The organism is Corynebacterium sp. P4-C1 (genome assembly GCF_030503595.1).
GTDB lineage: Bacteria > Actinomycetota > Actinomycetes > Mycobacteriales > Mycobacteriaceae > Corynebacterium.
The window spans coordinates 1,259,901-1,316,493 of record NZ_CP129966.1 but is presented as its reverse complement, the minus strand read 5'-3'; the positions used below and the strand labels follow the sequence as shown (position 1 = coordinate 1,316,493).

54 protein-coding genes (1 of these 54 running past the window's edge) are annotated in these 56,593 nt (G+C 64.8%); 34 read left to right on the top strand and 20 right to left on the bottom strand.

The annotated features are described in order from the left end of the window. The first annotated feature begins 30 nt into the window (after window positions 1-30). The 10 genes from QYR03_RS06200 (at window position 31) to groL (ending at window position 7,840) form a co-directional block, all read left to right on the top strand. Complete coding sequence (locus QYR03_RS06200) at window positions 31-690, top strand: hypothetical protein (RefSeq protein ID WP_301713385.1); 660 nt, start codon at window positions 31-33, stop codon at window positions 688-690. A gap of 54 nt (window positions 691-744) precedes the next feature. Then, window positions 745-1,854 (top strand): alanine racemase, encoded by a 1,110-nt coding sequence (gene alr, locus QYR03_RS06195; protein WP_301713384.1) that lies wholly within the window; start codon window positions 745-747, stop codon window positions 1,852-1,854. Continuing rightward, the gene (gene tsaE, locus QYR03_RS06190; protein WP_301713383.1) at window positions 1,851-2,351 is read left to right on the top strand and encodes a tRNA (adenosine(37)-N6)-threonylcarbamoyltransferase complex ATPase subunit type 1 TsaE; all 501 of its coding nucleotides are present in this window, start codon (window positions 1,851-1,853) and stop codon (window positions 2,349-2,351) included. The genes alr and tsaE overlap by 4 nt, the downstream gene beginning before the upstream one ends. Window positions 2,352-2,361: 10 nt before the next feature. Further along, window positions 2,362-2,889, top strand: a complete 528-nt coding sequence (locus QYR03_RS06185; protein ID WP_259849982.1) for a hypothetical protein — start codon at window positions 2,362-2,364, stop codon at window positions 2,887-2,889. A 25-nt stretch (window positions 2,890-2,914) separates the two neighbouring features. Beyond that, window positions 2,915-3,619 carry a tRNA (adenosine(37)-N6)-threonylcarbamoyltransferase complex dimerization subunit type 1 TsaB gene (gene tsaB / locus QYR03_RS06180; protein WP_301713382.1) on the top strand — a complete coding sequence of 235 codons (705 nt, stop codon included), beginning with the start codon at window positions 2,915-2,917 and terminating at the stop codon, window positions 3,617-3,619. Window positions 3,620-3,621: 2 nt separating this feature from the next. Next, window positions 3,622-4,137 (top strand): ribosomal protein S18-alanine N-acetyltransferase, encoded by a 516-nt coding sequence (rimI, locus tag QYR03_RS06175; RefSeq protein ID WP_259849980.1) that lies wholly within the window; start codon window positions 3,622-3,624, stop codon window positions 4,135-4,137. Next, on the top strand, window positions 4,134-5,192 hold the full coding sequence (gene tsaD / locus QYR03_RS06170; protein WP_301713381.1) for a tRNA (adenosine(37)-N6)-threonylcarbamoyltransferase complex transferase subunit TsaD: 1,059 nt from the start codon (window positions 4,134-4,136) through the stop codon (window positions 5,190-5,192). The genes rimI and tsaD overlap by 4 nt, the downstream gene beginning before the upstream one ends. 65 nt (window positions 5,193-5,257) lie before the next feature. Continuing rightward, complete coding sequence (locus tag QYR03_RS06165; protein WP_259849976.1) at window positions 5,258-5,707, top strand: hypothetical protein; 450 nt, start codon at window positions 5,258-5,260, stop codon at window positions 5,705-5,707. A 188-nt stretch (window positions 5,708-5,895) separates the two neighbouring features. Beyond that, window positions 5,896-6,198, top strand: coding sequence for a co-chaperone GroES (gene groES, locus QYR03_RS06160; RefSeq protein ID WP_076599172.1), 303 nt, complete (start codon window positions 5,896-5,898; stop codon window positions 6,196-6,198). A 22-nt stretch (window positions 6,199-6,220) separates the two neighbouring features. Then, entirely contained in the window at window positions 6,221-7,840 is a 1,620-nt protein-coding gene (gene groL / locus QYR03_RS06155; RefSeq protein WP_301713380.1) for a chaperonin GroEL, read from the top strand. 137 nt (window positions 7,841-7,977) lie between these two features. Here the strand turns inward: groL and QYR03_RS06150 are convergent, their stop codons facing one another. Continuing rightward, window positions 7,978-8,292, bottom strand: a complete 315-nt coding sequence (locus QYR03_RS06150; protein WP_301713394.1) for a WhiB family transcriptional regulator — start codon at window positions 8,290-8,292, stop codon at window positions 7,978-7,980. 510 nt (window positions 8,293-8,802) lie between these two features. On the opposite strand from QYR03_RS06150, the gene QYR03_RS06145 reads away from it, so the two are divergent. Next, the gene (locus QYR03_RS06145) at window positions 8,803-9,390 is read left to right on the top strand and encodes a sigma-70 family RNA polymerase sigma factor (protein ID WP_259849971.1); all 588 of its coding nucleotides are present in this window, start codon (window positions 8,803-8,805) and stop codon (window positions 9,388-9,390) included. A 25-nt stretch (window positions 9,391-9,415) separates the two neighbouring features. Further along, entirely contained in the window at window positions 9,416-10,312 is an 897-nt protein-coding gene (locus QYR03_RS06140; protein WP_301713379.1) for a hypothetical protein, read from the top strand. 74 nt (window positions 10,313-10,386) lie between these two features. On the opposite strand, the gene QYR03_RS06135 is transcribed toward QYR03_RS06140, so the two are convergent. Beyond that, a complete protein-coding gene (locus tag QYR03_RS06135; protein WP_301713378.1) occupies window positions 10,387-10,758 on the bottom strand; it encodes a DUF5319 domain-containing protein in 372 nt (123 codons plus the stop codon). 225 nt (window positions 10,759-10,983) lie between these two features. Here QYR03_RS06135 and guaB point away from each other — a divergent pair, with 225 nt between their 5' ends. The 5 genes from guaB to QYR03_RS06110 all read left to right on the top strand — a co-directional run bounded on the left by guaB (window position 10,984) and on the right by QYR03_RS06110 (window position 16,609). After that, window positions 10,984-12,507 (top strand): IMP dehydrogenase, encoded by a 1,524-nt coding sequence (gene guaB / locus QYR03_RS06130; protein WP_301713377.1) that lies wholly within the window; start codon window positions 10,984-10,986, stop codon window positions 12,505-12,507. 54 nt (window positions 12,508-12,561) lie between these two features. Further along, complete coding sequence (locus QYR03_RS06125; RefSeq protein ID WP_301713376.1) at window positions 12,562-13,776, top strand: GuaB3 family IMP dehydrogenase-related protein; 1,215 nt, start codon at window positions 12,562-12,564, stop codon at window positions 13,774-13,776. 276 nt (window positions 13,777-14,052) lie between these two features. Beyond that, the gene (locus tag QYR03_RS06120) at window positions 14,053-14,931 is read left to right on the top strand and encodes a metal ABC transporter substrate-binding protein (protein WP_301713393.1); all 879 of its coding nucleotides are present in this window, start codon (window positions 14,053-14,055) and stop codon (window positions 14,929-14,931) included. 8 nt (window positions 14,932-14,939) lie between these two features. Then, on the top strand, window positions 14,940-15,713 hold the full coding sequence (locus QYR03_RS06115; RefSeq protein WP_301713375.1) for a metal ABC transporter ATP-binding protein: 774 nt from the start codon (window positions 14,940-14,942) through the stop codon (window positions 15,711-15,713). After that, the gene (locus QYR03_RS06110) at window positions 15,710-16,609 is read left to right on the top strand and encodes a metal ABC transporter permease (RefSeq protein ID WP_301713374.1); all 900 of its coding nucleotides are present in this window, start codon (window positions 15,710-15,712) and stop codon (window positions 16,607-16,609) included. Before QYR03_RS06115 ends, QYR03_RS06110 begins: the two co-directional genes overlap by 4 nt. On the opposite strand, the gene QYR03_RS06105 is transcribed toward QYR03_RS06110, so the two are convergent. Continuing rightward, entirely contained in the window at window positions 16,559-17,245 is a 687-nt protein-coding gene (locus QYR03_RS06105; RefSeq protein WP_301713373.1) for a metal-dependent transcriptional regulator, read from the bottom strand. The genes QYR03_RS06110 and QYR03_RS06105 overlap by 51 nt on opposite strands. A 119-nt stretch (window positions 17,246-17,364) precedes the next feature. Here QYR03_RS06105 and guaA point away from each other — a divergent pair, with 119 nt between their 5' ends. Beyond that, a complete protein-coding gene (gene guaA / locus QYR03_RS06100) occupies window positions 17,365-18,969 on the top strand; it encodes a glutamine-hydrolyzing GMP synthase (protein ID WP_301713372.1) in 1,605 nt (534 codons plus the stop codon). A gap of 20 nt (window positions 18,970-18,989) precedes the next feature. Here the strand turns inward: guaA and QYR03_RS06095 are convergent, their stop codons facing one another. From QYR03_RS06095 to QYR03_RS06085, 3 genes are all read right to left on the bottom strand, one after another. After that, window positions 18,990-19,955: a PspC domain-containing protein gene (locus QYR03_RS06095; RefSeq protein ID WP_301713371.1), complete on the bottom strand. Its 966-nt coding sequence runs from the start codon at window positions 19,953-19,955 to the stop codon at window positions 18,990-18,992. A 52-nt stretch (window positions 19,956-20,007) separates the two neighbouring features. After that, window positions 20,008-20,655, bottom strand: coding sequence for a PspC domain-containing protein (locus QYR03_RS06090; protein WP_301978461.1), 648 nt, complete (start codon window positions 20,653-20,655; stop codon window positions 20,008-20,010). 119 nt (window positions 20,656-20,774) lie between these two features. Next, window positions 20,775-21,191 (bottom strand): hypothetical protein, encoded by a 417-nt coding sequence (locus tag QYR03_RS06085; RefSeq protein WP_301713369.1) that lies wholly within the window; start codon window positions 21,189-21,191, stop codon window positions 20,775-20,777. A 137-nt stretch (window positions 21,192-21,328) separates the two neighbouring features. Here QYR03_RS06085 and QYR03_RS06080 point away from each other — a divergent pair, with 137 nt between their 5' ends. After that, window positions 21,329-22,087, top strand: coding sequence for a hypothetical protein (locus QYR03_RS06080; protein ID WP_301713368.1), 759 nt, complete (start codon window positions 21,329-21,331; stop codon window positions 22,085-22,087). Beyond that, window positions 22,088-23,665: a DNA polymerase Y family protein gene (locus QYR03_RS06075; RefSeq protein WP_301713367.1), complete on the top strand. Its 1,578-nt coding sequence runs from the start codon at window positions 22,088-22,090 to the stop codon at window positions 23,663-23,665. 7 nt (window positions 23,666-23,672) lie between these two features. Here the strand turns inward: QYR03_RS06075 and QYR03_RS06070 are convergent, their stop codons facing one another. Beyond that, a complete protein-coding gene (locus QYR03_RS06070) occupies window positions 23,673-24,416 on the bottom strand; it encodes a hypothetical protein (protein ID WP_259849939.1) in 744 nt (247 codons plus the stop codon). Between the two features lie 157 nt (window positions 24,417-24,573). Between QYR03_RS06070 and QYR03_RS06065 the strand changes: the two genes are divergently transcribed. Further along, entirely contained in the window at window positions 24,574-25,482 is a 909-nt protein-coding gene (locus QYR03_RS06065) for a sucrase ferredoxin (RefSeq protein ID WP_259849938.1), read from the top strand. Here the strand turns inward: QYR03_RS06065 and QYR03_RS06060 are convergent. From QYR03_RS06060 to QYR03_RS06050, 3 genes are read right to left on the bottom strand one after another with little or no spacing between them, the layout of a single operon-like run. Next, complete coding sequence (locus tag QYR03_RS06060) at window positions 25,469-26,164, bottom strand: methionine ABC transporter permease (RefSeq protein WP_259849937.1); 696 nt, start codon at window positions 26,162-26,164, stop codon at window positions 25,469-25,471. The genes QYR03_RS06065 and QYR03_RS06060 overlap by 14 nt on opposite strands. Beyond that, window positions 26,164-27,231, bottom strand: coding sequence for a methionine ABC transporter ATP-binding protein (locus QYR03_RS06055; protein WP_259849935.1), 1,068 nt, complete (start codon window positions 27,229-27,231; stop codon window positions 26,164-26,166). Before QYR03_RS06055 ends, QYR03_RS06060 begins: the two co-directional genes overlap by 1 nt. Next, entirely contained in the window at window positions 27,231-28,115 is an 885-nt protein-coding gene (locus QYR03_RS06050) for a MetQ/NlpA family ABC transporter substrate-binding protein (protein WP_259849933.1), read from the bottom strand. Before QYR03_RS06050 ends, QYR03_RS06055 begins: the two co-directional genes overlap by 1 nt. A gap of 141 nt (window positions 28,116-28,256) precedes the next feature. Between QYR03_RS06050 and QYR03_RS06045 the strand changes: the two genes are divergently transcribed. Further along, on the top strand, window positions 28,257-31,406 hold the full coding sequence (locus QYR03_RS06045) for an error-prone DNA polymerase (RefSeq protein WP_259849931.1): 3,150 nt from the start codon (window positions 28,257-28,259) through the stop codon (window positions 31,404-31,406). Window positions 31,407-31,789: 383 nt separating this feature from the next. Here the strand turns inward: QYR03_RS06045 and QYR03_RS06040 are convergent, their stop codons facing one another. Beyond that, window positions 31,790-32,116, bottom strand: a complete 327-nt coding sequence (locus QYR03_RS06040; protein ID WP_076599187.1) for a type II toxin-antitoxin system HicB family antitoxin — start codon at window positions 32,114-32,116, stop codon at window positions 31,790-31,792. 313 nt (window positions 32,117-32,429) lie between these two features. Between QYR03_RS06040 and QYR03_RS06030 the strand changes: the two genes are divergently transcribed. Beyond that, window positions 32,430-32,687 (top strand): hypothetical protein, encoded by a 258-nt coding sequence (locus QYR03_RS06030; RefSeq protein ID WP_259850070.1) that lies wholly within the window; start codon window positions 32,430-32,432, stop codon window positions 32,685-32,687. Between the two features lie 308 nt (window positions 32,688-32,995). On the opposite strand, the gene QYR03_RS06020 is transcribed toward QYR03_RS06030, so the two are convergent. After that, complete coding sequence (locus tag QYR03_RS06020; protein WP_301713366.1) at window positions 32,996-33,442, bottom strand: hypothetical protein; 447 nt, start codon at window positions 33,440-33,442, stop codon at window positions 32,996-32,998. Window positions 33,443-33,617: 175 nt separating this feature from the next. On the opposite strand from QYR03_RS06020, the gene QYR03_RS06015 reads away from it, so the two are divergent. The 3 genes from QYR03_RS06015 to QYR03_RS06005 all read left to right on the top strand — a co-directional run bounded on the left by QYR03_RS06015 (window position 33,618) and on the right by QYR03_RS06005 (window position 36,428). Further along, window positions 33,618-34,496, top strand: coding sequence for a cytochrome b/b6 domain-containing protein (locus QYR03_RS06015; RefSeq protein ID WP_259849925.1), 879 nt, complete (start codon window positions 33,618-33,620; stop codon window positions 34,494-34,496). A gap of 103 nt (window positions 34,497-34,599) precedes the next feature. Beyond that, a complete protein-coding gene (locus tag QYR03_RS06010) occupies window positions 34,600-35,049 on the top strand; it encodes a PH domain-containing protein (protein WP_259850061.1) in 450 nt (149 codons plus the stop codon). Continuing rightward, a complete protein-coding gene (locus QYR03_RS06005; RefSeq protein WP_259849923.1) occupies window positions 35,046-36,428 on the top strand; it encodes a PH domain-containing protein in 1,383 nt (460 codons plus the stop codon). Before QYR03_RS06010 ends, QYR03_RS06005 begins: the two co-directional genes overlap by 4 nt. Window positions 36,429-36,434: 6 nt before the next feature. On the opposite strand, the gene QYR03_RS06000 is transcribed toward QYR03_RS06005, so the two are convergent. Beyond that, window positions 36,435-36,839 carry a tRNA (cytidine(34)-2'-O)-methyltransferase gene (locus QYR03_RS06000; protein WP_259850059.1) on the bottom strand — a complete coding sequence of 135 codons (405 nt, stop codon included), beginning with the start codon at window positions 36,837-36,839 and terminating at the stop codon, window positions 36,435-36,437. 84 nt (window positions 36,840-36,923) lie between these two features. On the opposite strand from QYR03_RS06000, the gene QYR03_RS05995 reads away from it, so the two are divergent. From QYR03_RS05995 to QYR03_RS05965, 7 genes are all read left to right on the top strand, one after another. Further along, entirely contained in the window at window positions 36,924-37,781 is an 858-nt protein-coding gene (locus tag QYR03_RS05995; RefSeq protein WP_259849916.1) for a bifunctional methylenetetrahydrofolate dehydrogenase/methenyltetrahydrofolate cyclohydrolase, read from the top strand. A 58-nt stretch (window positions 37,782-37,839) separates the two neighbouring features. Further along, on the top strand, window positions 37,840-38,160 hold the full coding sequence (locus tag QYR03_RS05990; protein WP_259849914.1) for a DUF3017 domain-containing protein: 321 nt from the start codon (window positions 37,840-37,842) through the stop codon (window positions 38,158-38,160). Between the two features lie 37 nt (window positions 38,161-38,197). Then, entirely contained in the window at window positions 38,198-38,761 is a 564-nt protein-coding gene (locus QYR03_RS05985) for a trans-aconitate 2-methyltransferase (protein ID WP_259849912.1), read from the top strand. A gap of 70 nt (window positions 38,762-38,831) precedes the next feature. Beyond that, entirely contained in the window at window positions 38,832-39,071 is a 240-nt protein-coding gene (locus QYR03_RS05980; RefSeq protein ID WP_259849910.1) for an AbrB/MazE/SpoVT family DNA-binding domain-containing protein, read from the top strand. Next, the gene (locus QYR03_RS05975; protein ID WP_259849908.1) at window positions 39,071-39,481 is read left to right on the top strand and encodes a PIN domain-containing protein; all 411 of its coding nucleotides are present in this window, start codon (window positions 39,071-39,073) and stop codon (window positions 39,479-39,481) included. Before QYR03_RS05980 ends, QYR03_RS05975 begins: the two co-directional genes overlap by 1 nt. Window positions 39,482-39,614: 133 nt before the next feature. Beyond that, entirely contained in the window at window positions 39,615-40,280 is a 666-nt protein-coding gene (locus QYR03_RS05970) for a metallophosphoesterase (protein WP_259849906.1), read from the top strand. Between the two features lie 39 nt (window positions 40,281-40,319). Further along, window positions 40,320-41,216 carry a DUF1266 domain-containing protein gene (locus QYR03_RS05965; RefSeq protein ID WP_259849904.1) on the top strand — a complete coding sequence of 299 codons (897 nt, stop codon included), beginning with the start codon at window positions 40,320-40,322 and terminating at the stop codon, window positions 41,214-41,216. 26 nt (window positions 41,217-41,242) lie between these two features. Here QYR03_RS05965 and QYR03_RS05960 read toward each other — a convergent pair whose 3' ends face one another. Together QYR03_RS05960 and QYR03_RS05955 are read right to left on the bottom strand one after the other, a co-directional pair. Then, complete coding sequence (locus tag QYR03_RS05960) at window positions 41,243-42,385, bottom strand: homoserine O-acetyltransferase (RefSeq protein WP_259849902.1); 1,143 nt, start codon at window positions 42,383-42,385, stop codon at window positions 41,243-41,245. Further along, window positions 42,382-43,743 (bottom strand): O-acetylhomoserine/O-acetylserine sulfhydrylase, encoded by a 1,362-nt coding sequence (locus tag QYR03_RS05955; protein ID WP_301713160.1) that lies wholly within the window; start codon window positions 43,741-43,743, stop codon window positions 42,382-42,384. Before QYR03_RS05955 ends, QYR03_RS05960 begins: the two co-directional genes overlap by 4 nt. Before the next feature lie 172 nt (window positions 43,744-43,915). On the opposite strand from QYR03_RS05955, the gene QYR03_RS05950 reads away from it, so the two are divergent. After that, window positions 43,916-44,857, top strand: a complete 942-nt coding sequence (locus tag QYR03_RS05950) for a DUF559 domain-containing protein (protein WP_259849898.1) — start codon at window positions 43,916-43,918, stop codon at window positions 44,855-44,857. 246 nt (window positions 44,858-45,103) lie between these two features. Here QYR03_RS05950 and QYR03_RS05945 read toward each other — a convergent pair whose 3' ends face one another. The 5 genes in view from QYR03_RS05945 to QYR03_RS05925 are tightly spaced (each overlapping or abutting the next) and all read right to left on the bottom strand, a layout consistent with a single transcriptional unit that may run on beyond the window. After that, window positions 45,104-46,729 (bottom strand): hypothetical protein, encoded by a 1,626-nt coding sequence (locus QYR03_RS05945; protein WP_259849896.1) that lies wholly within the window; start codon window positions 46,727-46,729, stop codon window positions 45,104-45,106. Further along, complete coding sequence (locus tag QYR03_RS05940) at window positions 46,726-50,115, bottom strand: DUF5682 family protein (protein ID WP_259849894.1); 3,390 nt, start codon at window positions 50,113-50,115, stop codon at window positions 46,726-46,728. Before QYR03_RS05940 ends, QYR03_RS05945 begins: the two co-directional genes overlap by 4 nt. Further along, a complete protein-coding gene (locus QYR03_RS05935) occupies window positions 50,112-51,212 on the bottom strand; it encodes an AAA family ATPase (RefSeq protein ID WP_259849892.1) in 1,101 nt (366 codons plus the stop codon). The genes QYR03_RS05940 and QYR03_RS05935 overlap by 4 nt, the downstream gene beginning before the upstream one ends. Continuing rightward, window positions 51,209-55,831 (bottom strand): hypothetical protein, encoded by a 4,623-nt coding sequence (locus tag QYR03_RS05930; RefSeq protein WP_259849890.1) that lies wholly within the window; start codon window positions 55,829-55,831, stop codon window positions 51,209-51,211. Before QYR03_RS05930 ends, QYR03_RS05935 begins: the two co-directional genes overlap by 4 nt. Beyond that, a protein-coding gene (locus QYR03_RS05925; protein WP_259849888.1) for a hypothetical protein crosses the window boundary here: on the bottom strand, window positions 55,828-56,593 show its end. Its footprint extends 3,779 nt past the window's final position; 766 of the gene's 4,545 nt are visible here — the last part of the coding sequence; its start codon lies off the right edge, out of view — the gene reads right to left on this strand; the stop codon is at window positions 55,828-55,830. The genes QYR03_RS05930 and QYR03_RS05925 overlap by 4 nt, the downstream gene beginning before the upstream one ends.

The following is a 56,593-nucleotide window of genomic DNA, read 5'->3' as shown; positions in this document are numbered from 1 at the left end:
AGGCAGAGAAAGTAGGGGTAGTTCTCCCGGATGCTCACCGCCCTCCAATTCGCGTTTGTTGACTCGATCAACCTGCTACTGATCGCTGTCATCGTCGCGGTCGGCGTGATGGTCCCCCGCGGCAGCGGGCGTTACGCCAAGACGACGTCGCTGCTCATCGCCGGCGATTGGTGCGGCGTGGCTGCCCTGGCGTTCCTGATGCTGATCGTCTTCGACGGCCTCGGGGACGTGGTGCAGCGCTTCGTCGAAGGCCCTGTTTTCGGCATTCTGCTGATCGCCACCGGTGTGGTCACAGGTGTGCTCGCGCTACGTGGCGGGGATAACTCGGGTCTGGTCAACCGCATCCTGGCACCGTTGCGCACACCGTCGGCGAAGACGGTGCTGGTCGGGTTCGTGCTCGGCCTGATCCAGTCGGCGACGTCGGTCCCGTTCTACGGCGGTCTCGCCGTGCTCTCGGCCGCGGGGGTGGATCTTGCGGTGCGCTACACGTTCCTCGTGCTCTACGCCACTGTCGCGCTGAGTCTGCCCACGGTGTGCGCGCTGCTGGTCGGGTGGGTGCGCCGTGCTCCGGATAGCCCCGCCGGACGCGCATTCGCCGTGGCCCGGGAGAATCCGGGGAAGGTCTCGTTGGCCGCCACCTGGGCGGTGGCTCTATTGCTCATCGTTCTCGGCACCGTCCATCTCGTTTAGAACTCCCGGCAGCGCTGTGCTGGTCCAGCCGGCGGCAGTGGCAGAATGACTGCCATGAGTTCCTCGACTTTGCGCATCGACCTGGCCGCGATCGACCACAACACGCGGCTGCTCAAGGAGAAAGTCGGGGAGACCCGCCTGATGTGCGTGGTCAAAGCGGACGCGTACAACCACGGCGCGGAGCAAGTCGTGCCGGTCATGGATGCCGCGGGGGCGGACGCGTTCGGCGTGGCCAATTTCGTTGAGGCGGCGCACGTGCGTGCGCTCACCGGCAAGCCGGTCGTGGCGTGGTTGTGGGAGCCGGGGGAGGAGATTCCCGCGGGTGTGGAGCTCGGGGTGCCGGGAATGGAGCACCTCACGTGGTTGGCGGAGCACGAGGTTGCCGCGCCACTGCACATCGTCGTGGACACGGGCATGAACCGTTCCGGCATCGACGAAGAAGATTGGCTTCGGGCTTTCCGCACGGCGAAGCAGGCGGGGCTCAACGTCGTGGGCATGATGTCGCACCTCGCGTGTGCGGATGAGCCGGAGCATCCGCACAACGCTGAGCAGCTCGACGCCTTTACCCGTGCCGTGGAGCTCGCCCGCGCGGAGGGGCTGTCGCCGCGGTGGGCACACCTGGCTAATTCGCCGGCGGTGCTCACCAGCACGGCGCACGTATTCGACCAGGTCCGCCCCGGGATCGCGTTGTACGGCCTCGATCCGGTGGAGGGCGGCGGAGCACCGCTTCTCGACGGCACCGCCCCACTCGTCCCTGCCATGACCTGGACCGCAGGCATCACCGCGGTGAAGCAGATCAGCAAGGGAGAAGGCGCGAGCTACGGGTTGACTTGGACGGCGCCGGCGGACGGCTGGACGGCGGTGGTGCCGGTGGGCTACGCCGACGGTCTGCACCGCTCGTGGCAGGACGCCGTGGAGGTGACCATCGCCGGCAAGCGTTACCCGCAGGTGGGCCGGATCTGCATGGACCAGTTCATTATCTGGCTCGGCGACAATTCCGGCGGAGTCGCAGTGGGCGACGAAGCGGTCATCTTCGGCGACGGCGGCATGGGGGCCGCAGAACTGGCGCGGCGGACGGGGACCATCCACTATGAGGTGGTGTGCGCGCCGCATGGGCGGGTGCGCCGGGAATACGTCGATAAGCGGAAGGACGAGGTGCGATGAAACCGCCGTTCACGGAAGCTGGGCGCGTCGAGTGCGCGACCGCGGAGGAGACCCGCGCGTTCGGTGAGCGCTTGGGCAGGGCGCTCGAGGCTGGCGACGTGGTGATCCTGGACGGCCCGCTGGGCGCCGGGAAAACAACGCTCACCCAGGGCATCGCGAAGGGCTTGGGAGTCAAAGGCCGGGTGACCAGCCCGACGTTCATCATCGCCCGCGAGCACAAGCCGCAGGAAAGCGGCGGCCCCGCGCTGGTGCACGTTGATGCCTACCGCCTGCTCGACAGCGTCGGCGGGACGGGCGCGGTGGACCCGCTCGGAGAGCTCGATGCGCTGGACCTCGACTCGGAACTCAACGACGCGGTCGTGGTGGCGGAATGGGGCGGCGGCCTGGTCGAGCAGATCGCGTCGCGCTACCTGCTCGTGGAGCTCGACCGGGAGACGCTCACACTCGACGACCCTGAATCGCAGGGCCGGATCATCTCCTGGTCGCTGTCGGAGTAGGGTTGTTGCCATGCAAAAGCTCACAGGTGCCCAAAAAGGCTGGACAGGAATCGTCATCGCGCTGTGGATCATCGCGCTCGCTGCCATGGTCTTCGTGCTGCCGAAGATGAGCACGGACAGTCCCGCCCCGGCCGCTGCCGGCGACTCTGAGGGCTCCGGCTCCCTCGCCGCGACGTTGGCGGGCATCGAGCCCTCCAACAGCGACGCTGTGGCAGGCCAGATGATCGATCTGCGCCGCGTCTACGGCGACGATGTCGCAGCTTTCGTCCCGGTGTGCAAGGAGGAGCCGCAGGAGCTTATCGACGCCAAGCTGGAGGCCGCCGGCGATGTCGCCGACCAGGTCGACCTGGAAAGCGGCAACAACTACATGCTGCTGGCCAAGGATCCGCAGGCGGGCGTGGACTCCGTGGACGCGGTCCCGAATGACGTGATGGATCTGTGCAACGGCAACTACTTCGACCAGTTCTTCAGCACCGAGCAGGGCTTCCCGGTGTTCTGGGACGGCGAGATCTGGCGTTTCGGCGTCCGCGCCGACTAACCGGCCGTTGGGGGTGGACACGGGCATGATTGTCCTGGCCATTGATACCGCCACCACCGACCTCGTGGCGGGCCTGGTGGAGGTGTGCGAGGGCGGGCAGCGGGGCTCAACTCCGCGGACACTCGCCCAGCGAGTGGTATCGACGCGCTCCCACAATGAGTTGCTCGTGCCTACCGTCGTGGAGCTTCTCGGTGAGGCCGGACGGGAATTCGGTGACCTGGGTGCGATCGTGGTCGGTTGCGGGCCCGGACCGTTTACTGGCCTGCGCGTGGGCATGGCCACCGCTTCTGCATTCGGCCAAGCCCTCGGCATTCCGGTCCACGGTGTGTGCACCCATGATGCGGTGGCGGCGCAGATCGGCTCCGACGCTCTGGTGGTGACGGATGCCCGCCGCCGCGAGGTGTACTGGGCGCAGTACCGGTCAGGGACGCGTACCGCGGGCCCCGATGTGATTGCCCCGGCGGCACTTGAGGCAAAGACCCCGGTGGGGGTGCTGAGCGTCCCGGAGAATCTCCGCGAGCAGCTCACCCCTGAGCTCGCCGCCAGTGCGGAGACCGTCACCTACGTCGCTCCGCTTCCCTCCGGGCTGGTGGCTGTGGCGGACCTCGACGCAGACCCCGAGCCGTTGGTGCCGCTGTACCTGCGCCGTCCGGATGCTAAAGAGCCGGCACCGAAGCCGAAATCGCCCGCCATCCCGGACGTCGCGGGGCTGGCTGCGGAAGGGGAGTGAGCGTGGAACTGCGCGAATTGACCGTCGCCGACGCGGCGGCGACGGCCGCGATCGAAGCCGATGTCTTCGCCGGCGAGACGCCGTGGTCCCGCGACGTGTTCGCGGTGCAGTTCGCTCACCCGTACACGTTTTACGTCGGCGCTTTCGACGATGAGGGGGAGATGCTGGGCTACGCCGGACTGGCCAAGCTCGGCCCCCCGGACGACCCGGAATTCGAGGTGCACACCATCGCGGTGGCCCGCGGCCACCAGGGCCGCGGCATCGGCCGGGTGCTCATGGACCAGCTCGTCCACGCCGCCGACATGCACGACGGACAGATGTTCCTCGAGGTGCGCACGGACAACACAGCGGCGCTGGCCCTGTACGGCAGCTACGGTTTCAAGGAGATCGGGGTGCGCAAAGGCTATTACCAGCCGACAGGGGCGGACGCGTACACGATGATGCGGCCCAGCGTTAGTGAACAGGCTGAAGCCGGCCGGACCGGCGGAAGTGGAGCAGAAGAAAGGAGCGGGCAGTGATCGTCCTCGGAATCGAATCTTCCTGCGACGAAACAGGCGTGGGCATCATCGAGCTCGCGGCGGACGGGCAGATGGAGATCCTCGCCGACGTGGTCGCTTCCTCGATGGAGCAGCACGCGCGCTTCGGCGGCGTCGTCCCAGAAATCGCCTCGCGGGCCCATTTGGAGGCCATGCCGCAGGTGATGGGGAAGGCGTTGGCGGAAGCTGGCGTCGATAAGCCTGATGCTGTCGCGGCAACGGTCGGACCCGGCCTGGCGGGCGCGTTGCTCGTGGGTGCCTCTGCCGCGAAGGCGTACGCCGCGGCGTGGGGGGTACCGTTCTACGGTGTCAATCACTTGGGCGGGCATGTGGCTGTCGCCAATCTCGACGGCGGTGAGGAGCTCCCGCACTCGATCGCGTTGCTCGTGTCAGGCGGGCACACGCAGATTCTCGAGGTCGACGCGGTGGGCAAGCCGATGAAGGAATTGGGTAGCACGCTTGACGATGCCGCCGGCGAGGCCTACGACAAAGTCTCCCGCTTGCTCGGGCTCGGCTATCCCGGCGGCCCCGTCATCGACAGGCTGGCGAAGTCAGGCAATGCGGACGCTATCCGCTTCCCGCGCGGATTGTCCCGGGCGGAGGATCTGCGAGGCGGGCACCGCTACGACTTCTCCTTCTCCGGACTGAAGACCGCAGTGGCCCGCTACGTCGAGGCCGCGGAGCGAAACGGCGAGGTGATCAGTGTCGAGGATGTCTGCGCTTCCTTCCAGGAAGCAGTGGTCGACGTGCTCACTGCGAAAGCCGTCATGGCGTGCGAAGACACGGGTGCCCAGACGCTGCTGCTCGGCGGCGGTGTGGCCGCGAACTCCCGGCTGCGTGAACTCGCGGGCCAGCGGTGCGCGGAGAAAGGGATTGAGCTGCGCGTCCCGCGTTTCGCGCTGTGCACCGATAACGGCGTGATGATCGCGGCACTGGCTGCCCAATTGATTCACGAGGGCGCGGAGGCCTCCGGGCTGGACGCCGCCACCGACACTTCGCTGGATGTGGAGACTCCGCTCGTCGGCTCGCCGAGCTAAGCGGGCAGTTTCCACGTACTCTTAGGGGTGTTGTCTTTCCCTACACCCGGCAAAAGGATGTGACCATGGCGATTCACAGCGATCACGAGAAATTCGGGTTGCTCGTCAACCCCGATCTGACTTTCCACCGCATCGTCTTCGACCTCGACGACGCGAACCAGTTCCTCGGACCAGTCGTCAACGAGGGAGTCAAGGTCGCTTTCGAACACGACGGCCCTGTCTACGACGCGTATTTCTCCCCTGAGGCCAAGGAAAAGCGCGCCGATCCGAATCCGGTCGCGTCCATGGCGCGGAACACTGCCGCCACCGACAACCCGGCCTTCCTCCAGGACCCGTCGACCGCTATCTCCGGCCCGGTGATCATCACCGGCCGCGACGGCAAGAGCATCGACGACGAGGTTGTGGAAGAGATCAAGAACACCATCCGCGCTGTCCGCAACTACCGGGAGGACAACGAGGAGGAGTACCAGCTCTGGCGCAACGCCGTGCTGAACCTGGGCACTCCGCAGGTGTAACACGCGCCGTTCACGCGGAAGGAACGGCGACAAGGTGGCAAGGCTGGGCATGTGTGCCCGGCCTTGTTGTCGTTTAGCACTCCCGTAGGTAGAGTGCTAATCAGGTTTTGGGCACAGTTTGTTCACCCGCGACGACGGCTGCGCATCGCGAAACCTGCAACGAACAACTTTCAAGAAAGGTTTTCACCGTGGCAAACGTCAACATCAAGCCCCTCGAGGACAAGATCCTCGTCCAGATCGTCGAGGCAGAGACCACCACCGCCTCCGGCCTGGTCATCCCGGACTCCGCTCAGGAGAAGCCGCAGGAAGCGACCGTCATCGCTGTCGGCCCGGGCCGCTGGGACGATGAGGGCGAGCACCGTATCCCGGTCGACGTCAAGGAGGGTGACACCGTCATCTTCTCCAAGTACGGCGGCACCGAGCTCAAGTACGGCGATCAGGAGTACCTGCTCCTGTCCGCTCGTGACCTGCTGGCCGTCGTCGAAAAGTAAGAAAGGGAGGGACTGACTCCCAATGGCAAAACTGATTGCATTCGACCAGGAAGCCCGTGAGGGCATCCAGCGCGGTGTCGACGTCCTCGCCGACTCCGTGCGCGTCACGCTTGGCCCGCGCGGCCGCAACGTGGTGCTGGACAAGGCATTCGGCGGCCCCGCCGTCACCAACGACGGTGTGACCATCGCCCGCGACATCGACCTCGAGGACCCCTTCGAGAACCTCGGTGCGCAGCTGGTCAAGTCCGTCGCAGTCAAGACCAATGACATCGCCGGCGACGGCACCACCACCGCGACGCTGCTCGCTCAGGCGCTCATCAATGAAGGCCTGCGCAACGTTGCGGCCGGTGCCAACCCGATCGAGCTGAACAAGGGCATCTCCGCTGCGGCTGAAAAGGTCGTCGAGGAGCTCAAGGCCCGCGCCACTGAGGTCTCCTCCTCCGAGGAGATCGCCAACGTGGCCACCGTTTCCTCCCGCGACGAGGTCGTCGGCGAGATGGTCTCCGGTGCCATGGACAAGGTGGGCAAGGACGGTGTCCTCACCGTCGAGGAATCCCAGTCCATCGAGTCCTACGTCGATGTCACTGAGGGCATCTCCTTCGAGAAGGGCTTCCTGTCCCCGTACTTCATGACCGACCCGGAGGCCGGCCAGGCAGTGCTCGAAGAGCCGCTCATCCTCCTCGTGCGCAACAAGATCTCCTCCCTGCCGGAATTCCTCCCGCTGCTGGAGAAGGCCGTGGGCACCTCCCGCCCGCTGCTGATCATTGCCGAGGACATCGAGGGTGAGCCGCTGCAGACCCTCGTGGTCAACACCATCCGCGGCGCCCTGAAGGTCGCCGCCGTGAAGTCCCCGTACTTCGGTGAGCGCCGCAAGGCCTTCATGGACGACCTCGCTGTGGTGACCAACGCAACGGTCATCGACCCGGAGGTCGGCGTGAACCTGAAGGACGCCGAGCTGGACGTGCTCGGCAGCGCCCGCCGCGTCACCGTGACCAAGGACGACACTGTCATCGTCGACGGTGCCGGCACTGCTGAAGCGGTGGAGAACCGCCGCCAGCAGATCCGCCGCGAGATCGAGAACACTGACTCCACCTGGGACAAGGAGAAGGCGGAGGAGCGCCTGGCGAAACTGTCCGGCGGTGTCGCTGTCATCCGCGTCGGCGCACCGACCGAGACTGAGGTCAACGAGCGCAAGCTCCGCGTCGAGGACGCCATCAACGCCGCCCGTGCAGCGGCCCAGGAAGGCATCATCGCCGGTGGCGGTTCCGCACTCGTGCAGATTGCCAACGGCCTGGAGTCCTACGCGGAGGAGTTCGAGGGCGAGCAGAAGGTCGGTGTGCAGGCAGTCGCCCGCGCACTGACCAAGCCCGCCTACTGGATCGCCGAGAACGCCGGCCTGGACGGCTCTGTCGTGGTGTCGAAGATTGCTGAGCTGCCCAACGGTGAAGGCTTCAACGCCGCCACCTTGCAGTACGGCGACCTGATCGAGCAGGGCATCATCGACCCGGTGAAGGTCACCCACTCCGCCGTGGTCAACGCCGCATCCGTCGCCCGCATGGTGCTCACCACGGAAGCATCCGTGGTGGAGAAGCCCGCCGAGGACGACGAGGAGCAGGGCCAAAGCCATGGCCACAGCCACTAGCCTCTAGCGAGGCTGGGGCTGCGACCCCGCAGCCTGGCAAAGCCCCGTCCCGCGAACTGTGAATGGTGTTCGCGGGACGGGGCTTATTTCATGCCGATGGTGGCGGTGGTTTTCTTAAGGGGCGGGGACGCAGCGGTTTAGACCGCGGTGACTTTTTCCTTGGAACGGCGGCCCTTTGCGGTGCCGCGCAGCGCCGCCTGGCGCTCGGATTCGCTCATGCCGCCCCAGATGCCGTAAGGCTCAGCCACGGCGAGGGCGTGCTCGCGGCACTGTTCCAGCACTGGGCAGCCGAAGCAGATTGCCTTGGCGCGGTTTTCACGGTTGGTGCGGGCGCGGCCGCGTTCGCCGTCCGGGTGGTAGAAGACGTCGGAGGCCTCGCCGCGGCACGCCCCGTGGAGCTGCCAATCCCAGAAGTCGGCGTTGGGTCCGGGCAACTGCTGCGGCATAGACAACGTGGGCATGTAGTGAAAATCTCCTGGAATGGGGGGAACGACGAGCTCACGCTTCCACCTGCTCCGGTGCGGCCGGGAAGCCAATGTGGGCCGGGGCGCGGTGAAGCACGAGATAGGAGTGTGCAAGGCGTGGGTAAACAACTGGTTTCTGCCAGGTGTCGCACAGTTTGAAGCAAGGATTTTGCGGGCTCCAGCGTGCCCCTGAACAGTGGGAACCGCCGGAGGTTAAAGGTCGGTGAATTGTAGGTGTCGCTGCGTGCGGCGCCACAAAGGCGCACCATGCGCCTCAGCGGTCTCGGCAGACTCAGCCAATCCGGCCGGTCTGGGGGGGGAGGGGGAGGCGGCTCGCTCGGCGCGAGCATTTATGCCGTTCAGCGTCCGGGGCGTAGTATGAATTGCCATAAATCTGCCCGAAAATTGGCTGTCTGTCGTACCCTGCGATAGATCCCCGCTGCAACGGCGCTGAATGAAATTAGCCCACCCAGAGGCACGACACCGCGAAGGAGAGACGTGGCCGCACCCGATACCGACGACCGCCTCGCCTTCCTGGTGCCCCGTGCGCAGGAAGGCGATAAGCGTGCACTGAAGGAAATCATTCAGATTGTGCACCCGACCGTGCTGCGCTACGCCCGCGCCCGCATCAGCGGTGGACGGACGCCCACCGCGGAAGACGTGGCACAGGAAATCTGCCTCGCCGTGGCCACGTCCGTGAACAAATACCAGGACAAGGGCAAGCCCTTCATGGCGTTCGTGTACGGCATTGCCTTCAACAAAGTCACCGACGCGCACCGGGCGTTGTCGCGCGACAAATCCAGCCCCACCGATGAGATGCCTGACCAGGAATTTTCCGGTGACACCCCGGAAGATGCAGCCATGGTGGAAGTGGGAAGTAACAGAGTACGCGAGTTACTCGATCTGTTAAGTGAGAAGGCAAGAGAGATCGTCACCCTGCGTGTCTTTGTCGGCCTGTCCGCCGAAGAAACTGCAGAGATCACAGGCAGCACCGCCGGAGCGGTGCGCGTCGCTCAGCACCGTGCCCTTGCAACGATGCGGAAAGCCGTCGAAGAAGAACAGCGCCAGCACGAACAGCTGGGCTGAGGATGAGAGATTAAGGAGGGGAGCCATGGATCCGAAGTTCACCGGTGGCAGTGACCGTTCGCGTAACACCGCGAACATGGATGATCTGCAGGCGAGCGACGCATTCCTGACGGACCTGTCGCACGGTGTGGACCCATCTGGCGGTTCCGATGAATTGGCTGCTCTGCTCCTTGGGTTGCACGATGAGGTGGCGGCTCCGATGCCGGCGGCCCCCGACCTGTCCGAGCTGTTCGGCGGCAGCGTTGCCGGCGACGATGCGGTGACGGAGGAAAACCCGGCTGTCGCTTCCCTAGGCGGGCACCGCGCGCGGCGCGGGCCACGCCGCGCGGCCGAGCACACGAAAGACCGCGGCCGCCGCTTCCGCACCAACCCGTGGCTCGCGGGCTTGGTCGGTGCCGCCGCCGCGACTGTCATGGTGGCCGGCACCGGCGCCGCGCTGTACAACGCCACCCCGGGATCGGCCCTGTGGGGTCCGTCCGAGACCCTGTTCGGCGAACGCACTGACTCGGTGGAGTTCGCCAGCGCCCTCGACGAGATTGACAGCAAGACCCAGTCCGGCGATATCGCCGGTGCCCGCGTCCTCATTGACCAGCTGCGCGATTCGTTGAAGTCCGACCGTGAGCGTAAGCAGAAGCAGCAGACCGGTGCACCCGCGCCGCAGGCTCCCGCCACCGTGACGGTATCCCGGGAACCGAAGCCGGAGGGCAAGCCAGCCGAGCCGGAGAAACCGGCAACGGTCACTGTCACCCCGGCGCCCGCCACCCAGACGGTGACGGTCACCGAAACGGCACCGGCGCACGGCGGTCGGGGCACGGAGTCGTCGTCAAGCTCGAATGCCCCGTCGACGACCTCGACGATCCCAACGACGACCAAGTCGCTGGGTGCCTCGCAGCAGTCCCAGCCCGCGCAGTCCTCGCAGTAGAAGCTGCGAAGCCGTAGTACGCGAAAACCGCGGGGTGCTCCGCGGTTGATTTCTTCGGACGTTGCCGTGCGTCTCTAGCGCGCCTCGAGACCGTCCAGGTAGCCCAGCGCATAATCCCACGGCACGTACGCCCGCGGGTTCGGCTGGGCGCTCGGCTCGTGCACGGGCGGAAGTTCGCCCTGCAGGCTGGCGACCATGTTGGTGATCATGATGTCCCAGTCGTAATAGTGGACTTCCTCGCAGTCCCCGCACAGGAAGTGGATGCCCAAGATTCCCCGCGGTTCGAGGATCTCCTTGAACTCACGCGTCTGCGCGAGGTCGCGGATGACCGCTTGGCGTTCTTCCTGGCTGAGCGGCTCCACGACTTCATCGTCCTCGATGAAGGATGCGGGATCGTTGGGATCGTCTGCGAACGGGTCGCGCGGCATCATGGAGTCAAAGTTCACAGACTCAACCCTATTGCCCACCGGCGGCGAAGTTCAATTTTGGTGTGCTTTTATTCCGGCTGCCCTCCGCCACGGCCCGATTGCCGGCGCATGGGGGAGGGGGCACTGCCTCGCGCGCCGTAGCTCGATTTGCGCGACGCACTATGCTGACAGGCAAAGAAGGCAGCGGCGTGCGCGACGGTCGCAGGCACGTCCCCGCGAAGCGGAGAAAGGGAGCGAGTGATCATGACCAACGAGCGAGTTCTTACTGGCGGAGACGATCCGAACAAGGTCGCCTTCCGCGGCTTGACCTTTGACGATGTGCTTCTTCTCCCTGCCGAGTCGCACATTGTCCCCAGCGAGGTCAACACCTCCACCCAGTTCAGCCGCAACATCAAGCTGGGCATCCCGGTCGCGTCGGCGGCGATGGATACGGTCACCGAGTCCCGCATGGCCATCGCGATGGCGCGCCAGGGCGGCATCGGCGTGCTGCACCGCAACCTTTCCGCGCAGGACCAGGCCGAGCATGTCGATGTGGTCAAGCGCTCGGAGTCGGGCATGGTCACTGATCCCGTCACGGCATCGCCGGACATGACGCTTAACGACGTCGACGCGCTCTGCGCCCGCTTCCGCATCTCCGGCCTGCCGGTGGTGGATGCCGACGGTGTGCTCACCGGCATCATCACCAACCGTGACATGCGCTTCGAGCGGGACTTCAACCGCCCTGTCTCCGAGGTCATGACCCCGATGCCGCTGGTCGTGGCCGGCGACGGCGTGTCTAAGGAAGAAGCGCTGAACCTGCTGTCCTCCAACAAGGTGGAGAAGCTCCCCATCGTCGATGACGCCGGCAAGCTCACCGGCCTGATCACCGTCAAGGACTTCGTGAAGACGGAGCAGTTCCCGAACGCCTCCAAGGACTCCGAGGGCCGCTTGCTCGTCGCCGCCGGGATCGGCACCGGCGAGGACTCCTACGAGCGCGCAGGCCTCCTCGTCGAGGCTGGAGTCGACGCCCTGATCGTCGACTCCGCCCACGCCCACAACAACCGCGTCCTCGAGATGGTCAGCCGCGTGCAGCGCGACTTCGGCGACCGCATCGACGTCATCGGCGGCAACCTCGCCACCCGCGAAGCAGCCCAGGCCATGGTCGACGCCGGCGCCGACGGCATCAAGGTCGGCATCGGCCCCGGTTCCATTTGCACCACCCGCGTCGTCGCCGGTGTCGGCGCCCCGCAGATCACCGCCATCCTCGAAGCTTCCGTTCCTGCCCGTAAGGCTGGTATCCCCGTCATCGCCGACGGCGGCATGCAGCACTCCGGCGACGTCGCCAAGGCGCTCGCCGCAGGCGCCTCCTCGGTCATGCTCGGATCCATGCTCGCCGGCACCGCCGAAGCTCCCGGCGACATCGTCGTGGTGGGAGGCAAGCAGTACAAGCGTTACCGCGGCATGGGCTCGATGGGCGCGATGCAGGGCCGCGGCCTGACAGGGGAGAAGCGCTCCTTCTCCAAGGACCGCTACTTCCAGGCCGACGTCACCAGCGAAGACAAGCTGGTGCCGGAAGGCATCGAAGGCCGCGTGCCCTACCGCGGGGAGATCGACTCGATCACCCACCAGATCGTCGGCGGCCTGCGTGCGGCGATGGGCTACACCGGCTCCGGCTCGATCGAGGAACTGCAGACGAAGCAGTTCGTGCAGATCACCACTGCCGGTCTGCGCGAGTCCCACCCGCACGACATCACCCAGACTGTCGAGGCGCCGAACTACCGCGCCTAGAAACCACGAGCTCGGTCTGGTCAGGGATACGGAGAGGAAAGAGAGAACACACCCATGCGCGATTATGTTGAGATCGGTATCGGCCGCGAGGCCCGCCGTGCGTACTATCTCCGGGACATCAGTATCGTGCCTTCCCGCCGCACGCGATCCTCGAAGGACGTGAATTTGAGCTGGCACATCGACGCGTACTCGTTCGACATTCCTTTCGCCTCCCACCCCACGGATGCCTTGGCCAGCCCCGAATTCGTCATCGAGATGGGCAAGCAGGGCGGCCTCGGCGTGATCAACGCTGAGGGCCTGTGGGGCCGCCACGCCGATCTCGACGGGGCGATTACCAAGGTGATCACAGCGCAGCTGGAGGCCGGCAACACCGACCCGGAGTCGAATGCCGCCGAGGACAAAGCTGTCAAGACGCTGCAGGAACTCCACGCTGCTCCGTTGGACCACGACCTGCTTTCGGAGCGCATTTCCCAGGTCCGTGATTCCGGCGTCACCGTTGCGGTGCGCGTGAGCCCGCAGCACGCCCGTGAGCTCGCGCCCGTCGTGGTCAAAGCCGGCGCCGAGATCCTGTTCATCCAGGGCGAGATCATTTCGGCCGAGCACGTCCAGGAAGGCGGTGAACCGCTCAACCTGAAGGAATTCATCGGTTCCCTCGACGTTCCCGTGATCGCTGGCGGTGTCGCTGACTACACGACTGCGCTGCACCTGATGCGCTCCGGTGCCGCTGGCATCATTGTCGGCCAGGGAACAACGACGTCGGATTCCGCATTGGGTATCGGCACCCACATGGCCACCCAGATCGCCGATGCGGCGGCTGCCCGCCGCGAATACCTCGACGAGACGGAAGGCCGCTACGTCCACATCATCGCTGACGGAGAAATCCACACCAGCGGCGATATCGCCCGGGCTGTCGCCTGCGGCGCGGACGCAGTCATGCTGGGTACCGCCCTCGCCTCCGCGTCGGAGGCCGCTGCGTACGGCTACTACTGGCAGGCGCAAGCCGCCCACCCGCGGTTCCCGCGCGGCATTATCGAGAACACTAGCAATTCGTTCAGTTTCGGTTGGGGCCTCGACGATGACGGCCCCGCCCAGGACGTGCTGAACAATCTGCGCGAGAACAGCCCGAGTCTGGAAACCATCCTCCACGGCCCGAGCACCAGCACCTGGGGCGGCCACAACCTCGCCGGGGGGCTCCGCCGTGTCATGGCCAAGTGCGGTTACACGGACATCAAGAGCTTCCAAAAGGTGGACATCACTCTCACCAGCTAGCTGCGCACTTTCGCAGCCGACAACGCCCGGTGGATCTTCAATGATCCCCCGGGCGTTTTTCATGTCTACGGGGGTGAGGCGGATGTCACGGACGAGTCATCTTGACTCTCCTGTAAGTCCGACTAAAGTATGGCCAGAATAAAAAGTACGGCTAGCCGTAACTTATGGAAAAGCCTTGGCGGAATACAGTTTCGGGAAAGGAAAAACTCAATGGTTCGGTCTGAAAATCAGGCGTCACGATCAGCGCTGTTTGTGGCGGCAGCCGCGATGATGGCGATGGTTCTTGCGGGGGCGCTCACAGCGTGCGCGCCGGAGGAGGATCGCGCGGACGGTGGAAAGCCGAAAGTGCTGACCACCTTCACCGTGATCCAGGACATCGCCCAGAATGTCGCGGGGGAGCACTTGACCGTGGAGTCTTTGACGAAGCCGGGGGCGGAGATCCACGGCTACGAGCCCACGCCGGCTGATATCCGCCGCGCGTCCGAAGCCGACCTCATCCTGGATAACGGGCTGTACTTGGAGAACTGGTTCACGCAATTCGTCGAGGGAGTCGACGCGCCCCACGTCACCGTCAGCGACGGCGTGGACCCGATCGACATCACCGAGGACGAGGGTGCAGGCAAACCCAACCCGCACGCGTGGATGAGTCCGGTTGAGGTGAAGAAGTACGTGGACAATATGGTCACCGCCTTCAGCGAACTCGATCCGGACCATGCTGAGGACTTCACGCAGAACGGCGAGCAGTACAAAAAGCAGCTGCAAGAGGTCCAGGACGGCATGGTCAACGAGTTGGCGAACTTGCCTGAGCAACATCGCGCACTGGTGACGTGCGAAGGCGCATTCTCCTACATGGCACGCGACGCTGGTTTAGAGGAACGGTTCATTTGGGCCGTGAACTCCGAAAATGAGGCAACCCCGCAGCAGATCACCCGCGCCATCGAATTCGTCAAGGAAAACGACGTGCCGGCCGTGTTCTGCGAATCCACGGTCTCGGACGCACCGATGCAGCAGGTGGTTGGCGCGACCGACGCCACCTACGGTGGCACCCTGTACGTCGACTCCCTTTCGGAGAAAGACGGTCCGGTTCCGACCTACCTCGACTTGATCAAGCACGACGCCGACGTGATCACGCAGGCGTTGACGGGTAAGAAGTAGGTGTCGCAGTGCAACAGGAAACGTCAACACCCGCGGCGGCCGTGCCGTCGAACGCGACTCCCGCGATATCCGTGCGCGATGTCACCGTTCACTATGGGAGCGTGCTCGCGCTCGACGGCGCGTCCCTCGAGGTCGCGCCGGGACGCGTGTGCGGACTCGTCGGAATGAATGGATCCGGGAAATCTACGCTATTCAAAACGATTATGGGGCAGACCCGGCCAGATTCCGGGACCGTCGCCGTGAACGGAGATGACCCCGCTGTCGCCCGCCGCACCGGTGTGCTCGGGTACGTGCCTCAGCGCGAGGCAGTGGACTGGGATTTCCCGGTCAGCGTGCGGGATGTGGTCATGATGGGCCGCTACGGACAACTCGGTTTCACCCGCCGGCCTCGCCGGGCTGACATCGAAGCCGTTGACCATGCACTCGAGCGTGTGGAGCTCACAGATTTCGCCGCCCGTCAGATCGGTCAGCTTTCGGGCGGCCAGCGGAAACGCGCCTTTGTTGCCCGGTGCATTGCCCAGGGGGCGAGGATCATGCTGCTGGACGAGCCTTTTGCGGGCGTCGATAAGCGCAGCGAAGCGACAATGACCCGGCTGTTTCGCGAGCTTGCTGACGGCGGCGCCACCGTCTTTGTGTCGACGCACGACCTCCCCACGTTGCCCGATTTGGCTGATGAAGCGATGCTGCTCAACCGGCATGTGCTCATGCACGGCTCGCCCAAGGATGTCCTGCAACCCGATAATCTCGCCGCTGCCTTCGGACTGGATGTGATGAAACGATGATCTCTTTTCTCTTCGACCCGTTCGCCTACGACTTCATGGTCCGCGCGTTCGCCACGAGCTTGATTTCCTCCATCGTGTGCGCGGTGCTGTCGTGCTGGCTGGTCCTCGTCGGCTGGTCGCTGATGGGCGATGCCGTGTCCCACGCGGTGTTCCCCGGCGTGGTGCTGGCGTATATCGCGGGCGTTCCCTTCGCTCTCGGGGCAGTGGTCTTCGGCTTCCTCGCTGTGGGATTGATCGGTGTTGTGCGTGATACGAGCCGGGTCAAAGAAGACGCTGCGATCGGAATCGTCTTCACCACGCTCTTCGCGTTCGGGCTCGTGCTCATATCCGTTACGCCCTCGCAGACCGACCTCAACCACATTATCTTCGGCAACCTGCTCGGCGTCTCCAAAGCTGATCTTGTACAGATCTTCGTTTTGGGCGTGGCCACGCTGGCTGTGCTCGTGCTCAAGCGCCGCGATTTCACGCTTTTCGCTTTCGATCCCGTGCATGCTCACGCGATTGGTTTGCGGCCGAAGCTGATTGGGGCAGTGTTGCTAGCCCTGCTCGCGCTCACTTGCGTGGTGGGGTTGCAGGCCGTCGGGGTGATCCTCGTGGTGGCGATGCTGATCATTCCGGGCGCGACCGCATCCCTGCTGACCGACAGTTTCGGCCGCATGCTGCTGATCGCCCCTGCGGTGGCCACCGTATGCTCTGTCGTGGGGCTGTACGCGAGCTACTACCTCGACGCTTCGCCTGGCGGACTCGTGGTCATGGCGCAGGGTATCGCATTTTTGCTGGTGTACCTGTTCAGCCCGAGCCAGGGGATCGTCACAGCGCGTGCGCGCCGGGGCGGAACTGCACGGCTAATTGGAGACGAACAGCGCGTCGGTAGCGGTGCGGCCGAGCGGAACTGAGTTCTTTGCCCCGTCCACCTTCACATCGAGCGACTCGGAAAACGGCGCGCCTTCTGCGACCGTGAGAACGGCGCCGACAACGATGCCGTTCTCCTCGAAATACTTCAGCAGGGTCGGGTCCGAATCGGAGATCCGCTCGACAGTGACCGTCGTCCCCGCTGCACCGGCGCCCGCCCCAGCATCCGTGAGGCGGCGCGCATCCAAAGCGGGAACCGTACCGTCGGCGGCCGGGATTGGATCCCCGTGCGGGTCGCGGGTGGGGTGGCCGAGCAGCTTGTCCAGCTTGTCCACTAGGTAGTCGGAGACCGCGTGCTCCAAGTGCTCTGCTTCGTCGTGCACTTCGTCCCACGTGTACCCGAGAGTCTCCACCAAGAACGTCTCGATGAGCCGGTGGCGCCGAATCATGTCCACTGCGTACCCGCGGCCCTTCTCGGTCAACTCCACCGAGCCGTACGGGGCGTGCACGATCAACTCCTGTGCGGCGAGCTTGCGCACAGCATCCGAGACCGACGACATCCGCAGCCCCGTCTGCTTCGAAATCAGGGTCGCCGTCACGGGCTCCGCCGACCATTCCGTGAGACTCCAGATGACCTTCAAATAGTTCTGGGTCGAGGTGGATAATTCGCTCACCGACATGCGTTCAACTCTACTTACCTTCCGGGAGCACGCTTATCGACGCCGCCCTGAACCCGCAATCCGCCCTGCACAGTTGCGACTGTTCAGTCTATTCAGGCCATGAGTTAGACTCTGAAACCGTGACTACCTCCGCGAACGCACCAGAGCAGACCCCGCCCGCCAACGCACACCCGCGCCCCGTCCTCGTCGTGGACTTCGGTGCGCAATACGCGCAGCTCATCGCACGCCGTGTGCGTGAAGCCCGCATCTACTCGGAGGTCGTGCCCCACACGATCACGGCCGAGGAACTGAAGGCGAAGGACCCGGTTGCGCTCGTGCTGTCGGGCGGCCCCTCGTCCGTGTACGAGGACGGCGCTCCGCAGCTCGACCCAGAAATCTTCGAGCTGGGCCTGCCCACCTTCGGCATTTGCTACGGCTTCCAGGTGATGACTCAGGCGCTCGGCGGCACCGTGGCCAAGACCGGTTCCCGCGAATATGGCCGCACCGCCATGGACGTGCGCGGCGGCATTCTCCACGACGGCCTCGAGTCGAACCACCCGGTGTGGATGAGCCACGGCGATTCCGTGACCAAGGCCCCGGAGGGATTCGAGGTCACCGCATCGTCCGAGGGCGCACCCGTCGCCGCGTTCGAGAACGCCGAGAAGTGCCTCGCGGGCGTCCAGTACCACCCGGAGGTCATGCACTCTCCGCACGGGCAAGAGGTGCTCACGCGCTTCCTCACCGAGATCGCAGGTCTTGAGCAGACCTGGACCGCAGCCAATATCGCGGATCAGCTTATCGACGCGATTGCCGAGCAGGTTGGCCCCGACGGCCGCGCCATTTGCGGACTGTCCGGCGGCGTGGACTCTGCTGTCGCCGCAGCTCTGGTGCAGCGCGCCATCGGGGACCGCCTCACTTGCGTCTTTGTCGACCACGGTCTGCTGCGCCAGGGTGAGCGCGAGCAAGTGGAGACGGACTTCGTCGCCGCCACCGGCGCGAAGCTTGTCACCGTCGACGAGCGCGAGGCATTCCTGGACAAGCTGTCCGGTGTGACCGAACCGGAGGCGAAGCGCAAGGCCATCGGCGCCGAGTTCATCCGTTCCTTCGAGCGTGCTGTCGCCGGTGTCCTCACCGAGTCCGGTGACGATGCTCCCGTTGACTTCCTGGTCCAGGGCACCCTGTACCCGGATGTCGTCGAGTCCGGCGGCGGCTCCGGCACCGCCAACATCAAGAGCCACCACAATGTGGGTGGCCTGCCCGACGATGTCGAGTTCGAGCTTGTCGAGCCCCTCCGCCTGCTGTTCAAGGACGAGGTCCGCGCTGTCGGCCGGGAGCTCGGCTTGCCCGAGGTGATTGTGAACCGCCAGCCCTTCCCGGGCCCCGGCCTGGGCATCCGCATCATCGGCGAGGTCACCGAGGAGCGCCTGGAAACCCTCCGAGCCGCCGACGCCATCGCCCGCGAGGAGCTGACCAAGGCCGGCCTCGACGACGCGATCTGGCAGTGCCCGGTGGTCCTGCTTGCCGACGTCCGCTCCGTCGGTGTTCAGGGCGACGGCCGCACCTACGGCCACCCGATCGTCCTGCGTCCGGTCGCTTCCGAGGACGCCATGACCGCCGACTGGGTCCGCGTACCCTACGAGGTGCTGGAGATCATCTCCACCCGCATCACCAATGAGGTCGAGGGTGTCAACCGCGTGGTCCTGGACATCACGTCCAAGCCGCCGGCCACCATCGAGTGGGAGTAGCATCCCGCCCGGCGGGGGCGCTACGGAGCCGCGGGTTCCACGACCCGGATTGACCCGGCTTTCTGGTGGAGCTTCAGCGTCAGCAGCTGACCGCCGCCCTCGACCCGTTCTGCCGGGCAGTCGGTCTCGCCCACATCCACGGTGCAGGTCACGTCCACCGGGCTGCCGCTTTTCGGCAGGAGGACTTCGATGGAGCCCACTGTGCCGTTGACGTCGAGCTCCACAGGTTCATCCAATGGCCCAAGCTCCCACATATTGACCTTGATGGTGCCCAGGTTCCTGTCGAGCGGCTCGATGTCTTCCGCCTCATCGATGAACATCTCCGTTAAGCCGAAACGGCTCCAGTCGTCAGTGACGACCGCCTTCCCGACCATGACGGTGAAAACGCCCAGCAACCCCAGCACGGTGAAGAGAAATGGTTCTAAAGGAAACGCGTCACGCGTCTCCAATGTTGCGGGCGAGGGCGACCACGTGTTCGTCGAATAATCGGGCTGAGCATAGCCAGACTGATAGTTATGCGTTGTCCGAAGTTGCGGCGGCGGCTCGGGTTGGCGTTGATGCAGCAGCCACCAAGACCCCATGAGCGCGAGCGTGCTGCAGACGCTCGCGAGGCCGTAGAGGTTGGGGAACTGCAGGAGAATGGGCACGTAGCAGAAAAGTAGGGTGATGGACAGTAACCAGCCCAGCACCCTGTTTCCCTTTTCTTCGGGTGGGAGTTGTGCCTCGGGCTGCAGGAATACGTCGACCGGGGCGTTCGCTCTGCCTTGTTTCGGCATGATGAAGTAGCACAGGATGTACACGAATGCACCACTTGCCCCGATGAAGAATGCGATGAGGAACACGAGGCGCACGAGCTGGGCATTCACTCCGTAGCGGTGCGCGATTCCCTCGCAGACGCCAGCGAGCTGACCATCGTCTCCAGAGATCTCGATTCGTGGTGGGCGTGTTGCCCACATTTCCTGGAAGGTTCCGCCGGAGTTGCTCATGCGTTAAGTATTTATTCCGGGGGACACTCTTCTTGCTATTCACTAGTGGAACCTATTGCGCGTAGGGGTTGTTCCGCGGATCGTAGGGGCTGTTCTGCTGGACGTTGTCGTTCGTCGGCTGCGGCTGCGGCTGCTGTGCTTGAGCCTGACCGTCGCCCATCGGGGGCTGCGGCTGCGGCTGTGGCCCACCGACAGGGGGCTGCGGCGGATGCGGCCCAGATGCGGCCGGAGGGATGTTGAGTCCCTCGGGTGGCACGGGCGTGCGGTTGTGCAGGATCCACCAGGCCAGGAACCCCAAGATGAGGCCGGTGAGCGACGCGAAGGCGATGCCGGACCGTGTGCCGACCGTGATGGAGGGGAAGAAAATGATCATGCCGAGGAGCAGGAGCCAGCCGGTGCTCTTTTCCTTGGCGGCTTCGTCGCTCAGGCGGTTGGCGGGAGTGAAGGCGGCGTTCATCGGGCTGGAGCCGGTGCTGATGCGAGGCATGGTGAACCAGCACAACAGGTAGAGGAAAATGCCGCCGCCGACGAGCAACGCCAGGACGATGAACGCGATACGCACGACGGTGGGGTCGACGCGGTAACGCGCGCCGATGCCTTCGCACACGCCCGCGAGGAGAGCATTTCCACCGTTCTCGTTGGGGATTCTTGGGGCCCGAGTGTCCCACATGGTCTGAAGAGGACTTGTGGTGTTGGTCATATTTTCAAGTATGCATTCTCGCGGGAAACTTCGCTGCGTTCATGGGGGGAGGAGCGGCAGCTCATCCTGTTTGGACGGCCGGGGGCAGGCGGCGGTGGGCCCTCCGTGCGGAAGTGGAACTACGCGTAGGCGAGCCGGCGGGAACCGTCCACATGCGGGTACAGCACCCAGGCCGCTGCGGTTGCCAGGACTCCCGCGGCCCATGCGCCCACTGCGGGCCAGTGCGCGAGCGGTGCGAGCATGAGCGCGAGCCACCACAGCATGAGCGGCACGAGCATGCTTATCGACGGCACCGTGCTCACGTTCTTCTCCACCGCAAAAGCCCGCATGTCCTTGCGGTAGGGGTGCAGCAGGGTCACGGCGACCGCAGTAACAACGCAGAGGACCGCCGCGACCGCCTTCACGCCGAGCGGAGCGTTCGATGCCATGACGCCGATGGAGCCACCGGCGCCGAGCGACCCTAGGACCCGAACGACGTTCGGGGTGGGGATCGGGGTGACTCGGTTGCGGACCTCTGTGGCACTGATCGGCATCATGGCAGGAAGCTTAACTGTTCGGCTTCCCTGCGCGGACACACCGTGCGGGCACCTTGCGAGGGCACCCCATCTTGTTTAGAAAGTGTATTCGACTAGGGGCGTTGCCTGTGTCAGCCTCGGAGTGCATACTATCTTGCGTGACTAGAACACCTATTCGATCCGCGTCGGTGGCGGCGACGAACCTGGCGGTTGCGCATGAACCGCCAGCTCAGCCGTCGCGCGCCGACCAGATCGCCGAGCTGCGCGCCCGTATGGCCGCCATCGGCGGGGAGGTCCCGGAGCGGGTTGTCGAGGATACGGAGACGCTCGCTGTGGGCGGCGCCCTTTCGCTCGTGTTGCCGAACGGCGGTGTGCCGCGCCGGGCGGTCACCCATGTTAGCGACACTCCAGCGCTGGTCGTGGAGCTCATCGGCCAGGTCGTAGGCAGCGGTGGCTATGCCGGTGTGGTGGGGTGGCCGGAGTTGTCGTACGCCGGGATCGACCGGAAGCATCTGGGCCGCGTCATTGCTGTGCCGGACCCAGGCGTGGATCCGTTGGGGATCGCCGGTGTGCTGGCGGAGGGGCTTGATCTGGTGGTGTACCGTTCGCTGGCGCAGCTCGCCTTGTCGCCGGTGCGGTGCCGCCCGTTGCTGGGCAAGCTGCGCACGGGCCGGGCCGCTCTCATGCTCGTCGGCGCGACAGTCCCGTCGCCGGCGCTCACTGTGACGGGGGAGATCCAGTCTTTCCGCGGGATCGGGCGCGGCACCGGCCGTATCACGGGTGTGGATATCCGCGTGCGCGCGCAGTCGAAGAGCACCCATCCGGCCTCGGCGACGGTGACGGTGGGGCAGGCGGAGGAATCGTCGATAAGCAGTGGCGCCACCGCTGGGCATCCGGCGCTGAAGGTGGTGCGGTAGGTGCGCGTCGCAGCGGTGTGGTTCCCGGACTGGCCGGTGCAGGCCGCGCGGCTGGACGCGGATGACAGGCTGGAGGAGCCGCTGGCCATTGGTGCGCAGCACCGGATCAAGGTTGTCTCGCACCGTGCCCGCGCGCTGGGCGTGCGCCGGGGGATGAAGGTGCGCCACGCGCAGTCGGTGTGTCCAGAGCTGACGGTCATCGACGACAACCCGGACCGCGATGGGCGCATGTTCACTGCGTTGGCTGCGGGCTTCGACGATGTCGCGGCGTCGGTGGAGGTGCTGCGCCCCGGACTCGTCGTCGTGGATGTCGCGGCCGCGGGCGCGTTCCACGGTGGTGAGGGGAAGGCGGTGGAGATGCTCATCGACGCCGCTGCACGCCGCGGCATCGATGCCTTCGCCGGAGTGGCCGACGAGATTGCCACAGCGCTCATCGCCGCGCGTGCGTCCGCCGTGGTCCCTCCGGGCGGGTCAGCCGAATTTCTCGCCCGGCAACCGCTGAAAGCGCTGGTGGCGGAGACCAGTCTGGGCGCGGATGTGGAGACGGTCAAGGCACTGGGCCAGTTGGGCGTGACCACGCTGGGGGAGCTCGCCGCGCTGCCGTCGACGGCGGTGTCCACCCGCTTCGGCCGCGCCGGTATGGCCTGCCACCGGATCGCCAGTGCCGCCCCGGACCGCCGCGTCGCACCGGAACTGCCCGCGGCGGATCTGAGCGTGGCCATTACCCCGGAGGACCCGATCGACAGGGTGGACGCGGCCGCCTTCGCCGCCCGTGCTCTGGCCGCGAGCCTGCATGGGCGTTTGGCTGAGGCAGGGCAGAACTGTTTGCGTCTCAAGGTCAAAGCGGAGCTGGCCGACGGCACCGTGGTCGAACGCATCTGGCGCACCCGGGAGGCGCTGACTGAGGAGGCCACCGCCGACCGTGTGCGCTGGCAGCTGGACGGATGGCTGACTAGTGGAGGGGCCGGCACGATCACCTCGCTGGTGCTGGAACCGCTAGAGCTCGCCCAGCCTGACCCGGTGGGACATTTATGGGGTGGCGGGACGGGTTCCGGCGGCGGGACGGGGCAGGCCCGCCGCCGGGTGGCGGAGCGCGTGCAGTCGGCACTGGGGATCGACGCGGTGCTGCAGCCCCGATTCGTCGGTGGCCGCGGCGTGGCTGAGCGCATCGCGTTGATTCCGTTCGGGGAGCGGGACCCCGAATCCGCCGATGGGAAAGACCCGGCTGCCGCTTCGTGGCCGGGAGCGGTTCCGCCGCCATTGCCGGCGCGGATCGGCGGCGGTGTGGACCACCCGGCATCGAGGATCACCATGATCGACGAAGCCGCGCTTCCCGTCGGCGTCACCGCCGAAGCGCTGCTCAGCACCACTCCGTACGCGTTGAGCTGGGGCGGGAAGCACTACCTGGTCACAGGGTGGGCGGGGCCGTGGCCGGTGGATGAGGGCTGGTGGAGCGAGCACCCGCAGAAAGTCGCGCGCCTACAGGTGGTCGGGCAGCGGGAAGACGGCGGGGCGCCCCTGGCGTGGCTACTGCTGTGGTCGAAGCAGAAGTGGAGGGTGGAGGCGATGTACAGCTAAAAAGCGCCTAGGGGCGCACGATGTCGATGACCAGGCGGGTCGGGTTCTTGACCGCCCGCACGAAATACGGTGCGTTAGATTTCAGCCCGATCACGATCTGGCTGCGGCCGCCGGAGGTGCCGGCGTTGACCACCTCGACGATGGAGCCTGCGCCCTCCGCGTGGTTGGCATCGACATCGCTGCGGCCGATGTCCTGCGGGTAGACGGTGCCGTCGACATAGACGTTGAGGAATGCAGACCCCTTGACCTCTAGCGGCGTGCCGATCGTCTGCTGGGTGGGGGAGGGGACGTAGTCGGCGAACCAGCCGGGTTCACCGTCGCCGTCTAGGTCCACCACGACGCGGTCGAAGCCTTCGTGGCTGCTCGTTTGCAGGCCGGTCACCGCGAGACGGGCGGGTGCGGCCGGGCGGGTCGTTTTCGGGGAGGCGTCGGCGTTGGCCAGTTGCTCCTTCCGGTTGACCGGCAAGGAGCTTTCGTCGCCGGGGTTGCCCGAAGCGTCGGACGTGTTGCCGCTGCCGCCGAGCAGTCCGGACTGGTTGAGCGTCTTGCCCTCCTGGAGCTGCTCCGTCGACGTCTCGCCGGCGACGCTGTTGCCTGCGATTTCGCTGCGTCCGCCCGTTCCGACATCTGCTGCCCCGCACCCGGAAAGGGTCGCCGAAGCGAGCGCCGCCACGGTGGCGGCCGCGGCGGCGCGCATACCGGCGGACGCGCTGGACGCGCGGTGGTTCGGGGAGACGTTCAACGTGGGCACGGCACATAGGTTATCCAGTCTGTGGCGGAGGGGGAAATTAATTCACGTTGACCGTGAAATTGAGACTGAACGGTGACCGGAATGCGGCGGGGCGGGGAGGGCGGCATCGATAAGCGCTCTTTGGGGCCGTTTCGCAAGATAGGCTACCCTTAGAAACATGTCTGTCGACCGCCGTCCAATGTGCTCTGATGTGGAAGTCGAGCCTCTGCCCGGCACCGCGAAACAAGCGGGCGTGTACGTGCTGTTCGAGTACCCGGGGCCGTGGAGCCACGACATTCTCGACGGCGACACCTTCGGCGCGGAGCTGACTGCGAAGCTGAAGGCGCATATGAAGGAAACGGGCGCATCGCTGCAGCTCATCCGCCACCCCACCCGCGAGGGCCGCGAGATCGACGACCACCACCTCTACATCGTTTTCTCCGATATCGGGGTCACGGAGGTCCTCCACGTCGACGGGCCGGAGGCGATCCTCGACCTCGACCTTTCGGGGCCGGGGCGCAACGGCGGGCAGACCCGCCTCGCGCCGCTGCTGCTCGTGTGCACGCACGCGAAGCGCGACCGTTGCTGCGCGGTGAAGGGCCGCCCTCTAGTCAACGAGCTGGAACGGCGCTACCCGTTCAAGAAGACGGGCGACGTCGTGTGGGAGACCTCCCACGTCAAGGGGCACCGTTTCGCGCCCGCGCTACTGCTCATGCCGTGGGGCTACAGCTTTGGCCGCATGAATCTCGAGGCTACCGAGGCGATGCTCGCCGCCGCCATGCGCGCCCAATACTTCGTGCCCGGCAACCGCGGCCGCGGCACGCTCACGCCGCCTGAACAAGCCGCCGAGATCGCCGTTGCCGCGCATCTCCAGCGTGAAGGCGAGGATGTCGCCTACGGGCAACTCACCGTCGATCACGCAGAGGTGGGGGAGGAGACCGCGAGCATTTCGCTTATCGACGCCGCCACCGCCCGCACCTTCACCGCCTCCCTGCGCAAGAAAGAAGCCGCAGGAGTGATTTCCTCCTGCGGCGATGAACCGAAGACCGGTTCGTACTGGGGGGTCGAGTCCGTTACCGGCGCATGACCTTGCGCGACAAGTAGTTGCCCAAAAGCTGCGCCAGCTGGACGATGATCACGATGGTGATCACGGCGAGCCAGGTGACGGCCGGCTGGTAGGCGCGGTAGCCGTAGACGATGGCGAAGTCACCCAGACCGCCGCCGCCGATGTAGCCCGCCATGGCGGACATGTCGATCACGGCGATGAAGATGAAGGTGAAGCCGAGGATCAGCGGGCCGAGCGCCTCCGGGATGATCACGGTGCGGATGATGCGCCACGGGCCGGCGCCCATCGCGCGCGCCGCCTCGATCACGCCCGGGTCGATGGCCACGAGGTTCTGCTCCACGATACGGGCGACGGTGAACGTGGCGGTCACGCACATCACGAAGGTGGCGGCCTCACGGCCGATGGTCGTGCCCACCACCGCGAGAGTCACGGCGTAGAGCATCGCGATCATGATGATGAACGGGATCGGCCGGAAGAAGTTCACCAGGATATTGAGCACCCAGTAGACGAACTTGTTCTGCAGCACGTTGCCCTCGCGGGTCGTGTACAGGAACAAGCCGAGGATCAGGCCGAAGAAACCGCCCACGATCATGGTGATGACCACCATGAACAACGTGTCGGCGATCGCATCGAAGTAGGTGGGGCCGAGGCGGTCCCAGTCGAATCCGCCGGCGGCGAGAATCAGTTCATTCGTCGCGTTCATTAGTTAGCCTCCCCGGTTGTTGCAGCGGCGGATTCCGCTGTGATCTCGTTGATCGTGGTGGTGTGGCGCAGGGCAGAGTAGAACTCGTCGATGGCGTCCTGGTCGCCGGTCAGCCGGACAGTCATCTTGCCGAAGGAGTGGTCCTGCAGCGTGGTCACGGACCCGTGCACCACGTCGAGGCCCACGCCGCGCTCCTGCAGCTTGGCCGCCGCGGAGAAGAACCCGGAGTCAGCGGTGAGATCAACCGTGAACAGGCGGCCCTCCTTGTGCAGGAGCTCGCGCTCCTCAGCTTCGGACGGGGTATTGCGCAGGCTGGTGGACACGAAGCGCTTGGCCACATCCGTCTGCGGGTTGGAGAAGACCTCGTAGACCGTGCCGTGCTCGACGACGCGGCCGTTTTCCATCACTGCCACCGTGTCGGCGATCGAGCGAATCACGTCCATCTCGTGAGTGATCACCACGATGGTGATGCCGGTGCGTTCGTTGACCTCCTTGAGCAGGGCCAGGACTTCCTGGGTGGTCTCGGGGTCGAGGGCGGAGGTGGCTTCGTCGGCAAGCAGGAGAGAGGGGCTCGTGGCGAGCGCGCGGGCGATGCCCACCCTCTGCTTCTGTCCGCCGGAGAGCTGCTCCGGGTAGTTCTTGCCACGCTCACCGAGGCCCACGAAGTCGAGCAGCTCGGTAACGCGGGCCTTGCGCTCGGCGGCGCTCATGCTGGTCATCTTCAGCGGGTATTCCACGTTGCCCGCCGCGGTCAGCGACGAGAACAGGTTGAACTGCTGGAAGATCATGCCGATATTGCGGCGTGCGTCGCGCAGCTGCTTGGCTGGCATGCCGACGATGTTCGTGTCATCGAGCAGGATGTCACCGGTGGTGGGGGTGTCCAGCCCGTTGATCATGCGGACGAGCGTGGACTTGCCGGCACCCGAATACCCGATCACGCCCAGGATTTCGCCCGGTTCGACGGTGAGGTTGACGTTGTCCAACGCTACGACGTTGGCGCCTTTCCGTCCGGACCGGAACACTTTGTTCACGTCCCGGAATTCGATCCGGGTGCCGGTTGCGGCCATTACTTAGCTTCCTCCACGAGGCGGTCGAGGATCGCGTTCAGATCCTCCTTGGACTTCTGGACCTGGACGGCGGTGCCGTTGGAGTCCTCGTTCAGTGCGTCGGTGACCTCCGGGGTCTGCCAGATCTCGACGAGCTTCTCGTAGGTCGGGTTGTCGATGTCCTCGGCGCGGACGGCGAAGACGTTGATGTACGGCTCAGCCAGCTCGGAGTTCGGGTCGTCGGAAGCGACAGCGGTGGATGCGTCGATGCCGGCGCGGGAGAGCCAGTTGTTGTTGATGATCGCCGGGTCGCCCTGGTTGTAGGCGGTCGGGGTCTGGGATGCGTCGACCGGGGTGATCTCGACCTTGGAGCCTTCTTTGTCGATGTCGGCCGGGGTCGGGTTTAGCTTGTCCGCGCCGTCCTTGACCTTGACCAGGTCGGCCTGGACGAGCACGTTGATGGCACGGCCCTGGTTGGACGGGTCGTTCGGGATGGCGATCTTCTGGCCCTCGATGCCGTCGAGGCTGTCGTGGTCCTTCCAGAACAGGCCGAGGGTGTTGATCTCGGCGGAGCCGATGATCTTCAGGTCGTTGCCGGAGGTGGCGTTGTACTGCGACAGGTAGAGGATGTGTTGGAACTTGTTGATGTCGATCTGCTTCTCAGCCAGCGCCGGGTTCACCGGGGTGTACTCGGTGAAGGGGACGAGCTCGAGCTCGATGCCCTCTTCCTTCGCCTTCTCCGTGAAGACGGACCATGCCTTCTGGTCGGAGTCGGTGGTGCCGATGCGGATGGCCTGGTCGTCCCCGCCGGAGGCGTTGTCTGCGGAATCGGAGGAACACGCAACGAGTCCGGTTGCAGCCAGGATGGAGGCTGCCGCGGTTGCGATTACACGGTTGAGGCGCATGTCGCTTCCTGCTCTTTCTTTAAGTCGTCGGGAAATGAACGTGAGGAAAATGTAACACCGTGTGTACCGCTTAGTCTAGTTTGGGTGGGCCCCACTTAATCCGGGGTTGGAACACAGTTTCGAAAGAGTTATTCTGGGCGCGTGGATTTTCGCGGCGGAGAGGGCTTGTCCTGGTCGCGGCTGGAGCGCGTGCTCTCTGGTCGCCCCGGGCCCGCTCCTGTGCCTGTCGACCACACCCGCGCGCCCGCGCGCGAGCGCATTCCCCGCGGCAAGACCGCTGTCCCGTTCGCGGAGTTGCACGCCGTCTCGACGTACAGTTTCCTGTCGGATACCGGCGGCGCCAGCGAGCCCGAAGAGCTCGTCGCCCGGGCCCGGGAACTCGGCCTCTCCGCGCTCGGCGTGCTGGACAGGGATGGTTTCTACGGTGCCGTCAAATTCGCCGAGGCGGCCGCCGAAGCGGACATGCCCGCGGTATTCGGCGCCGAGCTCTCGCTTCTCGACGCCCCACCCCTTCCCCTCATCGCCCGCGGCCCCGAGGGGTACCGCCGCCTGTCCCGCCTGATGGCCCGCGCGCATATGGCGGGAGGGGTGAAAGGCGTGCTGCATTATCCTCCGCTGCCCGATATCGCCGCCGAGCTGGACGGCACCTGCATTGCCCTGGCCGGGTGGCGCTGGGCTGAGCGTATCGATGATCTGATCGAATATTTCAAAATAGACCGAGTGGTCAGGGAATTCGAAGTTTCCATGCTGCCCGAAGACTCTGACCGGCATGCGGCGCTGCGTGCCCACCCCGAGATCCCAGCCATTATCACTGCTGCTCCCGGGGCAGCTACCCGGGATCAGGCGAGGTTGGCGGGGGCGAAGAGGGCATTGGGGCGTCGTCAAGCAATTGCTTCTTCGTACCGCGACGTGCACCCGATGGGCGCGAACTGGCTGCGCTCCGGGGAGCAACTGTTGGCCATGGCCCCCGACTGTGCCGACGCCCTCGAATACACCGTGGAGCTGGCGGAACAGTGCGCGTTCACCCTCGACCTCGTCGTGCCGCGGCTGCCGCGCTTTCCCACGCCCGACGGCCACGACGAGATGAGCTGGCTGCGGCACCTCGTGGATAAACGCGGCCGCGAACGGTACGCCTCCCGTCCTGTCGACGTGCGCGAACGCGCCCGCGCCCAGATCGAGCACGAACTCCGCGTCATTGAGCAGCTCGGCTTTCCCGGCTATTTCTTGATCGTCGACGACCTCGTCTCGTTTTGTCGCGGGGCCAATATCCTGTGTCAGGGGCGCGGATCGGCGGCGAATTCCGCGGTGTGCTTCGCCCTCGGCATCACGAACGTGGAGCCGATCTCTGCCGGCCTGCTCTTCGAGCGCTTCCTCTCCCCGGACCGCGACGGCCCGCCCGACATCGACATCGACATCGAATCCGGCCGCCGCGAAGAGGTCATCCAGTACACCTATTCCACCTACGGGCGCGACAACGCCGCGCAGGTGGCCAACGTGATCACCTACCGCACCAAAGGTGCCGTCCGCGATGCCGCCCGCGCCCTCGGCTACCCGGCCGGCGCCGCCGACGCCTGGTCCAAAGGCCTCGCGTCCCCTCCCTCGCTCGTCGAGTCACTGGCCGCCCAACTGAAAGGCCAGCCCCGCCACCTGGGCATCCACTCCGGCGGCATGGTCATCTGCGACCGCCCCATCGCCGATGTCGTTCCGGTGGAGTGGGCGCGCATGGAAGGGCGCTCTGTCGTGCAGTGGGACAAGGACGACTGCGCTGCCGCCGGCCTGGTCAAATTCGACCTGCTGGGGCTCGGCATGCTCGAAGCGCTGCACCACATGATCGACCTCGTCCGCGAAACCACCGGGCGTGAGGTTCGTCTGTGGGAGCTCGATCTGGCTGATCCCAGCGTCTACGACATGCTCTGCCGCGCCGATGCCGTCGGCGTCTTCCAGGTGGAATCCCGCGCGCAGCTGAACACCCTGCCCCGGCTCAAACCCCGCCGGTTCTTCGACCTCGTCGTCGAAGTCGCGCTGATCAGGCCGGGGCCCATTCAGGGCGGCTCCGTCCACCCCTACCTGCGCCGGCGGGATGGTCTTGAGCCCGTCGAGTACGACCACCCCGTCCTCGAGCGCTCCCTGGGCAAGACCCTCGGCATCCCTCTGTTCCAGGAACAACTCATGCAGATCGCCGTCGACGCCGCAGGCTTCTCCGGCGCCGAGGCCGATTCCCTGCGCCGCGCCATGGGCTCCAAACGCTCGCCCGCCAAGATGGCCGCCCTGCGCCAACGGTTCTTCGACGGGTGCTGGGCCACCAACCGGATTAGCGAAGCGGTGGCCGACCGGTTGTGGCAGAAGATCGTCGCATTCGCCGCCTACGGGTTCCCCGAATCCCACTCCCAGTCGTTCGCGTCCTTGGTGTATTTTTCGGCCTGGTTCAAGCGCTACTACCCGGCGGAGTTCTGCGTCGGGCTGCTGCGCGCCCAGCCGATGGGCTTCTACTCGCCCCAGTCCCTGATCCAGGATGCCCGCCGCCACGGCATTGACGTGCTGCCTGTCAGCGTCAACGCCTCGGGCGTGGAGGCCCGCTGCATCGACTCTGGCACCATCCGCGTCGGGTTGAATCTGATCAAAGGGCTCGGCTCGAAGGCTGCAGAAAGGATTGAGATTGAGCAGGCATCCAGCGCTTTCACCGGAATCCCGGACCTGTCCCGCCGCGCCGACTTGTCGGTGGAGCACGTCGAGGCACTCGCGCGTGCGGGGGCGTTGGACTGCTTCGGGGTGGATCGTCGACAAGCTCTGTGGCAAGCGGGTGTCGCCGCCACCGAACGCGACGGCATGCTCCCCGGCCTGTCAGCTATCGACGCCCCCTCCCTGCCCGGCATGACCCCCTTCGAGCTCATGGCCACCGACATCGCCGCCACCGGCGTCACCCCGGGGCTCATGCCCATGGACATGCTGCGCGATTCCCTCCGCCGCGCCAACGTCCTAACCGCCGCCGACCTGAAACACGCCCCCGACGGCACCCGCGTCCGCGTCGCCGGTGTGGTCACGCACCGCCAGGCCCCACGCACCGCCGCCGGCGTCACCTTCCTCGGCATGGAAGATGAGACCGGCCTGACCAACATCATCATCCCCAAAGGCCTGTGGAACCGGCAGAAGATTCTCGCCCGCACCGCCAAAGCCCTCATCGTCCGCGGCAAAGTCGAGAACGCCTCCGGAGCCGTCAGCGTTCTCGCCGACAAGCTCGAGCCGCTGGAGATGGGGGAGTGGCTCACCCGCGGGTCCCGCGATTTCCGGTAGCGCGTGCTCGGGGCAGGTCTTAGAAGGAGGCGAGTCTGGTTGGCCCTTGCAGGCGGGTGGATCTACTTTGCATTCCCAAAGTGTGTCATTTCTTATAAGCCCATGTCAGGGGATTTTAACTATGCAGGGCAGAGGGCCCAAATGTAAAGCAGATCCACCGTAGTTCTCGCACTGGCGGCTCCCACTTCGTTCGCTGCGCCCGCCGCGCCGGTGCTGCCTGGAGCGTTCGCGGTGGTCGGTCTCTACCGACCGGTGAATCTGTTTACATGCCCCATGTGCGACATGTTTTATAAGGAAAGGTCATCGCGATTTCGGCATTTAGCAAGATCGTGCTGATGTAAACAGATTCACCCGTTGGTGCGTTCCAAATGTCTTTCTCAGCCTCAGGCAGAGGCCAGCTTTTGGGTCACGAGGGCATTGAGCGAGATCCCCTCATTTTCAGCTTCGTCAACGAGCTTCCGGTGGAGCGACGGTGAAATGCGGACATTGAACCGCCCGGAGAACTCACGCATCCCAAGCGGTTGTGGGACTGGATCGCCGCTTTCTAAAAGGTCCGCCAAAACCTCCTCGACGAGGGAAAGGATGCCTTTTTCGGCGGCGTCTCGGGAATCTTCCAGCCAGGACAGTGACGGGAACTCCCGGACCGTTGCAACGAACTGCTCGTCCTCCTGGGACCAGCCAACCTGATAGGTGTATTTGTCAGCGTTCATGTGAATTCTCCCTAAGATGGTCAATGGCGCTCAAAACTTGTCGAACCTGGTAAGGCTTGGCAGCACCACCTTTGTCCTGAATGTTTACCCGTGGGTCGCCGGGCCACGGAGTCTTATAGATGAAGTGCGAGCTACCGCGGTTTCTCGGCTCGCCGAAGTGGTGATTGCATACCTTCTTTAGCTCAGTGAACCGTATGTTAGATGGGTTCGAGCGCATCTTTCTCAAGATCTCTTGGATACTTGACCCTATGTCTAAATGGTACCAAATATAGTACCGTATCGTTTGTTTGATACCCAGAGGAGTTGAAACCCAGTGATCGCACTGTTCGCCACGGTCGCTGCGGTTCTCGGTCTCGTCATTGTGGCCACATCGGTGGGTGCTAACTCCGTGGGCTTCGCCATCACAGCCATTCTCCTCGGCTTCGGGCTCGCGCCTTTCGCCGGCGATTCTCTCGAGCGCCACGTCCCGCGCTCACTGTGGGATCGTTTGTCGCTCTCGCACAACGCTTATCGACGCCTCTCCCTCCCCTCTTCAACTCCCTTCTCTCCGCAGTCGGTTGGAACCGGCTGATCATCGCACTGCGCGACGAGCAATCCGGTGAATCTGACGCAAACAGGACAATCAGGAATTCACGGCCTGTCCAAGCGTCCGCCGCTGGCCACACGTGGGCGCTGCTGCTTCACATCGTCGCCGCTATCTGGGCAGGCATTGCCGGTGGATGGGTGGTGTCGCTGGTCCTCGTGCTCATCGGCGTGTTCGGCCACCTTTATCCAGTACTGCTGCAAGTCCGGGTGCTTACCCGCTGGCGGGAACTCGGGCGAATTTAAACCCCTAACCGCACTAGGTTCGATTCCACCCAACTGATCGGCTTGGATAATCTAAGCAGCGATGACTAGCAACAATATTCCGAAGGCAGCATCGCCCAACGACGTTCCGGCAGCCCCCAAGCCGCCCGCAGCGCCTGGGGCCCCCGCAGCGCCCCAGGCGCCAGGCGCTTCTGCTCCAAAGGCTCCCGCGGCGCCGAAGCCACCCGCCGCTCCCGCGGCGCCGGTAGCCCCGGCAGCGCCTAAGCCGCCAGCTGCTCCATCCGCGCCGGGTGCCGCTGTCCCCGCTCCGCCGGCCGCGGCAGCACCGAAGCCTCCCGCAGCACCCACCGCTGGCGCGCCGAAGCCTCCGGTGACACCGTCCGCACCTGGAAACGCGGCGCCGAAGCCGCCAACTGCGCCGAAACCGCCCGCTGCACCGGGAGCCTCCGCGCCCAAACCAGCCGCGGCACCGGCCGCGCCGGGCGGGGCTGCGCCGAAACCGCCAGCAGCTCCGGCCACACCGGGGAGCGCGAAGCCAACGGCCCCCGCAAAACCTGCGGCCGCAGCGAACCCCGCCCCTACAAAGCCGGACAACGCGGATAAACCTGCAGCGAAAAAACCGGAAGCCAAGACAGCGGCCACGAAGCCGGCAGCGAGCTCGCAAGGGGAGGGCAGCGGTTGGCGTCGATTAGCTGTGTTCGGCGTGTTGGGCGCAGTCGTGCTGTTGGCGCTGGCTATCATGGTGTCGAAGGCGTTTCTGGGAAGTGGTGCGGGACAGGACTTCCTGGCACGCTTCCCGGGTGAGAACCCCCTGCCGGAGAATGCACCGGTGGGGTTGCCTGCGTGGGTCGGCTGGTCGCACTTTTTCAATATGTTCTTGATGGCGTTGATCGTGAAGACGGGTTGGCAGGTGCGCACGCAGCGCAAACCGGACGCGTACTGGCGGCCGAAGCGCGGTGGGAAGAAGATCAGCCTGACGCTGTGGATCCACTTGATGCTGGATGTGCTGTGGATCGTCAACGGTGTGATCTTCGTTGTGCTTCTCGCAGTGACAGGCCAGTGGATGCGCGTGGTGCCGACGAGCTGGGAAGTGTTCCCGAATGCGCTGTCGGCGGGTCTGCAGTACCTGAGCCTGGATTGGCCCACGGAGAACGCGTGGGTGAATTACAACGCGTTGCAGCAGCTGGCGTACTTCGTCACGGTGTTCATCGCGGCGCCGCTGGCGATCGCGTCGGGCGTGCGAATGAGTTACTGGTGGAAGAACGAGTGGAAGACGGCGAATAAGATCTTCCCGGCGGCAGCGGCGCGCAAAATCCACTTCCCGGTGATGATCTACTTCCTCCTGTTCGTGGTTATCCACGTCGTGTTGGTTCTGGCCACGGGCGTGCTGCGCAATATGAACAACATGTACGCGGCGCGCGGGGATGTCGATCCGGGTGTGTACGCGGACAACTGGCTCGGTTTCATCATTTTCGCGGTCTCGCTTGCTGTGATCGCGGGCGCGTGGGTGGCCACGAAGCCGGCGGTGCTCGCGTCCGTGGCCCGCAAGTTCGGCGAGGTCACTGCGCGGTAGGGTAGCGCACATGGAGCAACCGTCCGAGCCGCGCCCGCCCGCCCGCGCTAGGCACGCACTTGACGACGCCCCCGCGCCCGCCCTGCCCACCTCCGCCTCCGCGATGAACCCGGTCTCCCGGAAGCTCATCGCGGCGCGCTACATCGCGCAGACGTTGTGGGCGCTCGTCATCGCGGGCAGCTCCCTCGCGTCGCAGTTATTACTCGGCGGATCGTGGTGGACCGGCGCGGTGGCCACGGGTGTGTGGTTTGTGTTCCAGGCCATCATGATCCCGCTGCGCGTGCGCAACCTTGGATGGTTGGAAACAGGCAATGAGCTGCTGATATCCAAAGGGAAGATGTTTCAGACGTTCACGGTGGTGCCTTACGGCCGCATCCAATTCGTGGACGTCACCACCGGGCCGTTCACGCGCCCGCTCGGCCTCAAAGGCGTCACGCTCCACACCGCGTCCGCCTCGACCGACGCGAAAATCCCCGGCCTCGAAGCGGCAGAGGCCGACGCATTGCGCGAGCGCCTCGCCGTCAACGCGCGCGAGCGGATGAGCGGCCTGTGACGAACCCCAACGCTTCCGCTTATCGACGCGTCCACCGCCTCACCCCCTTCCTCCGCGCCTGGGCTGTCGCCGCTGCATTGGCCACCCTTCTGGTCTTCAACTTCACCACCACTGTCCTCGAAGGCATTGAGCGCGGCACGGCGGAATCGTGGTCGACAACAGAGATCGCGCAGGTCGCCGGTGTGGTCGTGGCCGTCATTGCGTTTGCTCTCGGGCTGTCCCAATTCTGGTGGTCCCGTATCGGTTTTCGTCTCGGTGAGAACGAGGTGGAAATGCGCAGCGGGCTGATCAGCACCAAGGTCCGTGCCACCCGCTACATCCGCATTCAGGCGGTCGACGTCATCGAGCCTTTCGCGCCGCGCCTGTTCGGCCTCGCCGCAGTGCGTGTCGAGGCGGCTGGCGGATCAGATTCAGCGATCGAGATCGGCTATGTTCCGCGGGCTGAAGCAGATGAGCTCCGCCGCGAGCTGCTGCACCGCATCGCCGCACACAACCCCGCTGCGGAGATGCCCCTGGATGAAAGCACCGAGACCACTGGAACTTCGGAGCCCGCCCTGATCCCCGCGATCCCGGTCACCCGCTCTCTCGCGGGCGCGGCGCTGCGCCTGTCCACGGTGTTTACTGTCGCCATGTCGCTGTTGCCGGTGCTCACTGAGGTGACGTTGGCGGTGGTTGTCCCGGCGTTGGTCGGCTTCATCCCGCAGATCTGGCAGCAGATCGACCAGTCTTGGCGCTACACGGCGACGTTGGACGGGGAGGTTATGCACCTGTCGTACGGGCTGGCCAACCGCCGCAGCCAGGCGGTGCCGCTCGACCGCGTTCACGCGATCAGGGTGTCCCAGCCGATGCTGTGGCGGCCGTTCGGGTGGTGGGCTGTGGCGGTGAATATCGCCGGCTACGGGCGCGAATCCAATAAACAGTCGGGCACGTCGCGTCTCTTGCCGGTCGGATCCTACGACCAGGCAGTGGCACTGGTTGCCGCGATCAGCCCCCTTACTCCAGAGCACGTCACCACGCCCGAATGGGATCTCCGCTCACCGAAGCGCGCACGTATTCCGTCGCCTCTCGACGCCTCCCGTCAAGCCCTGTCCATCCGCCCCGCCCCCGACCAGAGCACATGGGCCACCACTAGCCACGGATTGCTCAACCGGCGGCGTGAATTCATCGATGTCTCCCACATCCAGGAGATTACGTACCGCCAGGGGCCGGTGCAGCGCATGATGGATCTGGCGCACGTCCGTTTCGACCTCGTGCCGGGACCGGTGAAGATGAAGGCGCGCGATCTGGATACCGCGGATGCGTGGGCGGTGGTCGCCGAGCTGAGCGCCCGCGAGCTCCCGCCTCTTACTGGGCCGGAAGGGGGAAGGGGCCGGGGTTGAACGGCTTCACACTCCGCCAGGAAAGCCGAGCTGACGCCACGCTTCGTAGGTGGCCACGGCCGCAGAGTTGGAGAGATTCATGGACCGGCGTCCGGGCAGCATCGGGATCCGGATCCGGTCGGTGACGCGCTCGTGGTGGGAGTGCTCTCGGGGAAGGCCGGTCGGTTCGGTGCCGAACAGTAAAGCGTCGCCGGGCTGGAAGGCCACGTCGGTGTAGTGACGGGTGGCTTGGGTGGTGAAGGCGAAGATGCGGGCGTCGATAAGCGATGCGAAGCAAGCGTCGATGTCGTCGTGGACCTCGACGTGCGCGAGGTCGTGGTAGTCGAGCCCCGAGCGGCGGAGGTGCTTATCGTCGAGCGAAAAACCCAAGGGGTGGACGAGGTGCAGCGCGGCGCCCGTGCCCGCGCACATGCGGATCGCGTTTCCGGTGTTCGGCGGAATGACGGGATTGTCGAAGATCACGTGGAGCACGCGCCCAAGTCTAAGATGGTGCGCGTGACTGCGATCAAATTGGACGGAAAACTCTACCGCGAGGAGATTTTCGCGGACCTTGCCAAGCGGGTCGAGGACCTCAAGGAGAAAGGCATCACGCCGGGCCTGGCCACGGTGCTTGTCGGCGAGGACCCAGCCAGCCAGAACTACGTGCGCATGAAGCACAAGGATTGCGAACAGCTGGGCATCGCGTCGATCATGAAGGAGCTGCCGGAAGACACGACGCAAGAAGAGCTCGATGCGGTGATCGAGGAGCTGAATAACGACGACGCCGTCACCGGCTACATCGTGCAGCTGCCGCTTCCGAAGCACCTGGATGAGAACCGTGTGCTGGGGCTGATTGACCCAGACAAGGATGCCGACGGCCTCCACCCGGTCAACCTGGGCCGGCTGGTGCTCAACGAGCCCGCCCCGTTGCCGTGCACCCCGAACGGCTCGCTGGCGCTGCTGCAGCGCTTCGGGGTGGAGCTGGATGGCGCGATCGTGTGCGTCATCGGCCGTGGTGTGACCGTCGGCCGCCCGATCTCCCTCATGCTGACTAAGCGCGACATCAACGCTACCGCGGTGCTGTGCCACACCGGCACGAAGGACTTGGCCGCTGAGACCCGCCGCGCCGACGTCATCATCGCCGCTGCCGGCAAGCCCCACATGATCACCGCCGACATGGTCAAAGAAGGTGCGGCAGTGCTCGACGTGGGCGTTTCGCGTGTCGACGGCAAGACCACCGGCGATGTCCACCCAGACGTCTGGGAGAAGGCCGGCTGGGTCTCTCCGAACCCGGGTGGTGTCGGCCCCATGACCCGCACGTTCCTGGTGCGCAATATCGTCGAGAGGGCCGAGCGGCTTGCCGACGCCAACTAGTCCGCGTCCTAGCGCGGAGCCTCATGACGGGAGCGGATCAACCGCGGTGAAAGGCCTCGTGCCGCCGAGCCTGGACAACCCCCACGACATTGGCGCCCCGCCGTCCCGTCTGCCGCGCCGTGTGCAGCAGCTCATGGTGGGGCTCTTCGTCGTCGGATTCGTGGTCGCGACCGGGTTCGCGGTGACGGAGCACTGGCGCCGCGCCTGCTTTATGCTGGGCGTCGCGATGCTGTGGCTCACTGCCTGCCGCCTCACCTGCGACTCCCAGGTCATGGGCCTGCTCGCTGTGCGCTCCCGGCGCTTCGACGCCATATTCACCACCGCCACCGGCGCCGCGCTGGTGTGGCTCGCCGTGTCCGTGGATGCGCTGGGGAGCTAGCGTGACTTCGCGTAGAACGCGGGAAGCCTATTCATCTGTGGCGGGCACGTACATCGAGCTCTTAGGGAGCATCGATTCGGTTGAAGAGGCGGATAAATCCTTCATATCGGAAGGATTTGAAGGAGTCGCGGATGTTCTCGATGTAGGCTGCGGGCCAGGTCATCTGACCGCGTACCTCAGCGGATTAGGGCATCAAGCTGCTGGGATAGATCTTGTTCCCGAGTTCGTGAATCATGCACGCAGTACGTATCCGGGCACCGACTTTTCGGTAGCTGACATTGCGAGTTTCAGCACAGAGACCAAAAGAGTAGACGGGGTGCTTGCTTGGTATTCGTTGATCCACATGTCACCGGGTGAGATGGCCAAGGCGTTGCAAAGAATCTCTGAGATCCTCGTTCCGGGAGGAGTACTCATTTATGGTGGCTTTCTTGCGCCTTCCCGCACGCTTTTCGATCACCGAGTCACCGCGGCGACGGCTTACTCGGAGGACGAAATCAAACGTCTTATTGAAAACGCCGGCTTTCGGATACGCAGATCGGAAACTCGTCCCGAGACCGCAACGAAGCGAGCACATATCGCTGTCGCCGCTGTGCGTACCTAGAGGTGGGTGGATGCATTCGGACAGAATCTTTGCCCATCTAAGCATGGGAACCAGGTGGTAACCTATTCCCATGGAAGCGACGATTGACTCTGGCGGACGGATTCTGCTGCCCAAAGCCTTGCGCGATTCCCTCGGTCTCACACCTGGTTCGACCGTGGATGTTTCAGCGTACGGGGGCGGAATCACCATCATCCCCGGTGGTCGGACGGCCGAAGTTATCGAGTCGGAGGACGGTCGTTTGATCGGGCGTGGCTCAAAGCCAATCACTGAAGAGGACATCCTGGCGCTCATTGATGCAGGACGAATGTAATGGGCGTAATCGCGCTCGACACAAGTGCGGCAGTTCCTTTGCTCTTGCAAAATCACAGCAGTCATGAACGATTACAGCGTTGGTCGAGGGGGAAGAATCTCGCTCTCTGCGCGCACTCTCTCGCAGAGACATATTCGGTGTTGACCAGATTGCCTGGCGATAGCCGGTTCACGGAAGCCGACGCGGTGAGAGTCATAGACGGGACATTTGAGAGCGTTCTCTCCTTACCGGAAGCCGCTTCACGGGAGGTGCACCGCCGTTTAGCTAGTGCCGGAATCAAGGGCGGTGCAGTCTACGACGGTCTCATCGCGCTTACTGTGCTGGAGAACGAGGCGTCATTAGCCAGCTTGGACAAGCGTGCGTACACGAATTATTTTGCTCTCGGAGTGACGCTTGAACTCATTCCGTAGCAGCTGAATCTCGTAGGTTCTGCACTGCCAGTCCGGGTCGCGGACGGTGAAGGTAATCTGTGCGGTCTGGATGCCGATCTGCGATGCGGGCCGCGGTCGTCCGTCTCTTTCAGTGGGGGATACGCTGACAGCCATGGAACCAGTTCTTGTTCTCGCTGATATCCACCTCGGGCGCAAGCAGAAAGACGACAAAAAGATTGGTCCCGGCATCGAGTGGGCATTGAGTGCCCTCGACCGCGGCGCCGAGGCGCGCGCCGGGCACATGGTGATGCTGGGTGATGTCATCGACCGCAAGCGGTTCACCGAGCGCACCTACGCCGAGGTGACGCAGTTCTTTGAACGCGGTCTCGAGCTCTTCGACTCGGTCATGTTCATCTCCGGCAATCACGATGTGAGCCACGACTTAAAAGGCGTCATCCCCGAAGGCGTCACCGTCGCGGGAATTAAGCCCCAGACCATCTGGGCGGGGCAGTGGGCACTGCACACGGCCGCGGTCGAGGTGAATCGCGATCCGCGCAGGCTTGTGCCCGACTTCCCCGCAGCGGTGGACGGTGTGCCGAATCTGGGGCTTCTGCACAGCTCGGTCAGCGGCGAGTACGTGAAGAACGAATGCTTGCCCTGCACAGTGGACGAGATGACGTCGTGCGGCTACGACGCCTGGCTTCTCGGGCACGTCCACGAGCGCGTGGTGTTGTCCACGGACCCGTTCATCGGCTGGGTGGGTATGGGCAAAGCGCTCATCGCATCGTTTGATGGCGGAAGGGTCACTATCAGTGACGCTCTCGAACTGTGCGCCTAACTGTGTGCGGAGCCACATTTATTGCATTAACCTCGAGTCGTGTTTGGACGCAAGAAGAAAAAGAATAAGAAAAAGGGCAAGTTTTCTCTTCGTGCCTCCGTGATCTTGGGGCTGACTAACAACTACGAGGAGTTCATGGAGTGGTCGGTCGATCCTTCTGAAGGGGACTTCAGCCATGTTGAAACGGGGTCACTCCCTGTTGAGGTAGGCCTCGGTATTTCGCTCATGATGCCGTTCGGTGAAAGTGAACCGACAGCGGCGGATGCGCCTCCAAAAGTCGTGGCAGCACAGAGCACGCCGGAGGACCAAGAGATGTTCGCGATGATCTCCACGATGTTGGAACAGCAGTGGGGCATCACGTCCAGCGATGAGCTGTTGGAAACGGTGTCCATTCTGTTGTCCAACCCGGTAGACGATGAATACGTCGCGCTGCGCCCCTACATACAGCAGCTTGCAGGTCGACCTGTGAAGGAACGCGACGATGCGGCCCCGCAAATCATAGAAATGGCGGTGGCTGACTTCCAGCAAACTGAGATTCCAGAAGATGTCGTTCGAGAGGACCTCGGAAACTGGCTGGATCTGTACACCCAAGAACACAGCGAGAAACTGATCCCGCAGAAGCTTCCGAGCACCCTTGCCGGCTGGGAAATCGGACGCGCTGCCCGCGTTGCCCGAATGGGCTACATGCTGGGGATGATCGACCTGGACCAGTACTTGAATATTTCCTCAACCGCGCTTGCTCTCACCAGGGAATTTTCGGAAAGTTGGCGCGACCACGTGGACCAGTTCCTTCTCGGCCGCGCGAAGTGGCAGGAGATTCTCGATGAAGACACCCTGGACCACCGCGACATGATGCATGTGCGATTGCAGCACCCTAATTCAATGTGGTTCAAGTACCCGCTGCACGGCGACTACAGGACTGAGCCGAACACCTAGGTCCGCGCATACGCGCTGCTCGTGGGCTAAATCTCGTAGTTGCCGCGCTGCTTGGCCAGATCCGTCGCCGAAGGGGTCTGGTCGGCGAGTGTGATGAAGTTGCGCAGGATGTGGCCCATCTGGCGGGTCTCCACCAGGAAGGCGTCGTGGCCGACGGGGGAGACGATCTTGTTCATGGCCAGGAGGTTGCCGATATTGCGGGACAGGTGCTCCTGCTGGTGGAACGGGTAGAGGATGTCGGTGTCCACGCCGACGACCATGGTAGGAACACTGATCTGCGCCAGCGCGCGGTTGAGTCCGCCGCGGCCGCGGCCGATGTCGTGGCGGGATAAGGACTCGGTGATGGTGACATACGAGCCGGCATCGAAACGCGCGACGAGCTGCTCGCCTTGGTGGTCGAGGTAGCTCTGCACGGCGAAGCGTTGGTGCTCGTCGCGGAAGGCGCCAAGAGGATTCTCGCCGGGCTGGGCCATGGTGCCGAAGCGCTCGTCGATTTCCTGTTCGCCGCGGTAGGTCAGGTGCGCGATGCGGCGGGCGGCGGCCAGTCCCGCGTCGGGGGTGCGGTCGGTGCCGTGGTAGTCGCCGTCCTGCCAATCCGGGTCGCGGATGATGGAGGTGATCTGGGCGGTCTGGATGCCGATCTGCCAGGCCGATGCGCGTGCGGACATAGCGATCACGCAGGCGTAATTCGCCCAATCCGGGTACATGAGCGTCCATTCCAGCGCCCGGGCCCCGCCCATGGAGCCGCCGATTACGGCGTGCATGCTGTTGACCCCGATGGTCTCCAGGAACTGCGCTTCGGCCCGAACCTGGTCGCGGATGGAGATGGCGGGGAAGCGCGAACCCCACGCACCGCCTTCGGGGTGTTCGCTCGAGGGGCCGGTGGAGCCGGAGCAGCCGCCGAGGACATTCGTGCACAGAACGCAGAAACGGTCGGTGTCCAGGGGCGCGCCGGGGCCAATCAAGCCCTCCCACCATGTGGCGGCGTCGGAGTCGCCGGTCAGGGCGTGCTCGACCAGGATGAGGTTGTTGCGGCCGTGGGGGTCGCCGGTGAAGGCGCCCCAACGTCGATAAGCGATGCGCACGTCGCGGAGTGTGGCGCCGGCCTCTGTGCGCACGTCGCCGATCGGCTGGGTGGTCAGCTCGCCTTCGGGTGGGAGAGTGATCATGCGATCGCCGCGAAGCCCCGGTCGAGGTCGGCGATGATGTCGTCGACGGATTCGATGCCCACCGACAGGCGGATCGTCGCCTGCGTGATGCCTGCGCGCTTGAGGCCGGCCTCGTTGGACTGCGAGTGCGTCGTCGTCGCTGGGTGGACGACGAGCGAGCGGACATCGCCGATATTCGCCAGGTTGGAGTGCAGTTTCAGCGCGTCGATGAACGCCCACGCCTTCGTCTTGTCGGCCGGGTCGCCCGCGAGATCGAAGGACAGCACGGAACCGGTGTACTTCAGGCCGAGCTTTTCCTTCGTCGCGTAGTGCGGGGAATCCGGCAGGCCCGCGAAATTCACGTGCGCGACCTCGTCCTTCGCGGCCAGGTATTCAGCGACCTTCAGCGCATTCGCGTTGTGCTTATCGACGCGCAGCCCCAACGTATCCATCCCCTGCAGCGCCACCCAGGCGTTGAACGGCGAAATCGCTGCGCCAGTGTCGCGGAGAATGCCGGCGCGGGCCTTCACCGCGAAGGCCGGTGCGCCCAAGTCGGCGTAGACGAGACCGTGGTAGGCGGGGTCAGGATTGACGAAGTACGGGAAGACGGGCTTGCCGCCGCGGGTGACGGTCCAGTCGAAGGAGCCGCCGTCGATGAGCGCGCCGCCGAGCGCTGCGCCATTGCCGGTGTAGAACTTCGTGGTGGACACGACGACGATGTCCGCGCCCAGCTCAAGCGGGCGGACCAGCGCCGCCGTGGCCATAGTGTTGTCCACGATCAACGGCACTTGGTTGCTGTGCGCGACCTCCGCGACCGCCGGGATGTCCAGTACGTCGGCGATCGGGTTGCCGAAGGTCTCGCCGTAGAGCGCCTTCGTATTCGGCTTGACTTCCGCCTGCCAGCTGGCCGGGTCATCCGGGTTGTCCACGAAGCTGACCTCGACGCCCAGGCGGGGGAGCGTGACCTCGAAGAGTGTCTCCGTGCCGCCGTACAGGCGCGGGGAGGTGACGATGTGGTCGCCCGCGCTCGCCAGGTTCGTGATTGCCGCGGTCTCCGCCGCCATGCCCGAAGAGAACGCCACAGCCGCGACGCCGCCTTCCAGTGATGCGAGTCGGTTCTCCAGCGCTTCCTGGGTCGGGTTGGTGATGCGCGAGTAGATCGGGCCCGGATCCGCCAGCGCGAAGCGGTCCTGCGCGTGCTGCGTATCGTTGAACACGTAGGACGTCGTCATATAAATCGGCTGGTTGCGCGCACCGGCCCCGTTGTCGACGCTCTGTCCCGCGTGGATCGCGCGGGTGTCGAAGGACCAGTCGCCTGCAGCGCTGTTGTCGTAGCGGGGCGCAGTCTGGGGATTATGGGGAGTGGTCTCGTTTGTCATGGCACCAAGCTAGGAGCCGCGGGCGGGGCCTGCAAGCACTTTTCCTTGACTGATCCGGGCCGGATCGGCAAAAAGCGGACCAAGCTGTCTATTTGCCGGTGCTGGCTGGTCGGACATTGTGAATCTAATTCCGCCGCGGAACCGGTTGGCGGGCAGTGGAGTCTAAGAGGGTATGGGGGTAGATAAAGAAAACCAGGATGAACTAAAGAAATGGGAAATGAGGAAGGGGGAGTTGAGGGAGGGGATCGTCGATAGGCGGAAGAACGCGGCGCGTGAAGATCTTCACGGCGATTTTGAGGAGCTTGCGGCGCTAATCCATTACCCGCGTGAACTTTGGGAGGAACTCAAATATCACGAACAGCAGTGGTTGCGCGTCGAAGCCGCCGCCATGGTGAGCACCACCGCCATTCTGACGGGACGGTCCGCCGCACGGAAGCTCGGAATATGGGTGGTAGCCAGCACCGAGGAGAAGGTCGAAGTGAGTCTCCCGTCGCGCGGAGTTTCACGCAGCCGGAAGGCCTCGGGAAACTACGAATTTCGGCATTCGCATATCCAGCCGAGTGACGTGGTGATGTACGAGGGGCATCCAGTCACCAGGCCCATCCGTACATTCATCGATATCGCCCGTCACCACGGCTTCCTCGAAGGCCTTATCGCCGCCGACTACCTTCTACGCCGCGGAATCGAACGTTCCGAGATCCTGCGTGGAATCCAGCGAATGGGGCGCGCCAAGGGGATGAAGATTGCCCGCCGGTGCCTTGAACATGCCATCCCGGACGCTGATTCGCCCTACGAATCACTCGCTCGGGGGCTCCTCATCGAAGCCGGTATCGAGCCTGTACAAGCCCAGTACAAAATCGGTGCATACTACGTTGACCTACTCATCGGCAGCTGGCTTGTGATCGAAATCGACGGAGGAAAGAAATACTCCGGGCCCGATGCCGAGAAAGTTCGCCAGAGCGAATTCAACCGACAAAAATTCATCGGAAACCGTGGATACGTGTTCCTCCGCTACGCGCCCTGGTTCGTGCGTAAGCACCCCGACCGGTTCCTCGCCGAGGTTCGCCAGACACTGGCGGCCAGTGGGCTCATTAGGGAACGGTTGGCGCAGTAGGACGGGCTAGGAGGGGGCGGCGGGGTGTGGCGTCGGATGCGGCGTCGCAGATCTGGGCTCTACCTATTAACTCCAGTTAACTCCAGCTGTAAACCCCTGCCAGATGTTAACCCCAAAACTTAGTTACCCCAGGTGGCGCATTGTCATCTGATTTTCGGCGACCAGGGGAAACTAAGTTTTAGGGTTAACATCAAGTGTTCGGCTGATTTTCAGCAGATCACCCCGCCCCTGCGATAGTGCCAGGGGTCAGCACACCGCGGCGACGGCGGCCCAGCGGCGGGGGATGTCGCTCGGGTCGGGGCGGAAGCGGCCGTCGAAATCGTAGGAGCCGGTAGCGGCGGCGTCGGCAAGCTTCTCGAGGAGGTCGGCTCGGTGGCCGCTAGCGTGAGAGCGCAGCCACGCGGCATCGGCCATGAGGCGTTCGCGGTTCGTTCCGGTCACAGCTCGCCGGCCTTGGCGTGCCACGGCATCCCGCCACCGTCGCAGCACCGTTTCCGGTTCGATTTGTGAGAAGGGGACAGCCATCGGCTCCGCGTCCTTGGGGACGCCGAGCCAGTGGGTGTTGGGGTGGTCGAGGCCGGGGAACACCCAGGTGTCTTCGTGAGCGACACCGATGAGGATCCATGGGGCGCTGCCCGGTTCCTGGGCGCGGCGCTGACGAAGGCGAAGTTGCACCTGCACGTTGTTCGCACTGGCCAGAGTCCTCAAGGCGGGGCCGCCGAAGCGTTCAGCGGTGGGGCTGGCTTGGCAGCGCAGCGGACCCTCGTCGGTGTCGAAAACGAATACCGGGTGCTGCCCGTCGTCCTCGATTCCTCGCAGCACAGCGTCACCAAACCACCAGTCCTGCGCCGGAACGGCATCTGTGTCCGGGGTGCGTGTGCTGACGCGGAGCTTGCTGCCGCGGCCCAACCTGCCGTCGGCGGAGGCCGTGGCGTTGGTGAGCAGGAGGCCGGTGCGGGCGACATCGCGATGGGAGAGGCCGAGCTGGCTGAATCCGGCATCACCGAAGTAGGCCTTGGCGATCTGCTCGTTGTCGCCTGGGAGAACGGAGGACAGCTCAAAGATGCGACCGTCGCGTTCGTCAACCATATAAGTGATGACGCCGCTATAGCCGGACGCGGTGAGCAGCGGTTCGCATGCCCAACCACGCAGTCGCAGAGTCCCCACCGGTGAGTAGGTGCGGCGCGCAGTGCCGACGGCGTCGATGCTCAATGTTCCAGTGTCGTGGCCGTGGCGGAGTTGGTGAGCCGCCAATGCGATTTCCACCAGCGTCGAGATTGCGGCTTGGGTCACGTGGCTTTCGCCGTACCCGAGACGTCCGGTGCCGAGGTGGCCGTGGAGCCTGGCGAAGTGGGCGGCCAAGAGCGGCAGTTTTTGCACCCGCGCTGCTGCCACGACGCGCAGCACTTTCGCGCGGTCACCGGCGGTGAGTCCGCCGAGCCCGCGGTCAAGCAAGCCGGTGAGGCAGGATTCGGCGAGTTCGAGGGTGTCCAGTTGTTCGCGGGTAAGGGCCAGCGGGGCGTCCGCGGGGGCGGATGGGTCAGCGGAATCGGTGGAGTCTGCAGCGGGATCGTCCGCAGAGTCCGGCTGCGCCTCAGTCGACGGGCAGCTCACCAGCACCTGTGCCAGGTGGAGGCAGCGGGGGCTGAGTAGACAGTCGCACTCCGCGGCCTGTGGAGGGTCAAGCGTGACGGTGGCAGTGCCGACGGTCACGGTAGTGGTGTCGGCGCCAACGTCGGCGGCAATAGTCCAGGAGTCAGGGTCTGCTTTGTCCAGGCGCTTTTGCAGGCGGCCCGGGAGGGACTCGATAGTGGCGGCGACGAAAGCCGGGTCCATGCCGGGAAGGCCGTCGGGGTGAGTATTGCTTGTCATCGTTGGACCTGCTCTGCAACCCATCGTGCCAACTCCGTCGGGGAAACGGCGGAGACAGCCATGCCTGCACCGGCGACGCTCGCGGCGACTGCGGCGTTGTAGCGCGCTGCTCCTGAATCGTCCAAAGCGGCGCAGCCGAGCAGCCGGACGCCGGAGTTGTGCAAGGACTCGACACGGGACAGCAGGAAGGATTCGGAGTAGGCGTCCTCGAAATCGCTGATGAGTACAAGCATTGTGCGCGAGGGGACTGTGACACGCTCCCCCGCCACGGCGAGGGCGCCGCCGATGTCAGTGCCGCCGCCGACCTGAATCTCCAGCAGTAGTGAGAGCGGGTCGTCGACGTGGTCAGTCAGGTCAACGACTTCGGTGGAAAAGACCAGGAACGTTACCGATAGTGCGTCTACGCCGGCGAGAATGGCGGAGGTCATCGCGGCGAAGACGGTGGAGGGTTCCATGGACCCGGAGACGTCGACAAGCACGATGATGTGCCATTCGGCGCGCCGGGCGAGTGGCTGACGGAAGATGGGTGTGGCCACGACGAGTTGCGGGGTGCCGTCGGGACCGGGGACGGCGTGGCGTAGGTTCCTGCGGATGGTCGCCGCGGCGTCCAAGCGCTGTGAGGGGCGCGTGGTGGCACGCCACCCCTGTAAGCCGTTGAGAGCGGGGCGGAGCCGGTTGGCCAGCGCCTGGGATAGCTCGGCGACCATGCGACGCAGCATCGGTCGCAGCTTCGCCAGAGTCGATTCGGGCATGCCACCGGCGATGGTGAGGATGTCGTTGAGAAGCTCGACGGATGCGCGGGGCTGAGTGTTTTCAATGAGGTCGATGGCAAGCGGGTTGCGGGCAGTGATCGCTGAGGCGGCGATGTCTTCTCGCACGTCTTCGCCGAACAGGGCGTCGAGGTCGTCGGCCCATTCGCGCGCGGTGGGGTAGGGAGGCTCGGATCCACCGCGGCCGCCCAGATAGCCGCCGGACGATCCCTCGCCGTCACCGCCGCCGTACAGCTGGTCCAGGCTGCGCGCCAACCGTCGTTGCTGGGGGCCCGTAAGTTCGTGGTGGCGGCGCCCCAGCACCAGTGACCAGCGCTGTTTGGGAGACACGGCGACGGAGGAGAGGCCAAGGCGTTGGAGGCGCTCCCAGGCGGCACGGTCCTCTGCGGCCCAGCGGCCGAGTTCTTCGGCGGGCACCTCTGTCGGCCGCACGCGGTCGGCGCCGACAGCTTCCAGCAAACGTTCGCGTTCGGCGGCAGACATCGGGTCGAAGCCACCGCGCAATGCGGGGAGGCGGGCGATGAACATCGCTTCATCGATGTCTTCGACACCAGAGCGGAGATCGTCGAGGAATGAAGAATCGTCGGTGAGCAATTCGGGGTTGGCGGTGATCAGGCCCGTCAACCAGCGGGCTAGATCGCGGCGGCTCTGTGTGCTGGAGGCGGCGTAGATTCGCGAAGCAATGCTGGGCAGATCAGCCACGTCGTGGTCGAGGCGTCGCAGCAACCCGGTGGCTGCCCCCTGCATCAGTGGGGAGGCAGCAGAGACGAATTCGGTGAGCGAGTGTGCCAGGCGCAGCCCGATATCCGCGTGTCGCAGGGCGACGAGGCGGCCCAACGCCGCGGCATCGGCTGGGTCGTCGCTGCCCGCGAGGCCGTCGACCTGCGCAACAGCGGCATCAACGAGAATCTCCAGGGCAGAAGCTATCTGGGGGCCACGGTCTATCAGTAGCATTCCTGCGACGGTGCCTTCGCCGACAGCGGCGATGACCTCGATTGCCTCCGCCAAAGCGTCAACACCGGCGCGAAGGGGCAGCTCCGCCACCACGGCGTCGAGCCACCAGTCAAATTCGTCGGCTAGTCCAGCGGCGGCGGCGTCAGCCAGGCCGGTCACCAGGACGTCGGGGTCGGGATCGGAGTCGGAGTCGGGGCGGCGGGTGCGCAGTACGCCTTTGGCTGTCTGCACCACGGTCACACCGAATCGGCTGGCGTGGGGGAGGCTGGCGCTGGTGGAGACGTCGTAAAGCACTGTCCATTTCGTGCTCACCGCTTGGGCACCGCCGACGCCGATGACCTCGGTGGGTATGCCGTAGGAAATGCGTGCGACCCGGCAGCGCTGCAGGAAGATTTCGCGCCGAGTGTCCAATGTGTTTTCGGGAGCGGAGTCTTTCAGGCGCAGCGGATTCAGGGTCAGCTCGCGCGACCGTTCGCCAGGGCCCGGCAAGCGCAGGGCAGCGAGATCTTCAGCAAAAGCGAGAGCCAGACCCGATTGGGGTGTGTCTGGGGCGAGGGCACCGGTGTCCTCGCCCACCAGGATCTTCTCGGCGGCGCGAGCCACGGCGCGGCCGCGCCCGAGCACGTCGCCCTGCGCGAAGACGGAGGTGCAGGCTTCCTGGAATTCGCGGCGGCCCGGCACCGGCAACCCGCGCAACGCAGCGAGGTCGAGCGTCATACGGTTTGCCTCACGGATCTCAGCTGGTCCGCACGGATGGCCCTCCGCGCGGAGATGGGCAGCGAGCTGGGTGAGCAAAGAGGTCACAGCACCCTCGAATGCGGCGAGGTCGTCGCCGTAAGTCAACACCGCTTGCTGCCAGCGCGGGTCGCGGATGCCGGACGGGTAACCGGAGCGGGAATCGAGCAGCTTCTGCGAGTAGGGGACAAGGCTGGCCGTAGGCTCGCCGTCAAAGTTCAGGGAGCTAAGCAGCTCGCGGTCGGACTCCGCCTCAGCGTCGATTAGCTCAGAGGTCAACGCCGGGCTGTGCCACGCGCCCGTCACCGCGGTCACCGCGGGGCCGTGCTCAGCACGCGCGCGGCGGATACCTTCGCGCATCGATGCCTCGCGCGCGGCCGTGCGTGCATCCAGGTTCCGCCCCTGCCGGTACGCCCAGCCGAAAGCCAGAGCACTGCGGCGCACAGCTTCGGGTGATGCGCCGGCGGAGGGGACTTCGACGAGGCGGTCCCAGGCGTCGTCGTGGTGCTCGGCGTGGACGTGGGCGTCGATAAGCGTGCCCACGCTGAACTCGCCGTCAGATGCTTCCGAAGATTCGGGGCGTGCGGCGGGGGAGAGGTCGGCGCAGATCACAGGCACATCGCGCGAGCGCGCCCACCGCAGCGCGACGAGCTCCGGGCTGAAATCGGCCAACGGCCAGAAACCGACAGCACCGTCGTCATCGGCGACCGCGAAAGTGAGCGGCGCCGTCGCCTCGGGATGGGCGATCCACTCGCACCACGGCTGCGCCTCCGCAGGCATTTCCAGCACCACCGCGTCCGGGCGCGCCTCATCCAACAGCCGCGGCAGCACCCGCGCGAGCGACGGTGAGTGGTGCCGCACGCCGATCAGGAAAACGGAATCGCGCGCCAGCTTATCGACGGCTCCCGCAACGTCAACTTCCGTCATACCAGCTCGTCGCGTTGATCCCACAGGGTGCGCCACGGTGCCGCCCCGTCCTTCGCCCGGCGCTGGACAACGCTGTCCCAGTAGCCGCGAAGCCGGTCCGCGTCCGCGGGATCGTCTTTGCGGACGACACCGAGCAGGTGACCGGCCACATCGCGCAGGCCGTCGCTGCGGGCGGGAAAATAGGCGCTGGCAAGGGCGATCGACGTGCTCACAGACACGGCCTCGGCGGTGGAGAGGACCGTCGTGGGTTTCTCCACCGGCCAGCCTTCCCGGCTCACACCGGCACGCAGGTCACGGAAGGCGGTGACGAGGACGTCGACCACGACCTCGTCGACAGGCGTGTCGATCTGTGCGGCGTCCAAAGCCCGGCGGGTCTGGTTGGCAACGAGCGCGATCTCCGCGTCCAGGTCGGCGATGGGGTGGACCGTCTCGAAGCTGAAGCGGCGTTTCAGGGCCGCACTCATTTCGGACACTCCGCGGTCGCGCAGGTTCGCCGTGCCGATCAGCCCGAAGCCTTCGGTGGCCGCCACCGACATGTCGCCGAGTTCGGGTACGGCGATGCGGCGCTCCGACAGAAGGGACACCAGCGAATCCTGCACCTCGGGCAGGCAGCGGGTGATCTCCTCGATGCGCGCGACCGCACCATTTTCCATCGCGCGCATGACCGGGCTGGGGACCAGCGCCTCCGCTGTGGGGCCATTGCCCAGAAGCATCGCGTAATTCCAGCCGTAGCGCAGCTGGTCTTCCGTTGTCCCGGCGGTGCCCTGCACCACGAGCGCGGAGGTCCCGCAGATGGCAGCCGAAAGCAGCTCGGAGAGCATCGACTTGGCGGTGCCGGGCTCGCCGACCAGCATCAGCCCGCGCGAGCCTGCCAGCGTGATCACGCAGCGCTCCACCAGCGCCGGATCCCCGACGTATTTCGGCGCGATGGTGAGCTTGGACCGCCCCGCCTTGAGGTCGGTGCCGCCCATGATGAATGCGACCACGGCACGCGGTGTCAGCCTCCAACCCGGTGGGCGTGCGCCGGTGTCCCAGCGTTCGAGGAACTCCAGCTCGTCGGCGAAGCGCTCCTCTGCGAGCTCGACCTGGTGGGTCATCGGCGTCTCCTCCTCGTGGTCTCCAGTTCCGCGAATTGCGGCGCGTCGTCGCCCTGGGAGCGCTCCCAGCAGGTAGCGAACCATTCCGGCGGCGGTAGGGGTGCGACAGCGATGCCCAGCTGCGGCTCGAATTCTCCGTTGTAGCCACTCTGCTCGATGCCGAAGGCGGGTAGCTTCCACACCTCGACCGGGAGCTGTCCTTCAGACTTGTGCACTTTTTCTACCCATCCACCGGGCAAGAAATAGCTGCGGCCCGAACGGGGGCGCTTGCCTTCGACGACTTTACCGGCGGCAACGAGTTCGGAACCGGCGCGGACGATATCGGCTTTCTTCCAGGTATTCCAGCGGCGGACATTCTTGTCCGTCGGCTCGGGCCAGGCCAGCAACTGCAGGTAATATCGGGCCGCGTCTTGGCTGACTCCGAGTGCATCAGCCGCCTCAGCCACGAGCTCGGGCGCGGAGACGAGAGGGTCGCGCGGTTCGCCCTTGCCCGGTTCCCTCAACCACTCGGCGTAGGACGTGAGCACACCGCGTGCGCGGACGTCCGCCGCTGCCACTCGCAACCTGCTGCTGGCACCGTTGTGGAGGTCCTTTGCCCATTCGCGCGCCAGATCCAGGTCGCTGCACGGCTCATCTACGTCTGAGAGGTCGACGAGGACCAAATCCCAATCGTAATGCTGCTCGAGTGTGAACCGTCCTGCTTGAAGGTCTGTGCGGTCCGTGTCGCCCTCAGCGCGTTTCGGCGCACCGATCGCGCTGCGAACTGCCTCATCGTCCTCGCCGATACCGGTGATAGCGACCTTGATTGCGTCGATGCCCCGCGGGGAGCTGTGCAGCCGCTCGGCATGATCGGCCAGCGCAGGGCGAAGCGGATCGGTCATGTCCAGCTCAGTGGCAAGCCAGATCAGAGCGCCGACCTCTTGGGCCCAGTCGTCGGCGTTGTCAGTGCCATTGTCAGCGTCGAAATGCCGGCCGGCGACAATGCTTTGCAGCACGCTTTCCTTCAACACTTTCGGGACGCGCTCGGCGATCTGCCCTGGGATCTCAGGCAAGTAGTCCGGCCCGTGCTCTAACCAGTATTTGGCCATGGAGGCGATATCCGGGCCGCTGGTCAGCAACTCCGCCGCATTGTCGGGCAGGCCAGCTGCCAGGACCGCCGCGAAGTGGTCGCCGGAGGGCATCAACCGTTCTCGAGCCGCTTTGAGCTCATTGACTTTCAGTCCCATAGCCGAGCGCAGATCCTTCGGCACGAAATTAGCGTCGAAGGAGTAGAGGTTCGGGAAACCGGCGGCGATCACATGGGCGTCGGCAAGCGGCGAGTTAGCTGCGGCGGCGAAAGCCTCGCCAGTAGACGCTGAATACGGCAGTGGGCCGTCCTCCGCAATGCGTGCGAGCAGCGCGTCGAAGACCGGCTCAAGGTCCGTGCGCGACGGTGCGATGTCAGTTCGGCTGTTCAGTTTCAGGGGGGTGCCGTTCACAGTCATCATCTCGGCGCCGGCCACGCGCACAATCAGGGGGTCGCCTGAAACGTTGCGCGCGAGCCGAACCGCTTGTGGCGGAAGCTGTACATTCTGCCCCGGCGAAAACGGCACCGAGGCGTAGGACTCCAACACCAGGTTGTCAGCCGTGAGGGCTCCGGCATCCCGCAGCACCGTCCACAGCTCCTTCAACGCCTGGACTTCGTCCGCAGTACGGCCTGGTGATGCCGCGAAAATGACCAGGGCATCGCCGTGCCCGAGCAGCTTCATCCAGTCGTTGCTGCCCCTGGTTCTGTTGTGGGTGTAACCCTTCTCCGGAACATAACGGTTGTGCATTCCCAAGGCCGCCGCACCTTGCCAGATATCCATCGCGTCGAATTTGGCGAGGGGAAACCGCGTGAGGGACCGGAGCACACCATGGTGCTCGGCGAAGGTCGGCGCCCCGGTCAGCTCCTCAGCACGTGCGTCGGTGTCCTCCTGCGGCCACGACGTCGCCGCTTGGTGCGCAGCGGATGCGATCGCATAGCGCAGCACCGGGTCGTCTACACCGAGCACCTCGCCGACCAATTCGCACATGTGCTTATCCGCGCCTCCATTGCCGTTTTCGCGCGCCCGATTCACCAGCGGGCGAACCTCATCGGCAGTGATCTGCCGCAGCATCTCGCTTGTCTCGGGTTCGCGGACGCGGAAGTGATGCCACCACATGTGCGAGTGGAGTTGCGTCCCGCGCACCGCTACCGGGGTCATGTCTTCCGGATCCAGAACGACGGGATCTATGTGCTCATTCGTGAGAATCCACCGGCCGCCGTTGGGGCGTTGAAGTACACCCGTAACCTTGCGCGCGTGCTTCCCAGTGACGGTGAATTCGGTCCCGTCGGCGTCGACGACCAAGCAGAAGTCGGGGTCGTCGGGGCGGGTGAACACAGCATGCCTGTGGAAGCCGTCAGCGGTGGAGAAGAGCGATTCCGCGGTTGTGTCCTCCACCGGCCGGTGCTGTGAACGCTGCGGTTCAAACACCAAATCCGGGTGGCGGCGGCACTGCTCGGCGAACCAGTCCGGCAAACTCTCGCGGCCAGTGGCACCGGTGGCTGGATCGAGTTCCACTACGGTGGATCCGTCGTCAAGCCCGGGGCTGTCGATGAGCCATACCCGGTTGCCGTCGACGAAGAAATGTTGGCTGCCGCTCGCCCACGTGGAATGGCCGGGACGCATCACCGTGTCGGCGTCGAAAATACGCCCACCGGGCACCGGAACTGAGGCGACAAGGCCGAGGGACGGAAGCTCTCTCCATCTACTGGTCATGCCCTCGGGGGCACTCTCCCACCACACCCGCGGATTCGCATTGGTGTAGGTGGCCAGGCCGAATTGGCCGTCAACTTCCATGGCGCCGAAGAGTTTCTGACCGGTCCAGTTGGGAATCGCAGTGGCGTTCCGGCCGCGCAGGTAGGTGGTGCGGGAATCTGCTTCCACGATGACGCCGGGCCAACAATCTTCGGCGGTTAGCCACAGATTGAGTCGCATCGGTTCCCCGTACTTCCAGTTGAGCTGCTCTAATTCTGGCCAGCCGAGCTCATCGGGCAGACCGCGGCGCAAGGATTCAGCCAAAGGCACGGCCGGATCGCGGTGAATTACACGCACCCGGTCGAGAAGCGACTGAATCTCCTCGTCGCCGACGAGTTCGAAGCCGCGGACGAATGTAGTGGCCTGCGTGAGATGGTCGACGGACGGCACTCCCGCTTCAAGCTTATCGACGATCTCCGTGAGCAGCTCCACCACCAACGTTCTGACGTGCGGATCGGCGGTGAGTGTCTCCACGACCTCGGGATGGCGCATCGCATTCTTGATCCCCAGAACGACAGCTCCTCGCAGCGATTCGTCCGCCATGAGGTGGGGCAGTGGTGCGCGCTCTGGAAGGCGTGCCCATCTGGTGAGGTCGATGTCCGTTTGTACTGGTGCATGAGAGAACGAGAAGGTCAGTCCGTTCGCGAGAACCTGCTCGACGGCTGCCGCCGGCAAATAATGGAGCCGGTCTTTAGGCACGGTGACGGTGCTGAGACCGGCATGGGGGAGGATATCTGCGAGAACCGGTGTCAACTGGGTCGACGGCGTATACGGCCATTTCGTCCACTGGGACTCGAACAGGAGGAGGCCGGGAACGAAGTCCGGATGCGCACCGTCTTTGACCACGTCGAGCGCGCCGGTGATATCCAACAGGTGCAGCCACGGGTCGGTATCCACATGGCGCGGGAATAGAGAAAGTAGCTGGTCCATGAGCGCGGGATCGTCCGCGACGACGCGGCAAATAGCCTTCTCGTAATTCTTCCAGAAATGCGCGCCGGCCTTCTTCATCGACGGGACGCTCAACAAATCGCGGACGACCCCGTCCTCTTCCTTGGCGGTGTCCAAGCCAGCGGCCTTCGCCAGCTTCGCTAACTCTTTCTTCATCCCGGCGTGCGGGCTCAACCCGCCCCGCACCCGCTCCACGCACAATGTGCGGTACGCGCGGTACGCCTCCTCCGGTTCAAGCTGTTCCGCCAGCCGCTTCGCCTCGTTGCCCAGTTCCTTGGTGCTCAGCGCCCCGGCGTAGGCGAATTCCAGGACGGCTTCGGCGTGGCGGATTTCGTCGATAGGCAGCGAATGGCGGCGCTCCGCGTCGCGTGCTTGCGTGAACATCTGCGCGGCGAGCTTGCCGTTATCTGCGGCGATGAAAACTCGCCCAGCTTCCTCGAAGAAAGTAGGGAGAAAGTGCGGTGCGCTGTTGTCGAGTTTGTCGCCCAACTCATCGACTGCCCCTTTGAACTTCTTGGGCTTGCTGGCGGCGTATTTGCCTGCGCGCTCCATGTCGGCGACGAGGTTGAGCGCGTGATGCGCGTTCTCGGGGTCGTTGAGGATAGGCCATTCAGGGAAACCGATGGCCCGCCGCCGAGTGTGCCCCACGTTCACGCGACCAGCTGGTTCGAGGCCGATGACACCGAGTGCCAATTCATCGGCTTCCGCCAGTGGCTCGGGAATGAGCTGCACAATCGAGCGACCGGCAAGCACCGGGTGCGTGTAAGCGGCTGCCACGAGCGGCACCGAGTTGTCCGCGGCGTTCTCAGTGATGCCCCCAAGGTTGAGGCGTGTGCTGACATCTAACGTCATCGGCGACTCCTATGGTTCGTTTCCAATTCTTCGAATTGCGGCGCATCGTTGCCTCGGGAGCGTTCCCAGCAGGCGGCGAACCATTCCGTCGGCGGTAGGGGTGCCACGGCCACCCAGAGGAGTGGCTCGGCCTTGCTGCGCGCGCCCTTTTTCACGATGCCGAATGGCTCCGTCTTCCACGTTTCGATCGGCAGGTGCGGAGGCTGTCCTTCCGTCCAACCTCCAGGCAAGAAGTACTTTCTCTTGGCACGGGACCGCTTGGCCTCAACGACGACGCCCGCATCGACCAATTCTGCGCCGGCGTTCGTGATGTCGGCTTTCTTCCAGCTGTTCCAACGGCGCACATTCGCATCCGTCGGGTCTGGCCAGGCAAGAAGCTGCAGGTAGTACACGGCGGCGTTCTCACTGACGTTCAACGTGGAGGCCACTTCTCCGATGAGCTCGGGCGCGGCGGCGCGCGGATCGTGCGGATCGCCGTCGCCCGGTTCGCGCAGCCACGTCGCGTATGCGGACAAGCTGCCCTGCAAATACAGTTTCAGCGCCCAGAGGTCATTTGTGGATGTGTTGCACAGAATCGCAAGCTCGAGGGCCTGTTGCAGATCAGGATCATCTGTGTCGGTAATGCCGCTCACGTCGACGCTGATCGAGGTGGCGCCGGGCCAAGCTCCTTCGACGCGGCTGAAGCGTCCCGACTGGTAGATCGGATCGTCGGGGTCGTCGAATTTTCTGGTGGGCAGGTTGAGCCTGCGGGCGGTATCCCAG

Coding starts and splice junctions, on each gene's coding strand:
- QYR03_RS06060 (WP_259849937.1), bottom strand. CDS start 26,164: ATGAACGCGACGAATGAACTGATTCTCGCCGCCGGCGGATTCGACTGG.
- QYR03_RS06165 (WP_259849976.1), top strand. CDS start 5,258: ATGGCGATTCACAGCGATCACGAGAAATTCGGGTTGCTCGTCAACCCC.
- QYR03_RS05930 (WP_259849890.1), bottom strand. CDS start 55,831: ATGACGTTAGATGTCAGCACACGCCTCAACCTTGGGGGCATCACTGAG.
- QYR03_RS05950 (WP_259849898.1), top strand. CDS start 43,916: ATGGGGGTAGATAAAGAAAACCAGGATGAACTAAAGAAATGGGAAATG.
- QYR03_RS06065 (WP_259849938.1), top strand. CDS start 24,574: ATGTCTGTCGACCGCCGTCCAATGTGCTCTGATGTGGAAGTCGAGCCT.
- QYR03_RS05945 (WP_259849896.1), bottom strand. CDS start 46,729: ATGACAAGCAATACTCACCCCGACGGCCTTCCCGGCATGGACCCGGCT.
- tsaB (WP_301713382.1), top strand. CDS start 2,915: ATGATTGTCCTGGCCATTGATACCGCCACCACCGACCTCGTGGCGGGC.
- QYR03_RS06105 (WP_301713373.1), bottom strand. CDS start 17,245: ATGTCGGTGAGCGAATTATCCACCTCGACCCAGAACTATTTGAAGGTC.
- alr (WP_301713384.1), top strand. CDS start 745: ATGAGTTCCTCGACTTTGCGCATCGACCTGGCCGCGATCGACCACAAC.
- QYR03_RS06000 (WP_259850059.1), bottom strand. CDS start 36,839: ATGTGCGCGGGCACGGGCGCCGCGCTGCACCTCGTCCACCCCTTGGGT.
- QYR03_RS05955 (WP_301713160.1), bottom strand. CDS start 43,743: ATGACAAACGAGACCACTCCCCATAATCCCCAGACTGCGCCCCGCTAC.
- QYR03_RS06040 (WP_076599187.1), bottom strand. CDS start 32,116: ATGAACGCTGACAAATACACCTATCAGGTTGGCTGGTCCCAGGAGGAC.
- QYR03_RS05970 (WP_259849906.1), top strand. CDS start 39,615: ATGGAACCAGTTCTTGTTCTCGCTGATATCCACCTCGGGCGCAAGCAG.
- QYR03_RS05980 (WP_259849910.1), top strand. CDS start 38,832: ATGGAAGCGACGATTGACTCTGGCGGACGGATTCTGCTGCCCAAAGCC.
- QYR03_RS06010 (WP_259850061.1), top strand. CDS start 34,600: ATGAACCCGGTCTCCCGGAAGCTCATCGCGGCGCGCTACATCGCGCAG.
- QYR03_RS06055 (WP_259849935.1), bottom strand. CDS start 27,231: ATGGCCGCAACCGGCACCCGGATCGAATTCCGGGACGTGAACAAAGTG.
- guaB (WP_301713377.1), top strand. CDS start 10,984: ATGACCAACGAGCGAGTTCTTACTGGCGGAGACGATCCGAACAAGGTC.
- QYR03_RS06090 (WP_301978461.1), bottom strand. CDS start 20,655: ATGACCAACACCACAAGTCCTCTTCAGACCATGTGGGACACTCGGGCC.
- QYR03_RS06110 (WP_301713374.1), top strand. CDS start 15,710: ATGATCTCTTTTCTCTTCGACCCGTTCGCCTACGACTTCATGGTCCGC.
- QYR03_RS06050 (WP_259849933.1), bottom strand. CDS start 28,115: ATGCGCCTCAACCGTGTAATCGCAACCGCGGCAGCCTCCATCCTGGCT.
- groL (WP_301713380.1), top strand. CDS start 6,221: ATGGCAAAACTGATTGCATTCGACCAGGAAGCCCGTGAGGGCATCCAG.
- tsaE (WP_301713383.1), top strand. CDS start 1,851: ATGAAACCGCCGTTCACGGAAGCTGGGCGCGTCGAGTGCGCGACCGCG.
- QYR03_RS05975 (WP_259849908.1), top strand. CDS start 39,071: ATGGGCGTAATCGCGCTCGACACAAGTGCGGCAGTTCCTTTGCTCTTG.
- QYR03_RS05935 (WP_259849892.1), bottom strand. CDS start 51,212: ATGACCCACCAGGTCGAGCTCGCAGAGGAGCGCTTCGCCGACGAGCTG.
- QYR03_RS06200 (WP_301713385.1), top strand. CDS start 31: ATGCTCACCGCCCTCCAATTCGCGTTTGTTGACTCGATCAACCTGCTA.
- QYR03_RS06095 (WP_301713371.1), bottom strand. CDS start 19,955: ATGAGCAACTCCGGCGGAACCTTCCAGGAAATGTGGGCAACACGCCCA.
- QYR03_RS06125 (WP_301713376.1), top strand. CDS start 12,562: ATGCGCGATTATGTTGAGATCGGTATCGGCCGCGAGGCCCGCCGTGCG.
- QYR03_RS05960 (WP_259849902.1), bottom strand. CDS start 42,385: ATGATCACTCTCCCACCCGAAGGCGAGCTGACCACCCAGCCGATCGGC.
- QYR03_RS06085 (WP_301713369.1), bottom strand. CDS start 21,191: ATGATGCCGATCAGTGCCACAGAGGTCCGCAACCGAGTCACCCCGATC.
- QYR03_RS06140 (WP_301713379.1), top strand. CDS start 9,416: ATGGATCCGAAGTTCACCGGTGGCAGTGACCGTTCGCGTAACACCGCG.
- QYR03_RS06185 (WP_259849982.1), top strand. CDS start 2,362: ATGCAAAAGCTCACAGGTGCCCAAAAAGGCTGGACAGGAATCGTCATC.
- QYR03_RS06120 (WP_301713393.1), top strand. CDS start 14,053: ATGGTTCTTGCGGGGGCGCTCACAGCGTGCGCGCCGGAGGAGGATCGC.
- QYR03_RS05940 (WP_259849894.1), bottom strand. CDS start 50,115: ATGACGGAAGTTGACGTTGCGGGAGCCGTCGATAAGCTGGCGCGCGAT.